This window comes from Collinsella acetigenes (genome assembly GCF_012844445.1).
GTDB lineage: Bacteria > Actinomycetota > Coriobacteriia > Coriobacteriales > Coriobacteriaceae > Collinsella > Collinsella acetigenes.
Genome location: NZ_JABBCP010000003.1, coordinates 1 through 48,519, shown reverse-complemented (window position 1 = coordinate 48,519; position 48,519 = coordinate 1). Strand labels below are relative to the sequence as shown.

Genomic DNA, 48,519 nt, shown 5'->3' with positions numbered 1-48,519 from the left:
GAGGTCGCCGTCGCCATGGGCGTCGACACCGCGGGCATGAGCGCCGACGAGGCCGCCGACGCCGCCATCGCCGCCGTCAAGCAGCTCTCCGCCGACGTGAACATCCCGCACGTCTGCGAGGCCATGAGGGCCGACGAGATCGAGGTGCTCGCCAAGGACGCCATGGCCGACGCCTGCTTCCCGGGCAACCCCCGCGAGGCCACGCTCGACGACGTCATCGAGCTCTTCAAGAAGATCTGCCCGGACGCGTAGGGCCGCGCCTTCATAGAAACGCGCCCAAAAACCAGTTTGGACGCAAGGCCAACCCTACAAGCCTTTCTCTCAGCGGGTGCCGATTCTCCGGCACCCGTTTCACGCTCTTGCGGCTGCACAAAGCCCGTAAATGCTACGATTACATCGTTATTGGCAACAACCAAGCAGTAACGTCAAAGGAACCAATGTGAAAGTCGAACCCGTTAAGAAAGAAACGCTCACCGAGCAGATAATGAAGCAGCTTGCCGACAAGATCACGTCCGGCGAGCTTAAGCCCGGAGAGCGTCTGCCTGACGAGCGCTCGCTTGCCGAGATGTTTGGCGTGACACGCAGCCGCATTCGCGAAGCCTTGCGCGCACTCTCTCTTATCGGTTTGATTGACATCCGGCCTGGGGGAGGCTCTTTTGTCTCCGATCAAAGCGCCCAGATTCCCGCCGAAACAATTCTTTGGAGCTATCACCGCGAGATTTCCGATTATGAGAACCTCTACGATGCACGCAAACTCATTGAGGGAACCGTCTACCTTGCGTGTTTTGACAAGCGCACCGATGAAATCATCGACGTGCTTCAAGATTATGCCGAACAGCTTCTTTCGCTCGACACGGCCGAGGTGTCCTCGGAAGACCTCTCCGATCTTTTGGACGAGATTGACACCTATGTGGGCGTGAACTGTGGTAACGGAATCTTCCACAAACTCATGCAGACCATGATTGTCCTACGTCGCGAATCCGCAATTAAAATTCTTTCGGCTTCTGCTTCGCGTGAAAGCTCGATTCTTTGGCGCGTTAAAATCTTGAAAGCATTTGCACAGGAAGACCGCTCGCGTCTAGCTTCCAATATCGATGCCTTCTATGCCAACTCCATTTCCCAACTTCTGGAAGAGTAACCCGCCCTCTTTCCCCGCGAAACAAATGGACCGAGCCTTCGCGGGAAGGCTCGGTCCATTTTCTTTTGGATGCTCTCTTGAAATAGAAAAGCTACTTCACCAGATTGCTCGCAACGACCGCATCAACATGAGCAGCAGCAGCATCGCTCAGGGGCAAAAACGGCTTACGCATCGCGCCCACGTTCACGCCGCGTTCGGCCAAAATATGCTTAATCGAGGGAAAGGGACCCTCCCCCATGATAGCTTCCATGATGTTGTTGGCCTTGATCTGAAGCTCGCGCGCCTCGTCGATACGCCCCTCGTTAAACGCGTTGTATACCTTGAGGTAATGAGGCAGCATGAAGTTGAAGGTCGATCCAATAAACCCGTCGCAGCCCATAGCCAAAAACGAAACCATCTCGTTTTCGAAGCCACCAAAACACTTAAGGTCTGGATTGATGGCACGTAGGCGCTCCATCTCATAGAGATCGAGATTGGTGTGTTTAATGCCAGCGATGGAACCCGATGCGAACATCGCACGCGTATCGGCATCGTAAAGGTTAAGCGTCCTTTTAGTGTTCATGGGAATGTTGTAGTAGTAGATGCCGTGGCCAACCGCAGAAGCAAGGTCGTCATAGTAGCTCGCCACTGCCGCTGAGGAATAGCCAAAATAAATGGGCGGCGTTGCGGCAATGCGTTCATAGCCCATCTCAGAAGCCGCTTTAGCGTAGCACACGCTCTCATCGGTACCGCATGAGCCCACATGCGCAAAAAGCGTGCAACGGTCTTTATATTCTGCAAAAACCTCAAACAGATGCAGATGCTCTTCGGGGGTCAACAAAAAGCACTCGCCAGAAGAGCCCGCAACAAAGAATCCCGCCGCTCCTTCCTCAAGATTCGTCTCGACCATCTGGCGAATAACGTCGTCGTTGATCTTTCCGCTCTCGTCGAAGGGGACCATCGACGCAACATACAAGCCTTCCATCTCTTCCTCTTTCAAAACAAGGGAGGCACCAACCCGGCGCCTCCCACTCCGTGTATCTTACCTGCATTAGTCCAGGTGATAGACTTCCTTCATATCAACCCAAGGACCATCTTCCGTAAATGGCTTCATGCAGGGAACAACTGCTGCCCACCACTCCTGCGTCGTAGGATCCGCAGCCATCTTGGCCATATCAGCCTCGTAATCGTCGCCTGTGTACTCGTAATACGAGAACAGCAAGCCATCGTAGTAGTAAATCGAGTAGTTTTGCAGGTTGCAGGCCTTAATCATCTCGTTGACGCCCTCAAACGGCGCAGCATGATAGTTGGCGTACTTCTTGTAGCCCTCCTCGCCGTCGGTACGAGAAACAGATCCAAAGCGAATAACCTTACCCATAATGAATCTCCATTCATTTGTGTGCGTCAGATTTGGCGCACGTGTCTTTACTTAAGGCCGTATACACGGCGCGCGTTCTCGGCAAAAAGCGCTTCGCGATCGGCAGCATCGAGTCCCTCGGTTATTTTGAGCATGGCGCACATCCACTCATCGAATGTCATCGCTATGTTCAAGACCGGATAGTTACTGGCAAAAACAACCTTGTCGGCATCGAACGCGTCAAGAGCAACGTCAACGGATCGCGCCAGGCTCTCGGTCGTCCACAGCTTCATGGGATTCAAACCAGAAACCTTACAGACCACGTTATCCAGACGCCCAAGCAGTGCCATATTGCGCTTCCATGCGTCCTGGTAAGCACGCTCCTCCTCAGAAGGATTGGCCTCCCCCATGATGTCGGCGTCGACGATGCCCATATGGTTCAAAACGATGGTGGTCTCGGGGCACTCTTTGGCAACCGTCACCAGGTCTCCCAGCTCAGGACAGCGCAAACACCCTTCAAAAACCAGGCCCAGTTCGCCCAGGCGGCGCACGTTCGCCAAAAACTGAGGCTCAAGGCACGTACCGGGCTTTGCGCTTGGCACGTGCAGAACCTGACGCACGCCCTTGATTTGCGGCTTTGCGCCCCATTCAGTGATATAGGAATCGAACCCAGGAGTCGTCATATCTCCCGAGATGCAAGCACCGCCGTAGATGCAATCTGGATCAGAAACCATCTGGCACGCAAGTTCGTTTTCACGAGGGCGCTCTTCGGGAGCCATGTCGACCTCGATATACACGGCCTGCTCAACGTGATATCCATGGTCGGACGCCTGATTGGCCACGTAGTCACTCGGCGCCCACGTGCGCTTCAAAACCGGACCTTCTCCATCAAGCCACGGCAGACGATAGTGATCCAAATCCCAAACATGCACGTGAGTATCGATAACGTTCATCATGGTCAGCATGTCTCCCTAAAAATCAATCCGCTTTGCCTACTCGCTGTAGTCGACCGGGGTGCCGCCCTCGGCGCTCGACTTGTAGCACGCCTCGACAACGCACATAGTATGGAATGCGTCCTCGACCGAGTTCATGTACTCATAGCTGGGATCGTCAAGCTTCTTCATCAGGCCGCCCATAGTGCCGATAAAGGCTTCGTTAAACCAGCTGCCGCGAACGGGGAGCTCTTTCCATTCGCCCTCGTCGAACGTGATGTACTCAACGCGATCGGGCTCACCCTCAGGGTAGTCGTACATCAAGCCAAGCTTGACACGGATGGCACCCTCGAGACCCTCGATCTTGAGAATCGACTCCTGGTACTTCTTCGCATAGTTGTGATTGAAGTTGATGTGCAGGTTAACGCGCAGGTCATCACCGTAATCCATAATGATAGCGGTGCGGGTCTGGGCAAGATCGCGCATCTTGGGATGCTGCATGGTCTTGCAGTAAACCGACTTGGGATCGCCTACCAGGGAGCGAATGTTGTCGATGTAATGGATGGAGTGGTAATTGATCTCCACGCGATCCTTGGGGAACAGGAACGGCCAGAGGTTCCAGGGCTGCTCGCCAACCAGACGATGGTCGATATCGACTACCTCGCCAATCACACCGCGGTTGATAAGGTCGCGCACGGCAATCATATAGGGAGCCTGACGCAGCTGGAAGTTGATGCCCGCAGTGAGATTCTTCTCATGGCAGATGCGAAGGATCTCGCGAGCCTGCTCGATGCTCTCGCCCATGGGCTTCTGAATCAAAACACCCGCATTGTCAGGAAGCTGAACCAAAATCTCCGGAATGGCATTCGCAGGAACGGCGATATCGAACACGGCGTCATACTGCTTGCCAAACTCGACGAGCTCCTCGACGGTCTCGGCAACATGAGGGATTCCCCACTCCTCAGCAACTTTCTGGGCAGTCTCGTGGTTCAGATCATAGCAAGCCTTGACGGGGAAACCGGCCAGCTTGTAGGCAGGATAGTGAGATCCCTGGACGATACCACCGGTACCGATGCTCACGATGTTGCGCGGGGTCTCCGGCATCTCGGGGCAATACGTAAGTTCATCAATCGAAGAGACGTTATCGACGGCCATGATTTAACTCCTTATGGCTCGAATTAATAGGGTGTTGTTGGCTGTTTTGGATGGAACGTAATCGGGGGGCTCTCTTCTACATCACGTTGGTGATACCGAGGATGACCAGGGCGACGATGATAACGGCGTTGCCCGCAAGCGCAACGTTGCGCGCCTTTGCAAATCCGGTCCACTCGCCATCCTTAAAGCCCCAGGCATTAGCCACAATCAGTGCGAGGCCGTTAAACATGACCCAGCCGACGGCGGGACCAAGATCGCCGAGCATGGAAGTAGCGAAACCGTACACGCCAAGAGCGGCAAACCAAACGAACGAGGTGAGCAGGACCTTGCCATACGCCTTGCCGCAGCCAGGCTTGGTGTAGTCGGAGAACGTATGGTTCTTAATCAGCTTATACAGCGCATAGAAGAAGTTGGCGACAAATCCGCCAGCGAAAACAACAGTCCACTGAAGCAGCGATGCGTACATGGGGCTAACGCCATCCGCCACGGCGATTCCCACCGGGGTGCCAGAAGCGGTCGCGCCAATGTTGATGGCGGCAGAGCCGGCGCCCGATGCGAGGGCCATGATAAAGCCGACCATGAACAGGGATTTCTTTCCGCCTTGAGAATCAGAAGAATCCTCTTCTCCCTGATCGGCACGTTTCATAAAGCCAGCCTTGGAAAGAATGATGACGCCGACCATCAAAACGGCCTGGCCAACAAGAATCAGGCCCAACACGCCAGCAGAAGGCCACGTTCCCAAAAGTGCCATGGGAACCAAGCTGCCCAACAGGTTCGAAAGACCAAGGTTGATACCCGTCACCAGCGAAACGCCGATGTAGTCAATAGCGCGGCTGTACCAGATCGAGCTGATGCCCCAAAAGAAACCGGCGAGGGCACCACCGATGAGCATAGGCAACGGGGTCTGCTGCAGATAGGTAAAATAGTTGCCGCCAATTCCGATGAATGCCCAAATATGCGGCATAAGCAAAACGCCGATGATAGAAAAGAGCGCCCAGAAGGCCTCCCACGAGAACGGTTGATACTTTTTAAAACAGATACCGAAACTTCCCTGGAACAGGGTCGCGAGCAATAGGACTCCAAATGCTGCTGCCACCTTGATCTCCTTTTCTCGAGTGTGATGCGAGAGACTGGCCCGCGGTTGCCGCGCTCTCTGGTAGCACCAATTCTTATTCAAGGCTCTTCGATTTGGCAATAACGATTGAAAAACTCGGCTAATTTAGCGATAAACGGTATAAAAAACCGTTTAGGCGTAATTTTGGTACTACCACGGTTCATGTGTATTCGCTATTTCATACGTACTAGACAGCGTCTGGTACTACCAATTACACTGTCACAGACAGAGAGCCGCTCAAGAAGGGATCAGTATCATATGAGCACGACGCTAAAAGGAATCACTTGGAACCACAGTCGAGGATTCACTTCGATCGTCGGCGTTGCCCAGCGTTTTTCCGAGCTCAACCCAGGAATCGACATCGTGTGGGAGAAGCGTTCTCTCTCCGAGTTCGAAAGCAAGCCCATTCAGATGCTTGCACAAGACTATGACTTCTTAGTCATCGATCACCCCTGGGCAGGGTTTGCCGCAAAGCACAATGTCTTGCTGCCACTTAATAGCTACCTGCCTGCCGAATTCTTGGCGGATCAAGCAGAAAATTCAGTTGGCAAATCTCATGCCAGCTATAACTTCAACGGATTCCAGGCTGCGCTCGCCATCGACGCCGCCAGCCCCGTTTCTATCTATCGTCCCGACAAGATGGACGCCTCCCAGGTACCCCACGACTTTGAAGACGTCATCGAACTCGCTAAAACCGGCGCGGTAATCTATGCCGCAACGCCAACGTATCTACTCATGGATTTCTACGCCATGTGCGCAACTTCCGGCGGTGCCCTTTTTGACGAAAGCGACCCCGAACACGTTGTAGATGCAGCCCATGGCCAAGCCGTTTTGGAAGACATGCGCCGTCTTGCCATGTGCTGCCCAAGCGAAATCTTCTCCTACAACACTATCGATCTTCATGAAGCCCTGGCGACCAGCGACACGGCAACGTATTGCCCCTTTGTATACGGATATGTCAACTACTCGCGTCGTGGCTATGCCCAGCACGTGCTTAAAGCCGGCAATATCATCAACTACCACAGTCACATGCTGCAGGGCGTACTGGGAGGGACCGGCCTTGCCATCTCTTCTCAGTGCAAGCATATCGACGAAGCCATAGCGTTTGCCCAGTACGCACTCTCCCCCGAAATCCAACGCACCCTGTATTGCGACTGTGGGGGTCAACCGGGGCATCGCGCCGCATGGCTTGACGAAGAGTGCAATCGCACAACGCTCAACTTCTATAAGGATACGCTCGAGTCGCTCAACCATGCCTATTTGCGCCCGCGCTACAGCGGCTATCTCACCTTCCAGGACAATGCCGGCGTGATCATCCGAGATTACGTGCGATCGGGTGGTGATGTAGCAGCAACGCTAAAAAAACTCAATGAACTCTATGTCAGCTCTCGTGAGCAATAGACGGAAGGAGGATCGATTATGAAACCGCTCGAGGGAATCTTGGTGCTGGATTTTTGCCAGTATCTCGCAGGTCCATCAGCAGCACTGCGCTTGGCTGACCTGGGGGCCCGCATCATCAAGGTCGAACGCCCTGGCTCGGGAGACGGCTCGCGTCGCCTGATTCTGGAAGGCTGCACATCTGACGGTGACGGCCTCAATTTCCATACCATCAACCGCAATAAGCAAAGCATCGAGCTCAACACCAAAAGCCCTGAAGGCCTTACTATGGCAAAAAAGCTCATTGCCCAAGCAGACGTTCTCATCGAAAGTTTTCGCCCTGGCGTCATGGATAAGCTTGGTCTTGGATACAACGAAGTCCATGCTCTGAATCCTCGCCTTGTATACGCAAGCATAAGCGGCTACGGGGCCGCCAGCCCCTGGGCGGCAAAGCCAGGACAAGACCTGCTGGTACAGTCGCTCTCCGGCCTGGCTTGGCTCAATGGCAACGCAGACCAACCGCCCATGCCGTTCGCGCTTTCTCTGGCAGATTCCTATACGGGCGTCCACGCTGCGGAAGGCATCCTCGCCTGTCTCGTTCGCCGCGAAATCACGAACGAAGGTGGACATGTCGAGGTAAGCTTGCTCGCTTCCGTACTCGATCTTCAATTTGAAGTTATCACCACGTATCTCAACGATGGAAACAAGGCCCCCGAGCGCAGTGAATTCAACAACGCGCACGCCTACTTGGCAGCCCCGTACGGAATCTACGAAACATCTGATGGTTATATCGCCCTGGCCATGGGCTCGGTTGTCGAATTGGGACAGATTATCGGCTCCGATCAGGTTGCATCCCATACCGATGAATCCGAATGGTTCACCAATAGAGACGCCATCAAGCGTGACATCCAGGCAGCGCTTGAAACGGACACAACCGCCAACTGGCTAAGCAAGTTAGAAAAGCACGATTTCTGGTGCTCCGATGTCTATACCTGGGAAAAGCTCGTTGCATCCGACGCCTTTAAAGCGCTTGATTTCATTCAAGATGTTAGCCGCGTTGCGGGGCAGCAGGTACTCACCACTCGTTGCCCCATCAGTTTTGCGGGAGAGGACTTTGGCGCTTCAAAGCCCGCACCACGCCTGGGCGAGGACACAGAGGCGATCATTGACGAATTTCATCTCAACGACACGAAGGAGGCGTAACCATGAAACCGCTCAAGGGAATTACCGTCTTGGATTTAAGCCAGTTCCTCTCTGCACCGTCCGCGACGTTGCGCCTTGCAGACCTGGGAGCCAAAGTCATCAAAATTGAGCGTCCGGGCATTGGCGATATTTGTCGCACGATGTATATCTCAAACTGCAAGATCGATGGCGACAGCTCGTTGTTTCACGCCATCAACCGTAACAAAGAGAGCGTTGCACTCGATCTTAAAGACCCTGCCACAAAGCCGCAGCTCGAAAGGCTGATTCTCGAAGCCGACGTCATGGTGGTCAATTATCGCCCCGGCGTCGCCGCACGCCTTGGCGTTGATTACGAGTCGGTGGCAAAGATTAACCCGTCTATCGTCTACGGTGAAGTCACCGGCTACGGCACCACAGGACCTTGGGTCAAGAAACCCGGACAGGACCTTCTTGCTCAAGCCCTTTCCGGCATCTGCTGGCTTAATGGCAACGCAGACCAAGCGCCCACGCCCATGGGCCTTTCGGTAGGCGACCTCTTTGCCGGACAGCACTTGGTACAGGGAATCCTGGCCGCCATTCTGCGCAACAAGCGAGAAGGCATTGGAGCTCATGTTGAGGTAAACCTCATGAAATCCCTACTCGATGCCCAGTTTGAGGTCTTTACTACCTATTTAAACGACGGGCAAAAGCCACCGGTGCGCAGCAAAATCAATAACGCGAGTGCCTTCATCGATGCGCCCTACGGCATCTACGAAACCGAAGACGGGTTTATCGCCATCGCTATGGTTCCCATCCCACGCCTCGGAGAGCTCATCGGATGCGACGCACTGCAAGGATACACAGATCCGCAGGATTGGCACATCAAGCGTGACGAAATCAAGAGCGTGCTTGCCGAGTATCTTTGCGGCAACACCACGGAGCACTGGCTTTCCTTGCTGGAGCCGGCAGACATCTGGTGCTCAGACGTCTACACATGGAAAAAGCTCATGGCAACCGATGCCTTTGACAGTCTTCATATGATTCAGACAGTCAAGCGAAGCAACGGCACCGAGATTCATACCACATGCTGCCCCATCATCATCGACGGGCAGCGTCCCCAAGGTGGACCCGCGGCACCAACCGTAGGACAAGATACCGATAAGTACATTGCTTAGGAAAAGGAGTCGATCATGGACGAGCAGGCGTACTATTTTGAGGACTATCAGCTGGGAGACACCCGCACCACGGGCGGCAAGACCATCACCGAGGCCGACATCGTGATTCACGCCGGCCAAACGGGCGACTTCTTTCCGCACCACGTAGACGCCGATTGGTGCGAGAAGCACGACTTCGGTCAGCGCATCGCCCACGGCACGTTAACTTTCAGCGTGGGAGTTGGCCTCACCGCTTCGTTTATCAACCCCGTTGCTTTCTCCTATGGCTATGACCATCTGCGCTTTGTCAAACCGGTCTATATCGGCGATACCATCCACACGGTGGTTACCATCAGCGATAAGAAAGACCATAAGAAGCATGCCGATAAGGGCATCGTGACTGAGCATCTCGAAATCATTAACCAGAAAGGCGAAACCGTTATGGTCGCAGATCACCTGCTGATGTGCCAAAAGCGCGACGCATAAAGGTCCGGTCGTCCTTTCAAGCATAAAGGCGCCGCTGTGTGGAGACCCTCGCAGCGGCGCCTTTTTCATATCAACGAAGCCTCAGAGCCTCAGTAAAACAGACGTCCCGGCGTTAATCCCAAGGGTCGCGCTCGAACAGTGGCTCGCGCTCGGGACGTCGATCCGAATACGGATCGTAGCCGTCATCGTCCTCGTTCTCCGCACGAATGAACGGGTCTTTTGGCTTGAGCGTCACCTTGGTTTCAGACGCCGTCTTCTTAATGTCTTTATCGCTTGCCATGTGCGCTCCCCACTCGTACCTCACTCGTACCTCACCCGCATCCAGCACCATCCTAGCATCCATCTCATAAAAAAGTCCGGCCCCATCACCTGGGGACAGATCTGGCTCAAAATCAGGCAAGGTCGCACGGACCGATGAACCTCGTGCGTGAGATGAATCAGAATCACTGAACCTTGTCCGCGCCCCCCTTGTTGCCGCATACGACAGCAGACGCACCGCCGCCCATCATCGGTCAAACGGCAAGCCCCGCGCCGCCGCAAAAACGCGGCAGCGCGGGGCTATAAGGAAGAAAGCGCGTTCGTAGCGGGCACAGGGACGCTGGCCGCCTACGTTCTAGCAGATGCCCGTGAGACCGAGCACCAAGCCGATAACCATCGTGCCGATGATGATCCAGTTGACGTTGACGTTTTTCTTGAGCAGCTTGAAGCAGCCCAGGGTATACAGCAGCGGAATCAGGCCGATGAAGATGGTGTCCAGGTAGGTCTGGATCATGACCGGGTCACCCTCGGGCATGGGAATGGAGATCGCGCAGTTGAACTTAACGAACGAGGCCGCCATGGCGCCGATCATCAGCAGACCGAGCGTGCTCGCAAGCTTGGTCACGATGCCCATCAGACCGCTCTCGTTGATCCTGGTGATAAAGCTCGAGCCAACGCGGTAACCCAGAACCGTAAGCACCCAGCGTGTGATCCACGAGGGGATGTTATAGATGAGCAAGAAGACAATCGGGCCCAGAATGGAGCCGTTCTGAGCGCAGAGCGCCATGCCCACGGAGACGGCGATTACGCGCAGGACACCCCAGAAGATGGCGTCGCCGATACCGGACATGGGGCCCATGAGGGACGCCTTGACAGAGTCGATGGAATGCGTGTCGAAATCCGGGCTGGCTGCGTTCTCGCGCTCCATGGATGCCACGATGCCCATGCAGAAGGTACCCACGTTAGACGTGATGTTGTACCACGTGGAATGGCGCACCAGGGCGTCGCGACGCCGTTCCTTATCGGGGTAGAAGCGCTCGATGGCCGGCAGAATGGACCACATAAAGCCCGAGGCAGCGCCGCGGGCGCCGCCGCAGTAGTGAGCAAAGACGTTGAACGAGTGGAGGAAGATGCCGTGGAGCATCTTGCGGTCTTCGGGCGAGAGATCCTTGGTGGAGATGCTGATCTTCTCGCTTGTGGTATCGGTAGCACTCATGCGAAGAAATCCTCCTCTTCGAGCTCGGCAGCGGACTGGGCGCCTGCGGACACGCCGGTCTCGCGCAGTTTCTTGATCTGATTACGCAGGTCGAGATTCTCCAGGTCGCGCAGGCAGGTGACAACCAAGATCACGGCGCCCACCGCAGCGATGGCGATCATGGGCATGTTGATATACTCGAACAGCACAAAACCAAGCAGGAAGTAGATGGCGATCTTGTTGTCCCATAGCATGCGGAGCAGCAGGGCCATGCCAACGGCGGGAAGCAGGCCGGAGGCCGCGTTGAAGCCGTTAATCACAGCTTGCGGAACCATGTCCATGAGCTGAGAGGCCGGCTCGGCGCCCACCCACACGGCCAGAAAGACGGGAATGGCGAACAGCGCGTTCATGACGATGGCGCCGCCAAAGTGGCAGACAATGACCTTCTTGCTCTCACCGGAGTTGGCCGCCCAATCAACGACGGGCGCCCAGAAGGACATGAGCACGTTGAGGACGAGCGAGTAGATGATGTTCGCGAAGATGGCCGCGGCCACAGCGAGCGGAATGGCTACGCCCTGCTCCATACCGGAGACAACCACAAAGCACACGGCAAGCACCGTGCCAGCCACCGTGTCTGCAGAGGTGGCGCCGCCAACATTGACGCTGCCGATGAAGATCGCCTGCAGCGCGGCGCCGATGATGATGCCCATAGTCACGTCGCCAAAGACGATACCCGCCACAAGACCCACGCCCAGTGGCTGATCGATCATCGGTTGGCCGAACGTCCATTGGACGAAGTAGCAGAAAAAGGCGGTGAGATACGCCATAAGGGCTGTTGTCAGCATTACTTCTCCTCTCCTAGAGCTTTGCCAACAGGTCCGAAACCTTGACCTTGCCGTCCGTCACGCCAACCTGATGGAAGACGGGCAGGTCCTGCTTAACAAGCTCACGCGCGGCAGCGACCTCATCCGGGTTGAGCGTCACGCCTGTGGTGAGCAGCACCTTGGCGGCATCGTCAGAGCGGTCGAAGCGTCCCACGTTGGCCACGTTCACGCTGCCGATCCTGCCCGGCGCGCCCTTGACGAGCTTGAGCGCATCGGCCACGTTGCCCGTGAGGGCAAAGATGCGCATCTCGCCGGCACGTGGGTCGTTAGCCACCTTGATGGCGTCCTCCACCGTGCGAATCAGGAGCTTCTGGCCGTTCGGGCACGCCATCTTGAGCGTGGCCGCCTGCGTCTCGTTCTCGGCCGCAGCATCATTCGCCACCAGGATGCCCTTGGTGTTCAGCTCCTTTCCCCACATGAGTGTGACCTGCCCGTGCACTAAGCGGTCGTCTACACGTAGCTGAACAATCATTCCGATCCCCTTTCCTTTCCATCTCTTGCGAGAAATTCCGTCTTGTTATGCAAAGAAGTCGTCGTCCGTATCCAGCGCTTCCTCAGCCGGTAGGGCAACGCGCTGCATGCAACCCGAGGCCTGCGCCACCGCGCCATCGATGTACTCCGGTGTAAAGCGCTCGGTGGTAAGCAGGCATTCCAAAATAAATGCGATGTTAAAGCCCGTCACGTGAACGATGCCGCGCTGCTCCGGTTGCATGGCCGTAACCATGTTGCAAACGCTGCCGCCCAAAAGGTCCGTGATGATCAGGGCATCGTCTTCGGGCTGCACGCTCTCGATGAACGCAGCGATCTTCTCGTTGGGGTCGCTCTCGTCCACATAGCAGTCCACCGCGGTGATGGCGGAATCGTCGTGCAGCAGCACCGCAGCCACGCTCTTGACGCCGCTCGCCAGGCGGCCGTGAGAGGCGACGAGGATTTTCTTCATGCCTGCCCCCTATGCCAGCGGCTCGGCGCCGTTTGCGAATACGCGCACAACGTGCTCGAACGTGTTGTGCAGGCTCTCGTATGCCGTAGAGGTCATGTCGTGCCAGTACACCGGGGCATCGGCGTTCTCGGCGGTCTTTTCGCCGATCATGGCACGCACCGCGTCGCCCGCGTACTTGACGCCGTAGGTGTAGTAGTTGATCTTGCGAATGCCTGCGTCGATAGCCTTCTTGTAGTCCTCATCGGATACGCCGGAACCGCCGTGCATGACAAGCGGCACGTTCACGCGCTTGCGAATCTCACGCAGCACGTCGAAGTTGAGGTGCGGCTCGCCTTTGTACAGGCCATGCACCGTGCCAAAGGAGCAGGCCAGGATGTCCAGGCCTGTGGAGGCGATGAAGTCCTGCGCCTGATCGGGGTCGGTGTAGACGGCGCCCGCTTCCTCCGCCGTGGAACCGGCATCGGGGTCGCCGCCCTCACGAGAACCCATGGACCCCAGCTCGCACTCAAGGCCCGCACCGTAATCCGCGCACATCTGGGCTGCATACTGCGAGAGATCGACGTTACGCTCATAGGAGAGCGCGGAGCCGTCGAACATGACGCCCGTAAAGCCCAGCTCCAGGGCACGGCGGGCGTAGGACAGGTGCTCACAGTGGTCCAAGTTCAGGCAGATATGAGCACTCGAGCGCTCGGCCAGGGAGGTGACCAGCGGCGCGACCACGTTGATGGGTACCAGCGACTCATGCACCTCGGCGTGTTGGATGATGATGGGATAGCCCGTCTCCTCCGCAACATCAACCGCTGCACGAACAGCCTCGAGACTCGCCGAGTTCACCGCAGCGACCGCCATATTGTTCTGCTCCGCAATGTTGCAGATGTCTCTCAAGCTAACAAGCATCTGTTCCCCTCTCTCGTATGGCAAACAGGGTAAAACGTATAAACGAATTCAAACGGAACGTTTGACGAGTTTCATTATATTTCGATTGATTTTGATTCGTTTTAAAAATGGGCTCAGACGGCTTGAACGGTATCTAATTTGCCGTGAACGTTTCATTAGATTTCGTTTTCAGCCATTTGATTTCGATTTTTGGCTATATAGTTTGTTCGAAGAGTATGTCAAAAAATGAACCCCTCCGGTTTGCTTTGGAGTACGCCATGGACGAGTCACGCCCCTATTACCTGGAAGAGCGCCAGGAAGAGATCCTTTCCCTCCTCAATACGCATAACATGGTGCGCATCGCCGAGCTTAGCGATCGCTTTGGCGTATCGGAGGCGACCATCCGCAAAGATATGCGTGCGCTCGAGGGTCGTGGGCTACTGCGTCGTACGCACGGCGGCGCGATCTTGCCCAACCCCAATTCGAGGGAGCTTTCGTTCGAAGATGCCTCCGTCACCGCTCAGGAGGAAAAGCAGCGCATCGGTGCGGCCGCGGCAAAGATGGTGCACGACGGCGACACGTTCTACCTGCAATCCGGCACCACGACGGGCTCCATGCTGCGCGCGCTCAAGGGACGCAGGAACCTCACAATCATCACGTGTGACCTTTCGCATGCACTCATGGCCGAGGAGCTGCTCATAGACAGCGAGGTCATCTTGCTGGGTGGCTCGATGCGCTCCGGCTACCACTATACGCAGGGTCCCGAGACCATCCGTCAACTCGGTGATTACTTTGTACCCACCGCATTTTTGGGCACCAACACGTTCTCGTTTGCCAAGGGCTTCAACGCCCACCGGCTTGAGCAGGCATGCATGGTGCGCACCGCGCTCGATTCTGCGGAACGTCGCGTCATCTTGATGGATTCTTCCAAAATCGGCGTCATGGGCATGGTGCACGCTGCAGACCTCGGCGACATCAACTGCCTCATTACCGATACGGGCGTGGACATGGACACGCGCCGCCGCCTGGTAGAGCTCGCGCCCAATCTGGAGGTCATCTACGCATAGCGCGGCGCAACCGAGCTCGGATATGTACGCACTCACAGTGCACCACACGGAGCGCATCCTCGTATCTTTACGATAGAAAATGCATGTCAACGCTACGTAATGCACGCATCGACCTTATACGCAAAAAGCGGCTCGCCCTCCCAATGGAAGAGCGAGCCGCTCTGCATAATCGCGCGCCATGGCATCTCAGCGGGCCAAAGGCTAGGCCTCGTAGGTCGCATCAACCGATGTCCCTCGCACTAAACGCGAGCTGCGTTACTCCTGAGGTGCCTCAAACGGAGCATCGAGGACCTCGTCATCTGCAACCTTGGGCTCCACACCTGCGACCTCAAACTTACCGTCGGAGTCCACATCGAGTGAAATCTTGTCGCCCTCGTGAGCGCGACCGTCGATAATCGCCGCGGCGATAGCATCCACGACCTCGCGCTGCACCAGACGCTTGAGCGGACGAGCACCAAACACAGGGTCCAAACCGCCCACGGCGAGCATCTGCTTGGCAGCAGGTGTGATCTCGAGCTCCATGCGCTCCTTTGCCAGGCGGGCGCGCACATCTTTGAGCTGAATGTCGACGATCTTTTGGATCTGTTCCATGCCAAGGGGATGGAACACCACAATGTCATCGATACGGTTGAGGAACTCGGGGCGGAAGGTCTTGGCCATCGCAGCGTCAACCTGACGGCGCATCTCGGCCTCGTCCTTGCCCGAAAGCTCGGCAATCGCGCTAGAGCCAACGTTGGAGGTCATGATGATGATCGTGTTCTTGAAGGACACCTGGCGGCCCTGACCATCGGTCAAGCGACCATCATCGAGCACCTGCAGCAAGATGTTGAAGACATCTGGGTGGGCTTTCTCCATCTCGTCGAGCAAAATCACGCTGTACGGACGACGGCGCACGGCCTCGGTAAGCTGTCCGCCCTCGTCGTAACCCACATATCCCGGAGGAGCACCGATTAGACGTTGGACCGAGAACTTCTCCATGTATTCGGACATGTCAATGCGAACGAGCGCGCGCTCGTCATCGAACAGGCACTCGGCAAGCGCCTTGGCAAGCTCGGTTTTGCCCACGCCGGTAGGACCCAGGAAGAAGAAGCTGCCGATGGGCTTATTGGGGTCGGAAAGGCCCGCGCGGCTACGGCGCACGGCAGCGGCAACCGCCGAGACAGCCTCGTCTTGGCCGATAACGCGCTTATGCAACTCGCCCTCGAGATTCTTGAGCTTATCGAGCTCACCCTGCATCATCTTGGAGACGGGCACGCCGGTCCATGCGCTTACGACCTCGGCAATCTCGTCGGACGTCACCTGCTCGTTAAGGCCCTCGCCGTCCTTGCCCTTCTGCTCCTCAAGCGCCGCCTCGGCAGCCTGGATTTCCTGGGTAAGAACGGGAATCACGCTAAAGCGCAGCTCCGAGGCGCGAGCAAGGTCGCCGTTGCGCGTGGCGCGCTCCTCTTCGCTCTTGGCGTCGTCGAGCTTACCTTTAAGCTCCTGCACGTGGTCGATCGCGTTTTTCTGGTTGAGCCAGCCCGCCTTTTGCACGTTGAGCTTTTCTTGGACCTCCGCAATCTCTTGACGCAGCGTTTCCAAGCGCTCCTTGGAAGCATCGTCCGTCTCCTTCATGAGCGCCTGTTCCTCGATCTGCATCTGCGTGAGCTGACGCGTTGTGGCATCGATCTCGACCGGCATGGAGTCGAGCTCCATGCGCAGGCGGCTTGCAGCCTCGTCTACCAAGTCGATGGCCTTGTCGGGCAAGAAGCGGTCGGCGATATAGCGGTCGGAAAGATCGGCTGCGGCCACCAGCGCGCTATCGGTGATATGTACGCCATGGAAGATTTCGTACTTCTCCTTCAGGCCACGCAAGATAGAGATGGTGTCCTCAACGGTGGGCTCGCTTACCAGCACCGTTTGGAAACGACGCGCAAGAGCGGCATCCTTCTCGATGTACTTGCGATACTCGTCGAGCGTAGTGGCGCCGATTGCATGCAGGGCACCGCGGGCAAGCGCCGGCTTTAAGATGTTGCCGGCGTCCATCGAGCCCTCGGTAGCGCCCGCGCCCACGATGGTGTGGAGCTCGTCGATGAACAGGATGACCTTACCGTCCGACTTCTCGACCTCTTTGAGTACGGCCTTCAAGCGATCCTCAAACTCGCCGCGGTACTTGGCGCCAGCCACCAGCGCGCTCATGTCCAACTCGATAAGGTCGCGGTCGCGCAGCGTGCTGGGCACGTCGCCGGCCACAATGCGCTGGGCGATGCCCTCGACGATAGCGGTCTTGCCCACGCCAGGCTCGCCAATCAGTACCGGGTTGTTCTTGGTACGACGCGAAAGAACCTGAATGGTACGGCGAATCTCGTCGGTACGGCCAATCACCGGGTCGAGCTTGCCGGCGCGCGCAAGGTCGCAGATGTTGCGACCGTACTGCTCCAGTGCCTCGAACTGAGTCTTATCCTCAGCAGAGGTAACGCGGTTATCGCCGCGCAGCTCCTCATAGACCTGCTCGATGCGTTCGCGCGTGACGCCCGCGTTGTTAAGGATGCGCCCCGCATCTCCCTTATCCTCGGCGAGCGCCATGAGCAGGTGCTCGGTCACCACAAAGGAGTCGCCCATCTTAGAGGCCTTCTTCTCGGCCTGATTGAGCACGCGGACCATGTCGTTGGAAAGCCCGATCTGCGCGCCATCGCCCGAGACCTTGGGAGCGCCGTCGATTGCCTTCTGCGCGGCGGCCGCGAGCGAGGAGGCGTCGGCGCCAATGCGCTCGATGATCACGGAAATATTGCGCTCGCCAGCACCCAGCAGCGCCGCAAGCAGGTGCACGGGCTCGACCGCGCCCGCTTGAGCGTCGGATGCGATGCCAATGGCCGTCTGGAGAGCCTCGCGAGAAGTCATTGCCAACTTATCGATTCTCATATATCTCACCTCTCTATAGGTGTTGCCCGCGGCGCGGGCGATGCTCGCGCCGGGGCGGCCGCCCTACGGGGCGGTGTCCTGTTGTTCGAGAGGTATTGTTACCGAATGTGCCCCAAGTTATACATAAATCTAAGTCTCTATATATAAGATTTTATGAGTCGGGAGATGCAGGAACAGCGCAAGACGTGATTTGGCGCAAAGCGCGCCTGTAAAAAATACAGTTATAGGTATGTTTGGACAAGATACGCGAATATCTCGGCTTTTCGACACCATTTATGCAGGAAAAACAACTCAGCGAATCCTGTCTACTTAGATTTTTCGCTTCAACCTACCTATAACCGTATTTTTTGAAGCAGAAGTCCAGAAAGACCCCGCTCCTGCCCAAGGTTTATTCAAGTGCAGATGCATCGCTGACCAGCTAACGCCCGCACAGCCCATGTCAACACCCGGAACAGGGCGTCCAAACGGAGCGACCCTGCTTACGAAAAAAGCCCGTCGGAGCGTTAGCTCCGACGGGCCTCACAGTGCAAAATGGATCGGATAGCGGGGCCTAAAGCCACTACTTCCAGTCGATGCGTCGCCTTGTAGCAAAAGCGCCCGCTGCCAGACCGGCAACAAGCACGGCAATAGCCCCCACAACAGCGGGAACGGTTGCCACATACGACGCCACAAAGGAAACGAGCACAAACAGAAACGCCGCTTCCAAGCAAAAGAGCGCCACCTCATAGCACGCTTGATGCTCGCTCTCGCAGCCGCGCGCTTGTGCTGCGGCATCGAACGCCTCGTTGAGTCGAGGCGATTTACGCATCATGAGCAAGGCGCCCAAAATCATGAAGATAACGCCAATGCATCCAAAGACAGCCTGTATTACCTGCATAAACAGCTCCTACTGGCCAAGCAGGCCACGCAGAACCTGCTGAGGATCGCCCGAGCCATCGCGCGGAACCAGCGCGGTGATCTTCTTTTGCATCTTGAACTCGTGCAATTCTTCCTCGAGCTGGCGCACGCGGGAGCGAAGCTTCTCGTTTTCGCGCTCACGCTCCTCCGAACGCTCTTTCATATCGAGGATGCGTACCACGCCGGCCAAATTAATGCCCTCGTCGGTAAGCTGGTTGATAAGCTCCAGACGCTCGATGTCGGCACGCGAGTACAGGCGCGTATTGCCACCCGAACGCTGCGGGTTCACCAAACCCTTGGACTCGTAGACACGCAGCGTCTGAGGGTGCATGCCCGTGAGCTCTGCCGCCACGCTGATCATGTACAGCGGCTTATTCCTGTTGTCATCGGCCATGGCCCTCAGCCTGCTTTCAATCGACTACCCCACCATGGTACACAGTTGGGGTCGCTAGAACTTTGCGAAGTACTTGTTAACCTCTGCGCGGTAATCGCGCGTGTCCTCCTTGCGGAGCTTCTCGAACACCTTGCGCTCGTCGTCGGTAAGATGCTCGGGCACGACAACCTCGATCTCGACGATCAAAGCACCCGTGCGGCCGCGGTGCGAAACGTCCGGCGCTCCCAGGCCCTTGCAGCGGAACTTCTTGCCCGTCTGCGTACCTGCGGGGATGTCCAACTTGACCTTGGAGCCACCCGGAGTAGGAACCTCGATTTGACACCCAAGTGCAGCCTCGGTATACGAGACAGGCACCGTCATGGTCACGTCGGCGCGCTTGCGCTTGAACAGCGGATGCTCCTGCACACGAACGGTCACCACCAAATCACCGCGTCCGCCGCCACCGGTGCCGTATTCGCCGCGACCCTTAAAACGCATCTTGCCGCCGTCTACCGCACCAGCAGGAATGGAAATGGTAATGGCCTGTGGCTCGCCCGTCGAGGGAACGCGATAGTTGACCTTCTGGGTCACGCCGCGAAACGCGTCGTCTGCCGAGACCTCGACATCTACCGAAAGGTCTCCTCCACGCGAGGCCCTGCTGCGAGGCTGGCCGCCAAAACCGCCGAAGCCCCCAAAGCCGCCAAAGCCCTCAAAATTTTGAGCCCAATCCGAGCCGCCCACGCCTTCGCCGCGCATGACGCTGCTCAAAATATCGTCCCAGGGAACATTCTGGCCGCTATAGCCACGCGCACCGCCGGCACCGGGAATGCCTCCAAAGGCGAGCATCTGGTCGTACTCTTTGCGCTTCTTTTCATTTGAAAGCGTGTCGTACGCCTCGGAAATCTCCTTGAACTTTGCCTCGTCACCGCCCGCATCGGGATGGTACTTTTGCGCAAGCTTCCTAAACGCAGACTTGATCTCTTTATCGGTGGCGTTTTTCGAAACGCCCAAAACATCGTAGAACGTCTTGTTGCCAGCCATGGTTTTGCCCTCCTTTCGAGAGCGAGGATCATCAGATTAAAAGGGCCCCAGGCGAATGCCCGAGGCCCTCAGGTGTTACTCTTCCGAGCCCGTTGCCTCATCGGCCGCCGGCTCGCCTTCCGGCGCTTCTTCTGGAGCCGGTCGCTTCTCACCGCCATAGGTCACGGTCACCATCGCGGAACGCAGCACGTGGCCCGCCATGCGATAGCCCTTCTGGTACACGTCGTTGACCGTCTCGTCATACTGAGACGCATCCTCAACGCGTCCAACGGCCTGCTGCTCAAGCGGATCGAATGCCTCGCCCTTGGGGTCGATGGGCTCCACGCCCTCATGGGCAAACACGTCGAGCATCTTAGAATGGACCGCGTCCACGCCGTCTACGAACTGGCTGAAGTCGTCGGCCATATCCAGGGTGCGGGCGTGATCGATAGCGCGCTCGATATCGTCGACCACAGGCAGCAAGGCGCACACGAGCTTCTCGGTAGCGCGCTCGCGCTCCGCCAGGCGCTCGTTTGCCGTACGACGGCGGAAGTTCTCCCAGTCGGCCTGGAGACGAGCCGTGCGCTCGGCAGCCTCGTGAGCCTTGTCCTCGGCAGCTTTCTGCGCCTCGGCAGCAGCGTCGAGCTCGGAGCGTACGTCGGCAAGCTCCTTTTGAGCCTGCTCGAACTTAAGCTTAAAATCGTCGTCCGCAGCCTGCTCGCCAGCACGAATGGCGGCCTCGACCATCTCTTCCTCGGTCATCGTCGCCTCCTCGGCATCAATCGAGTCCGTGGCACCAGCGGTCTGGGGCGCATCGTCCTTCTCGTCCGCGGTCTCCACGGCGTCTTCTACAGGAATCTTCACGTCCTTCTCCTCAGAGTCAGCAGAGGCGGCAGTGCCGGCAGCAGCGCCGGCATCCGCCTCTGTTCGAGCTTGTTCGGCGGACATGACTAGTTGTTGTCCTTGTCGTCGTCCACAACCTCAAAGTCGGCGTCAACGACATCGTCATCGCCAGCAGCAGCGGCACCATCGGCCGCACCGCTTGCCTGCTGAGCGTCGGCGTAGACGATCTGCGCCAGCTCGTAGGCCACAGACTGCAGTGCCTCGCTGGAGGACTTGATGGCCTCGATGTCGGAGCCCTCAAGGGCCTTCTTAGCATCGGCGATAGCGGCCTCGGTCTTGCCCTTGAGGTCTGCGTTCACCTTGTCGCCCAGCTCGTTGAGCGTCTGCTCGGTGGAGTACACGAGAGAGTCGGCCTGGTTGCGAACCTCGACCTCTTCCTTCTGCTTCTTGTCCTCCTCGGCATGAGCCTCGGCGTCCTTGACCATGCGATCGACTTCGTCGTCAGAAAGCGCGGTGGAGCCGGAAATGGTGATCTGCTGCTCCTTGCCGGTGCCCTTGTCCTTAGCGGAGACCTTCACGATGCCGTTGGCATCGATGTCAAAGGTGACCTCGATCTGAGGCACGCCGCGGCGGGCAGCGGGGATACCGGTGAGCTGGAACTTACCAAGCGACTTGTTATCGCGAGCAAGCTCGCGCTCGCCCTGCAGGACGTTGATCTCGACGCTGGTCTGGTTATCGGCAGCGGTGGAGTAGATCTCGGTCTTGGAGGTCGGGATGGTGGTGTTGCGGTCGATCATCTTGGTCATGACGCCACCCATGGTCTCGACGCCCAGCGACAGCGGAGTCACGTCGAGCAGCAGGATGCCCTCAACGTCGCCGGTGAGAACGCCGCCCTGAACAGCAGCGCCGTCGGCAACGACCTCGTCCGGGTTCACGGACATGTTGGGCTGCTTGCCGGTCATGGTCTTAACAAGGTCCTGAACAGCGGGCATACGGGTGGAGCCGCCGACGAGGATGACCTCGGTCAGATCGGAGAGCTTGAGGTTGGCGTCGCGCAGAGCGTTGGTGACAGGCTGCTTGCAGCGCTCGAGCAGGTCGCGGGTGATCTTCTCGAACTCAGCGCGGGTCAGCGTGTAGTTGAGGTGCAGCGGGCCGGACTGGTTCATGGTGATGAACGGCAGGTTGATGGTGGTCTGCTGGGCAGCGGAGAGCTCCTTCTTGGCGTTCTCGGCAGCCTCCTTCAGACGCTGCAGGGCCATGGGGTCCTGACGCAGGTCGATGCTGTTCTCCTGCTGGAACTTGTCGGCCATCCAGTCGATGACGCGCTGATCCCAGTCGTCGCCGCCCAGGTGGTTATCGCCAGAGGTGGACAGAACCTCGAACACGCCATCGGCAAGGTCGAGGATGGAGACGTCAAAGGTGCCACCGCCCAGGTCGAAGACGAGGATGCGCTGGTCGGAGCCCTGCTTGTCAAGGCCATAAGCCAAGGCAGCAGCGGTCGGCTCGTTGACGATACGCTTGACGTTGAGGCCAGCGATCTTGCCGGCGTCCTTGGTGGCCTGACGCTGAGCGTCGTTGAAGTACGCAGGAACGGTGATGACGGCGTCGGTGACGGTCTCGCCAAGGTACTTCTCGGCGTCGGCCTTCATCTTGGCGAGAGTCATAGCAGAGATCTGCTCGGCGGTGTAATCCTCGCCCTCGATGTTGACAACGGCACGGCCGCCCTGCCCCTCCTTGACCTCGTACGGAACGGTCTTGAGCTCAGAGGTGCACTCGGAGTACTTGCGGCCCATAAAACGCTTGATGGAAAACACCGTGTTCTTGGGGTTGGTGACAGCCTGGTTTTTAGCAGCCTTGCCCACAACGCGGTCGCCATCAGCACGGAAACCAACCACAGACGGGGTCGTGCGGTCGCCCTCGGCGTTGACGATGATGGTGGGGGCGCCGCCCTCCAAAACTGCCATGGCGGAGTTAGTAGTACCAAGGTCGATACCAAGAATCTTGCCCATGAGAAATCCCTTCTTTTTTTCTGCTTTTGCGCAACCTCAACCCATGCCAAAGCGCGCTGCGAGCTTTTTGTTCGAGAAGTAGTGTATCCCCTTATGGGCCTGAATATACAAAATCTAAGTCATTCCATATAAGATTTTTTATTTCTTTGGATGCAGGTCTTGCGCCAAGAGGGTCAAACGGGGCTAAACGCAGGATTACGCCACCAAAAGACCTTGCCCCATAGCGACATGCCAGGCTCAAGAGTCATATAACTTACGCCCAATGGAGATTTCACAAACAGTAAGCCGCCGTTGACTCGGCGAACGGTATGAAGATGCAGTACGCAGGGTATTGCAAACCGTCGGGCGCGTGGTATGTTTTTGCCCGAATCAAACCGGCGCGCGTCGTCTGTAGCGCCGGTCAACAGAGAGGAAAAATCATGGCTCATCCCGTAATCGATGCCGACGAGTGCATCTCCTGTGGCGTTTGCGTTGACACCTGCCCCTGTGGCGTTCTTGAGCTCCAGGACGTCGCCACTGTTGTGGACGAGGATTCCTGCGCTGCTTGCGGTGCTTGCCAGGAGGCTTGCCCCGCCGGCGCCATCACCGAGATCGCTGAGGACTAGCTCTAGCCCACGCGAACAGCTCGCATGCAAAGAGGCCCTTCGCATCTACGCGAAGGGCCTCTTTTTTGCCAAAAAACGGGGCGAAGCCCAAAGGCCCCGCCCCGCCATTTATTCCAGCCCGTCCTCGTAGGGCAAAATCTCGGCCAGATAGCCCTTGGCACGCAGGGCCGCCTCAATCTCGTCGAGCTGCTCCTCGGTCTCGGCAGCAATGCGATGGAAATGGTATCCACTCGTCACCGTCATGAGCGGATAGCTCTTGCCCGTGCGAATACCCTCTAAGTAACGCTCCGCGTCACGACGATTGCGAACGTCCAGGTCGGCAGTAATCTTGCCGTAGACGCGATGGTTGACCATCACGTTGAGCACGGCGCCACCCAAATCGACGATCGTGTTGAGCTCGTCGCCCACGTCATCGACACCGTGGTGCACCTTGACCAAGCGTGTGGGAACGCAAGGCTGCCCTTCTCCCTCGCGCAGCACATAGCCGCGGCTTGTCGCCACCACATCGTGGCCGTCGGCACGCAAAAGAGCGATATCCTGCACAACAACCTGACGGCTCACGCCGGCAGCACGGGCAAGGGCGCTGCCCGAGATAGGGCAAGATGCCCCCTGGAGTTCGCGAATGATTGCCTGGCGACGCTCATCGCCGTTCATCATGCACCGTCCAGCATACGCAAATGCTTCAGCGAAAGGTCTAGGATGGGTGCGGAATGAGTCAGCGCACCGGAACTAATAAAGTCCACGCCCAGATCTGCCAGCGCGCGGATGTTCTGGGCGTCCACGTTGCCCGAGGCCTCCACCTTGGCGCGGCCGTCAATGACCTTGATCGCTTTTGCCATGGCATCGTGGTCCATGTTGTCGAGCATGATGATGTCGGCGCCGGCGTCTGCAGCCTCGCGTACCATGCCCAGGTTTTCGCACTCGATCTCGACCGTGCAGGTAAACGATGCATGGGCACGAGCCATCTGGATCGCCTTTGCCACGCCGCCCGCAGCGTTGATGTGGTTATCTTTGAGCATGACCGCGGTCGAGAGGTTATAGCGGTGGTTGAAGCCGCCGCCCGCGAGCACGGCCGCTTTTTCGAACACGCGCATGCCCGGCGTGGTCTTGCGCGTATCCACAAGTTTGGTATTTGTGCCCTCGAGTGCCCGCACCATGCGACGTGTATAAGTAGCGATGCCGCTCATACGCTGCAGATAGTTGAGGGCAACGCGCTCGCCCGAAAGCAGAATGCGAGCGTCGCCCTTGACGGCAGCCAGATGCTGGCCCGCGTGAACCTCATCACCATCGGCAGCTGTTGCCTCGACCGTCGTTGCGGGATCGAGCAGCGCAAAGGTGCGCGCAAACACATCCAAACCGGCGATAACGCCGTCTGCCTTGGCGATGAGCTGCACCTCGGCCTGGCGTGCCTGGGGGCACACCGATGCCGTGCTCACGTCTTCAAACGTAATGTCTTCGCGCAGCGCCTGCAAGATCAGGTCGTCGCCAACCAATTTCATCGCAATGGGATCCATAACCCGCTACGCCTCCTTAGCGTCTGCGTTGATCGTCTCGATATCCATCGGAGCATCTCCATACGCCACCGGCTCGGACACGGCGGTGCCAAACTCGCGGCACAATGCGTCGATACTCAAATTACCCGCCGCCGAAAGGCGATGTGCGCCATCGAGGGCCGGCTCGCCCGCGCGCTCCACGCCCAAAGATACACCGTGCACCATGCTGTATGCAGCGCGGCGTGCAAATACAAGCGACTCCAGCAAGCTATTCGATGCCAGGCGGTTTTTTCCGTGCACGCCGTTGCAGCTGGTCTCGCCCGCCGCATACAGGCCGGGCATGCTCGTTGCCGAATCGCGATTAACCCAAACGCCGCCCATAAAATAGTGCTGCGTGGGAACCACAGGGATCGGCTCGTCCACGATATCACGGCCATCCTCCAGGCAACGCGCGCGGATGTTTGCGAAGTGGCCGCAAATCACATCGCGCGGCACCGGAGCAAAGCTCAGCCACTCGTGGTCGGAGCCGTCCTTTTTCATCTGGCTCCTAATGGCGGCTGCAACCACGTCGCGCGGCTGCAGCTCGTCGGTAAAGCGCTCGCCCGCCTGGTTAAGGAGCACGGCGCCTTCGCCACGGCAGCTCTCGGAAATCAAGAAGGTGCGACCGGGCTGAGGCGAGGCCAGGCCCGTTGGGTGGATCTGCACGTAATCGAGGTGCTCGCACGCAATGCCATGCCGAGTTGCGATATAGCACGCATCGCCCGTGAGCTGCGGATAATTAGTCGAATGATCGTATACGCCGCCGATACCACCGCAGGCCCACAGCGTATGCGTCGCGCGGATGTCGAAGGGAGCGGCCGCCCCATCGGCAGACTTGCCCAGCGTCCCGCTCAGTTCGTCAGCCGGGTCGAGAGAGGCCTCCTCCGTCACCGGAACGGCCACGACACCCGCGCAGGTGTCCACGCCATCGCGCGATTCGAGCAGGATGTCGACCATCGCCACGTGCTCGAGAATCTTCACGTTGGGAAGGCGGCGCACCGCATCCAGCAGCTTGGTGGTAATTTCTTTGCCCGTGATGTCGGCGTGGAAGGCGATGCGCGGACGACTGTGTGCACCCTCGCGCGTAAAATCAAGGCCGCCGTCCGGCTTGCGCTCAAAGTCAACACCGAGCGCCAGCAGGTCATCGATCACAGTACGGCTGGAGCGAATCATGATGTCGACGCTCTCGCGGCGATTCTCAAAGTGCCCCGCACGCAGCGTGTCGGTAAAGAATGCCTCGTAATCATCGCCCTCGAGCAGCACGCAGATGCCGCCTTGGGCGAGCATGGAGTCGCACTCGTCAACGCGTCCCTTGGAAAGCATCACGATCTGCGTATCCTCGGGCAGATTGAGCGCCGCATAGAGGCCGGCCACGCCGCAGCCGGCAATCACCACGTCGCATGCCATATCCTCGACGTTCGCGCCGGTCATATCCATAGGTTCCATCGTATTTGCCCCTTAGCGAGCTGCGTAGTCGAGCATGCGGTCGAGTGTGAGCTTTGCCCGCTCGGCCGCCTCGGGCGAAACGCCAATGTGTACTTCGCCCGCGCCTGTCTCAAGGCAGCAAACGAGTTTCTCAAGCGTAATCATATCCATGTTCACGCAGGTAGGACGCGTTGCCGGGAAGAAGAACTTCTTGCCCGTATCCTTGCAGCGGCGCTCCAGCTCATACAGCACGCCGGCAACGGTCACGATGATGAACTCGCGGGCGTCGGACTGCTCGGCAAACTTGATGATGCCGGCCGTGGAGCCAATGTAGTCGGCCTCGGCAAGAACATCGGCCTTGCACTCGGGATGCGCCAGGACAAGCGCCTCGGGGTGCGCGTCCTCAACATCGATAATCTGCTCGGGCGTGATGACGTGATGGCGCGGGCAGTAGCCCTTGTTGAGAATCACATGCTTTTCCGGCACCTGTTCGGCAACATAGCGTCCCAGGTTTTGATCAGGGATAAACAGCACATGCTTTTGCGGCAGCTCGCTTACGATCTTCACGGCGTTTGAGCTGGTCACGCACACGTCGGACCAGCTTTTAATCTCGATCGTGGAGTTGACGTAGCACACGACGGCAAGGTCATCACCGTATTGGGCGCGCGCCGCATCCACCGTCTCGCGCTTGACCATGTGCGCCATGGGGCAATCGGCGCCCGGCTCGGGCAGCAGCACGGTCTTGTTGGGATTGAGAAGCTTGGCAGACTCGCCCATAAACTCAACGCCGCATAAAACGATGGTCTGCTGCGGCAGGGACTTTGCGAGTTTTGCCAGGTAGAACGAATCGCCCACGTAGTCGGCCACGGCTTGGACCTCGGGCGACACATAATAGTGGGCCAAAATCACGGCATCGTGCTCGGCCTTAAGCGCATCGATGGCACGGGTCAACTCCTCCGGCACAAGAGCTGCCCGCTCCGTAGCCGTCGCTGCCGACGCCAAACCCTCCTCGATGTCACGCGCCAGATCGGCGGCACTTGCCAGTTGCGCCTCAGCCATGTAGGCCCCTCTCGAATAGGCTATATCTGGGGGCACAGTATGCCACTTGTAAAGACAGGTGACAAGACAGCTGTAAAGTCAGCACATTGGGAACGTTGGGGCGGGGGATGTTAGCTGCAAGCGTCAGCCAGATGTTCGTGCAAATAGCTGGCACAATTTGAGTCTTCACGAGGAATTAAGCTATTCCAAACAGACGGCAACCATGAATCGTGAAAGGGGCGAAATAAATGGGAGAACTTGCAGGACGCAGTGATACATCAGTCGTTACTGAAGGATTCTACGAGCAAATTTCTTCAATCCTGAGTACCGCTCGCGACAAAGCATATACAGCAGGCAACTTTGCAATGGTCGAAGCATACTGGGAAATCGGCAAAAGCATTGTGGAACAGCAAGGCGGCGAGGAACGCGCCACGTATGGCGACGCATTGCTCAAAGAGCTCGCATCGAGGCTGACCGAAGATTTCGGTAAAGGCTTTGACGCCAGAGAGCTACGCAAAATGCGCCAGTTTCATCTTGCATTCCCAATTCGGGACGCACTGCGTCCCGAATTGAGTTGGACGCACTATCGCAGGTTGATACGCATCCCCAACTCCGATTCTCGCATGTGGTACATGAACGAGTGCGCCGATTCCCGTTGGAGCACACGCCAGCTCGAGCGCCAGATCAACACCATGTTCCGAGAGCGCTTACTCGCCAGCAAAGATAAAAGCGTAGTTGCCGCCGAAATTCAGAAAAGCGCCCCGGCACGTCGTCCCGAGGACATCATCCACAACCCTTACGTACCCGAGTTCCTCGGCTTTCCCGACAACGCTACCTTCCGCGAGAGTGACCTGGAGCAGGCACTCATTACGCACCTACAAAAGTTCTTGCTCGAACTCGGACGCGGCTTTACCTTCGAGGCGCGGCAAAAGCGCATCACGTTTGATGGACGCCACTTCTACATCGACCTCGTGTTTTATAACTACCTCATGCGTTGTTTTGTGCTTATCGACCTCAAGACCGAAGACCTCACACACCAAGATCTGGGCCAAATGCAGATGTACGTAAACTATTACACACGCGAACTCATGAACGAGGGCAACAACCCACCCATAGGCATTGTGCTCTGCGCCGACAAGAGCGATTCAATTGTTGAGTACACGCTTCCCGAAGATAACGACCAAGTGTTTGCCGCAAAATATCTGCCATTTCTTCCGACCAAGGAGGAGCTGGCGCGCGAGCTGAGCGCCGAGTACCGTGCAATTAACGAATCTGCAGAAAACGAAGGCCGCGAGTGAGCTCAGCAGCACGGGCTCCAAAGCAAAGTTCACAAGCCAATAGATGTGCCGTGCGTCCAGCCCCGCGCCCGTCCTTAATACGGAGCGCCTACGGGACCGATCTGTTTGATATAGGCCCACATGCGCTGCTTTTCGCGCTTGTCGCCCAGCGCGGCCTCGAATCCATCGAGCGCCAACACGCGACGGCCCAGCACATGGGCCACCAGGCCAGGTTTGAGCATCGCGGTGTCAAAATCATCGATAGCCACCAGGGCATCGGCATAGGTCTCGCGCATGAGGTCTGCCGCCGTCGCGTCCAGCAGCAGCACCGCCTCGGGGTCAAGCGCCTCCAGGGCCTCGCGGAATACCTCCGTGGGCAGCGTCGCACCCAGCGTAAGCGCCGGGTCGTCTCCCTCCCCCGCAACGGCCGCGAGCGCGCAAAAATCCTCGGGAGCATAGCCGATAGCCGTGCACGATGCGCGCAGCGCAGTTCCGTCCGCGCCGCCCAAAAGCGCGCCGCCAGCACGCTCTTCCTCATTGAGGTCGCCTTTGATGAGCACGATGGGCGAAAACGCGTTACCCTCCATGCGCACGCCGCGAGCGCACAGGGCATCGAGCTCCTGGCGTGTAGCCTCGAGTGCGGCCTTTTTCATCTGTGCCGATGCATGCATGTGCAAACCTCCCAGTGTCAATCTTGTCCATTCTATCGCGCTACGCACCAGCGCCACGGTGACAAATAAACCTCGCCATCGCCGCTACCGACGCCACGTCTTTGGGTATAAGCGAGTCGTGTAAACATCCGACCCGCCCAAGCGGGCGTCGTATAAAGGAGTTTCCCATGGCAGCAATCCAGGAAATCACCGCCACCAATCTCGACAGCGTACTGAATAACCCAAAGCCCGTGCTCGTTGACTTCTGGGCCCCCTGGTGCGGACCATGCCGCATGGTTTCGCCCGTGGTCAATGAAGTTGCAACCGACATGGCCGACGTCATCGCCGTAGCCAAGTGCAATGTAGACGAAAACGAAGAACTCGCCCTCAAGTACGGCGTCATGTCCATCCCCACGCTCATCATCTTCCGCGACGGCGCCGAGGTCGGTCGCCTGGTAGGCGCCCTGCCCAAAGAAAAGCTTGTCGAGGAGATCAAGCGCACGATTTGATGTGCGCGGCGTCTCGGCTGCGTCCACATGTCCCTTGTTTTGAGAATCGGGGTGCCCCTGCGGGTGCCCCGATTTTTTTGCGGCGGTTGCGCTACACTGTGCGCGGCCGCAGTGGCCTTTGACGCAATTCGCAACCCAGGAGGTTCCATGCCCATCACGCACGTGATTTTTGATATGGACGGCACGCTTCTCAACACGCTCGAAGACCTTGCGGGCGCGGGCAATCACGTCTGCGAATTACATGGATGGCCTACGTTTACTGTCGATGCTTATCGCTACAAGGTGGGAAACGGCATGCTCAAGCTCGTCGAGCGCTTTATGCCCGCCGAGTACGCCGGGGATTCCGCCATGTTCGGGCGTACCTATCACGAGTTTTGCGCCTACTACGCTCAGCACAAAGAAGACCACACTCATGTCTACCCCGGCATAAACAGCATGCTCGAGCGCATCAAGCAGGCAGGCGTGCGCACCGCCGTTCTCACCAACAAAGACCACGACGCCGCGCTGCCGCTCGCAGAAAAGTACTTTGGCGCTAGGGCATTCGACCTCGTGCAGGGACGAATCGACGCGTTTCCGCCCAAACCAGAAGCCCCCATCACCCTGCACGTAATGGAGCAGCTGGGCGCATGCGCACAGGAGACCCTCTATGTGGGCGACTCCAATGTCGATGTCCAGACGGGGCACAATGCCGGCATCAAGGTTGCAGGGGTCACCTGGGGATTCCGCGGGCGCGAGGAGCTCGAACAGGCCGGTGCTGACTACGTGGTCGATAGCGCCGAGGAGCTCGAAAACCTTATTCTCGGCCTCTAGGGGCGCCGGCAGCAGCGCCCCTGCTCAAGCAATCTACAAGGTCATATTGGGATCGGCATCCACGTCAAAGGAGGCAAAATCGCCTTCCTTGAACTTGCGACGCGCGACCTCTGCGATCATCGCGGCGTTATCCGTGCACGCGTTGAGCGGCGGAACCGTCACGCGAATGCCCTGACGGCCCAGCTTTTGAATCATCATACGGCGCAGGTGCGGATTAGCCGAGACGCCACCGCCGATGCAGTACTCGCGGCAGCCCGTCTCGTGCAAAGCGCCCTTGGCCTTCTTGTACTGCACGTCAAACACCGCCGCCTCAAACGATGCCGCCAGGTCGGGCAGATGAATGGTATTGCCGGCAGCGGTCTCGTGTTCGATATACGAAACCACGGCTGTTTTGAGGCCCGAAAGCGAAAAGCGATAATCACCGCGGCGATTAAGCGCACGGGGGAAATCGATAGCGCGGGGATTGCCCGTCTCGGCAAGCTTGGAGATGATGGGACCGCCCGGATAGCCCAGGCCAAGCGCCTTGGCAACTTTGTCAAAGGCCTCGCCCACCGCGTCGTCGAGCGTCTCGCCCAAAACCTCGTAGTCGCCCCACGCCTTCACGTGCACAAGCATGGTGTGCCCGCCGGAAACGAGCGTGAAGATAAACGGCGGCTCAAGATCGGGCTGTGCCAGAAGGTTCGCGTAGAGATGGCCCTCCAAGTGGTTGACGCAAATGAGCGGACAGCCGGCGCCCGCGGCAAGGCCCTTGGCAAAGGCCACACCCACAACAAGTGCGCCCACAAGGCCCGGACCTTGCGTCACGCCCACAGCGGCGAGCTCCGTCGGCGCAATGGGGGCGTCAAGCCCCATGGCCTCGGCGGCCTCCTCGAGGGCAGCATCCACCACGCCCACGATAACCTCAACGTGCTTGCGCGAGGCGATCTCGGGCACCACGCCGCCAAAACGAGCGTGAAAATCAATCTGGGTGGATACCTGGTTGGCGAGCATGTTGCCCTCGGCATTGATGATGGCCACGGCCGTTTCGTCGCACGAGCTCTCGATCGCAAGCACAAGCTGCTGACGGGCAATCTCGGCCGCCTGTTCCTCGCCGCGCTCGGCGGCAGGTTGCGGCCAGGTGCGCGCGGCAGCAGCCGTGGGCTCGGGAGACGCGGCGTCCACGGGCAACACAAGCGGCAGCTGCGCCGTCATGACGAGCGCATCCGAACCTGGACCATAGTAGTTGCGGCGAACGCCGGCACTGGTAAAGCCGAGCGACTCGTAAAGGCCGCGGGCAGCCTCGTTGTCGTCCTTCACCTCAAGCGATGCCGAGGTGCAGCCGAGCATCTGGGCATCGTAGCTCACGTGCGAGAGCAGCTTGCGCGCAATGCCCTCGCGGCGATGCGTAGAATCGACCGCCACGTCCAGAATCTGAACGTCTCCGTCCACAACCATACCGCCGGCAACGCCGATGATATGACCGTTATCATGCGCCACCCACCAGGAGCGCGGAGCGGGAAGATCTTGCGCCAGCTCATCGAGGAAAAGCTTCGCAGACCATGCCTCATGGCTTGCGCCCGCAAAGCAGGATGCGTCGAGCGCTGCAGCGCCCTCGGCATCCGCCGCGCCCATAGGACGATACTGTAGATGCCTACCGGCAAGTTCGTCGGCAACGCCCGTTGTCTCGGTGTGGGCGCTTTCGCCCAGACCCAACCGGCGTCGCTCGTTTTCCTCGGCATCGGACAGGCGCGTGTAGATGGGCAGTACACCTGCCGGGTCCCCATCTCCCGTGGCCTCGCTGCGCAACAAGCCCTCCCCCGAGGGCCACCACAGCGAGCGCTCCAAACAACGGGCGGCTTCGTCTTCGGCAAGCAGCTTGCCATAACGAACAAGGCCGTCGCCCGTCAGACGAATCTTTGCCCAGTCGGCGCGCTCGCGCCATTCGTCCAAAGCAACAGCGGCCTTAACCACGCGCTCGCGGTCAAACAGGCGCTGTGGGCCCGCCTCGTCAATGCGATACAGCGCTGGATAAACCTCGCCGCGCATAGCATCGGCGAGCACGCCTACCAAGCCGCGCTCGCCTGCACGCCAGGCGGTCCAGGCGCAAGCGTCAAGCGTCGAGGCGCCCAGCAGCGGCACATTTGCTCCGCAAGCCAGGCCCTTTGCGGTGGAAATGCCAATGCGCACGCCGGTAAAGGAACCCGGGCCGCGGCCCACAACAATGGCATCGACATCGGCGATGCCAAACCCCGCCTCGGCAAGCGCTGCTTGCACGGTGTTCACCAGCTCCACGTTGGCGTGGCGGCGGCACATATGGTCGCGCGAGAGCATATGCTCCTCGCCCGTCTCGAGGTCGGTCCAGCGCAGGGCGCAGACCAGCATATCGGTCGAAGTATCAATCGCCACGGTAAGGGCGCGTTTGCTATTCAGCGTCATCTTTTACAGCCTTGTCAATCTGCCTAGCCAGCTCTTCTGCTCTCGCACCGTACGGCTTTAAAACAACCGTACGCTTATTCTCGTCATCTGCATCTCTCGAAATCACGACCGAGAGATACTCGTCGCACAGCTCGTCTTGAAACTGCTCGCCCCATTCAAGAAGACAGGCGCCCTCATATCCCAGCACGTCGAAAATGCCGGTATCCTCCAGCTCATAAGCATGCTCAAGACGGTATAGATCAAAATGGAACAAGGGGATCCTGCCGCCATCATGCACAGCCATCAGGGCAAACGTGGGGCTCGTCACCGGATGCTCGTCGCCAAGGCCACGGCTCACGCCCTTGGTGAAGTGCGTCTTGCCCACGCCAAGACCGCCCGTGAGCACAAGGATGTCTCCATCCGCGAGCGCCGGTGCCACAAGCTCGCCGAGATGCTCGGTATCCGCCGCGCATGCACTCTCATAGCGCAGAGCTTCTATTCGTTTGAGCATCTATCTCTCCGCTTCCTGTTCTTTATTGTTGTCCGCCGTAGATGCCGCATGGCGCGCCAGGTAGTCTCCCAGCATGCTAAAGTCCTGTTCCAGCAGCTTTTGCCATTCCGGATTGCGCAGGGCAGCGGCGGGATGGAATGTAGGCATGACCACAAAGTGGCCCATCTGATGAAAACGCCCGCGCAGGCGCGTGATGCCTATCTCGGTCTTAAGGACAAAATGCGTCGCGGGATTTCCCAGCGTAACAATAACGTCCGGCCAGATGCTTCGGATCTGCTCGCGTAAAAACGGCGAGCAGGCAAGCACTTCTTCTGGACGCGGATTGCGATTTCCCGGAGGACGGCATTTGAGCACGTTGGCGATGTAGACCTCCTCGCGCGTCAGACCCGCCAAAGACAGGATGCCGTTGAGGTCCTCGCCCGCAGCGCCCACAAAGGGCTCTCCCTGCAGGTCTTCATTGCGACCCGGCGCTTCGCCCACAAACATCACGCGCGCATGAGGATTGCCCGTGCCAAAAACGATCTTGGTCCTTGTCTGGCACAGCTGGCATAGGCGACAGTCGCCAAGCACCGCCCGAATCTCGTCAAGCGCTACCTCACGCGGCTTTTGATGCGTGTGCCCCGGAATCTGCATGACACCCATGAGCAGCCTCTACACGTAAACCTTGTCGAGACGCATGCCAAAGCCGCATGCCACCTCGTAGTTGATGGTGCCGCGCAAGCGCGCCATCTCGTCCATGGTGATCTCGGCATCGCCATCGCGACCGATGATGGTCATTACGTCCCCGTAGTTCGCCTCGGGCATGCGGCCCATCGAGGTCTCGGAGATGGCGACCATGCATTGATCCATGCAGATATTGCCCACCTGGCGAATGCGCTCGCCCTGATAGAGAACGTCCATGCGATTGGAAAGGGTGCGCGAGAGGCCGTCGGCATAGCCAATCGGCAGCGTGCAGATTTGCACGCGCGTCCGAGGCACGCGATAGGTAAAGCCATAACCCACGCCCTCGCCCATGGCAGGATGCGCCACGCGCGTTACGCGGGCGCGGACGCTCATCACCGGGTCAAGTGGGAAGATCGGACGCGTCGTCTCGCAAGGCTGCAGGCCATATAGACCGATGCCCGCGCGAATCATGTCGTAATGGGTCGAGGGGTCCAAGATAGACGCCGGCGTGTTGTCGCAGTGAACGATGCCGCATTCAAAGCCGGCATCTTTCATGGCAGCAACCGCTTCGTCAAAACGCTTGCACTGAAGTTTGTAGTCCCAACCGCTCTGCTCGTCGGCGGTGGCAAAATGCGTGAATACGCCGTCGCATTGAATGCCGCGATGGAAGTGGATCGAACGGCGGAACTCGATCACATCCGCGTAATGCACGCCAATGCGATTCATGCCCGTCTCGATAACCATATGGTACTTGCCAATCTTACCCAGCTGCGACGCACGCTCGCCATACGCAAGAGCAAACTCAAAGGTATAGACCGAAGGCATGATGTCATGCTCGAGCAGCAGATCGATAGACTCGGCAGGGGGCTCGCTCAACAGCAAGATGGGCGATACGATGCCGCCTTCGCGCAGTTCGACGCCTTCCTTGACCGTAGCCACAGCAAACATATCGGCACCGGTCGCATACATGATCTTGGCGCAGGCAACGGCACCGTGGCCGTAAGCGTCGGCCTTGACCACGCAGCACAAGCGCTGGCGCGGGTTCAGCAGGTTTTTAAATGCGCGCGTGTTGCGACGCAGCGCACCTTGGTTGATCTCGACCCAGGACCAGCGGTCTTGCGGCAGCCTTGAGATGGCCATCTTACTCCCCCTCGGAATCGAGCGCGCCCAAGTCCTTAAGCGCCTCGTTCTCCACCAGTTGCATGGCTTCGCCGATATAGTCAATAAGGTCCGTGGCGATCACGCTTTTCTCGCCATACTCGGCAGCAGCGGCAAAACCGGTATACGAATGAATCGAGACTGCATAGGAAAGAGCGAGCTCCCACACGTCAACCTCGGCATGGAGCGTGGCGATGGTGCCGGAAATGATACCGGCAAGAACGTCGCCCGAGCCCGCCGTGGCAAGAGAGGCAGGACCGCTTGTGGGAATCAAAACGCGCTCGACACCAACAACCGCCGTGGTTGGCCCCTTGCAGACGATAACCATGTTGTCCGAGCCGCCGGCCCACAAAATCTTCTGGGCGGCATCGATAGCGGTGCCCAGATCGTAGACCTCGTCCTCCTCCCCCACCAAGCGCGAAAGCTCGCGATAGTGCGGGGTCATAATAAGTGGCGCCTCGCGACGATACATGTCGGGGGTCTTCTCAATGCCGTCGATCGCGATGCGCGAAAGGCAGTTGAGAGCGTCGGCGTCGAGCACCAGAGGAACATCGAGCTCAAGCAGGCCGGTCACAACCTGCATGCAGCCCGCGCTCGTCGTCATACCAGGACCGCACAGCACGCAGTCGTACTTCTTTGCAAGCTCGCACACGATGGAGCGGGCAGCCGCGCCAAACGCACCGCGAGAATCGGACGGAATAGCATGAACCGGAACCGAAGGAAGCGCCATACGAATAAGGTTGGCGCAAGCATCGGGGGCGGCCACCGCCACATACCCCGCGCCGGCACGCGCCGCCGCCTTCGCTGCCATCATGGCAGCTCCGGGGTAAGACGCAGAGCCCGCAACTACCAGGACAGAACCACGCGAGTACTTGTCAATTGAAGCCGGAAGACCCGTGATGTAGTCGATGAGGTCGCCTGCCTGAACAATCTCGGCTGCGTGATCGACGTCGCCAATCACCTCGTCAAGCTTGTCGTACAGCTCGCCTACCTGGATGTCACCCACGTACTCGGGGCCGTCACCACTATAGAGACCGATCTTGGGGGCAAGCATCGTCAGCGTCTTGTCGGCACGAATGCAGCAGTCCTCGACAACGCCTGTCTGCGCATTAAGACCCGAGGGGACATCGGCAGAGACAACAAACGAAGACAGTTCGTTTACAGCAGGGATCCAAATGCTAAAAGGCGGACGAGGCGCACCGTGAAAGCCCGTTCCCAAAATGGCATCGACGATCACATCAGCCTGCTCGCCAAGCTCCATCAGTTCATCGCGCGACGGGCCAACGACCACGTTAACGTCACGACCAGCGGTGCGGCGAGCGACATGACGCGCAAGGGCACTTGGAATCTCACTTGGATCGACCGGCGAGACAACATCGACATGGATATCTTTCTGCTGAAGAATATCCGCAGCAACCCAACCGTCACCGCCGTTGTTGCCAAAACCGGTCAACACGAGCACGCGGCTCGGATGCTCGGCTTCGACAACCGAAGCGAGAAGCTCTCCCGCGTGCTCCATGAGCTCTGCCTTCGAAGTGCCCTCGCGCTCGATAATGTCTTCGAGTCGAGTAACTTCCTCGATGTTCAAAATCGGCTTCATCTAGCGCTCCTCATTCTCAAGAGCCTCATCGCCGCTTTGGACACGCTCAAGCTCGTCGAGAACCGAGCGCGCCTCCCTAAACGATTGCGCGATGCGCTGTTTTTCATCCTGTGCGGTCTGTTTTGCCTTAGGGCGCGTCTCCTCGGTCAAGGCCATAGCATTGGCGATGGCAAGATCGCCCGTTGCGGAAAGCGAGAGCGCGAACTCAACAATGCCACGCTCCTCTGCCAGCTCTTTTGCCCGACCGGCCAAAAGAACAGCCGGCCGGCCGTTTTGCCCAGCCGTAACCGAAACATCCTTGCGGCCAATGCCCTTAAAGCCCGTACCCAGTGCCTTGAGCACCGCCTCGCGGGCAGCAAAGCGGCAAGCATACTGAGCCATGGGACGAGAGGAGGTTTCGCAAAACTCAACTTCCTCGGCCGTGAAAACGCGAGCGAAGAACCCAGGCGTAACCTGGCGGATACGCTCCATGCGAGAAATCTGAACAATATCGACGCCGACGCCGGCTTCTGCCATCACGACCCCCTTTGGCAATCAAATAGAACCATTTGTCTATTGTATCCACTCAAGAGGAGCTACGGGGTGGGCATACAAGAATGACGAAGGGCATCGAAGCAAATCCAGCACCATCATCAGCGCCCCATACAAAATGAGGCAGGCGTGACCGTGCGAGGTACATGCACGATCACGCCTGCGCTTTAAGATATAGCAGAATGGAGGTCTGCCCACGAAGCAAGAAGCCTAAAAGAGGGACACGGCGCAAACTTGGGGAAGGCCGCCAAACACTATACGTAAGGAAAGTGAGGGCTACTCGTTTTCGATGGTGATGGGGTCTTGAGCGAGCGAGCTGGAGCAGCCGCAGCAAGCGGACTTGCTCATCTCATCGTAGAACGCCTGGACACCCTGGCCAAACTCGGTATCGAGAATGCCCTGCTGCCTGCAAAGGTCCAGCGCCTCCGAAAGAGCGTTTACGGCCTCGCCGCGATAGCCGCGCTCGAACTGCACGGCGCCCAGATCGAAGAGGCAGGCGATGAGAGGCTCGCCCTGGCCGTAAGCACGTGCGACCTCCTTTGCGCGTTCAAGATACGTGATCGCAGTCTCGAAATCGCTCATCAGGCGCGACTCATGGCCAATACCGACGCAGGCATCGTAGAGCAACGGGCTGGGGTCCTCGCCCAACACCTCGCAGAGCTCCATGAGGATCTCGCGAGCTTTCTGATGCTCGGCCATGGCGCTGTACACGCGCGCAAGGTTGGTCTTGATGCTCACGACCTCATTGCTCTTTGGGCCGTGGGCCGTGGCAAAGTAGGCAGCAGCGCTGGACAAAGCGTCAATCGCCTCGAGGTGCATGCCGCGCTTCATAAAGCAAACACCCATCTCGTTTTGGACAACGGCGTGCATCTCGGGGTCGCCAACCGTCTGCTCCATCGCAGTGTTGAACAGTTCCTCTGCAGCCTCCCAGTCCTCGTTGGCGTAGATGCCGTCAACCTCACGGTAAAAATCTTTGATATCCATGTTAGTCTCCAGTCTTAACCTAGTTGATGATGCACTTCACGCCGTGGCTCTCGATGATATCGGCCAGCTCACGCATGCGCGCATCGCTGGGCGGCTGAACATCGGGAAGCAGGTACGTCGAACCCAAGCGCTCATGCTTGGTAACGCCGAGCTTGTGGTAGGGCAGGATGTTCATCGTGGGGAAGTGGCATTCGGCAGCGAACTTCGCGATACCGTCGATGTTTTCGTCCGAATCGGTATATCCGGGGATGATGGGAGTCCTGAGAACCATGCGCTCGGGGCAACGCTCGCCAATCAAGCGCAGGTTCTTGAGGATCACATCGTTACTTGCTCCCATGATGCGCTTGTGCGCCTCGGGATCGATGACCTTGCAGTCGGTGTAATACAGGCTGATGTAGGGCATCACGCGCTCGAGGTTTTCGGTCGGAACGCAAAGCTCGGACTCAAGAACAACGCTGTATGCCTTTTCATGGCACCTGCGGAGAAGCTCCTCGAGGAAATCGGGGTGAAGCAGCGGATCGCCACCGGAAACGGTCACGCCGCCCTTGGCTCCGTAGACAACCGAATCACGGTCGATCTTTGCCATAACGTCATCGACAGTCATGAGCTCGCCGGCAACCGAAAGCGCTTCCTGGAAGCAAGCGCTCACGCACTCATGAGTGGTGCACTTGTCGCACTTCGAGCGATCGTGGCGAACATGGCCGTACTTGGCGATTTCCTCGGGGTCCGTCACCGCAGTCACTGCGCCATGGGGGCAGACCTTGGCGCAGAACATGCAGCCCACGCACTTCATCTTGGTGTAGAGGAGCTGTGGGGTGCCCTTCTGGGATTCGGGGTTTGCACACCAGGGACAACGCAGCGTACAACCCTTGAAGAAGACGTTCGTCCTGATGCCGGGTCCATCATGGGTAGAAAAGCTCTGGACATCAAAAATCATCGCTTGGAGCTTACCGTCTTCAGTCTTCATCATTTGTTCCTTCCAGATCAGGGCTGCTAGTGAAAAGCGCACCCGAGCAGTCTGCCCGGGTGCGCCAGAGGGGCAGGATGTAGTCTGTTGCTACTCTCCCCAAACCTCTTCACGAGTGGGTTGCTTGACGATGTTCACGAAGACCAGGGCAAGCAGATAGAAAATCGTTGCCAGCCAAATGGCAACAAAGTAGCTGCCCGTAACGTCGCGCAGGAAGCCTGCGATGTACGGGCCAAGGCCTGCGCCACCGGCCATGCCGATGAGGGAGACGAGGCCCCAGCACTGCGGCATTTCCTTGCGACCAAAGACAACACCGACCGTACCGGCAATCGACGGAATGTAGATGCCGTAGAAGAAGCCAAAGACAACTGCGTACACGACGAAGGCCCAGACAGCGCTGCCACCATCGGCGGTCAGGCGCACGCCGTAGTTCAGCCAAAGAGCCATGGCAGCGCAGCCGATGTACGAGAAGGTCAAGACGCGCTTGCGAGCCTTGAGGGGATCGCCCATCTTGGCGGTGAGCTTATCGGTGAAACCGCCAACTGCGATAGCGCTGAAGATGAAGACCAGGCCGATCAGGCAGTAGATGTACGTGGCGGTCATCTTGTCGTAACCCAGGTCACCCGTGGTGTACTGAATGGCGTGGGAGAAAACGATGAACTCAGCGAAGTTGGAGCAGAACCACAGGATGGAGAGAATCCAGAAAGCCTTGTGCTTAACAGCCCACTTGAAGGGGACGTAGAACTCCTCGGCCTTCTTCTCGGCACCCTTGGAAGCAGCAGCCTGGCGAGCCATGAATGCGTCGAAACCGAGCGGCTTTTGGCCCACATCCTCGGGCTTCATGATGGTGAACTGAGAAGCGATGCCGATGCCGACGATGAGGATGATTGCGAAGACCCTCATCATCGTCTGCCAGGACTGGCCGGCGATGAGGTTCATGGACACGATTGGGCCAAGGCACATAGCAGCACCGGCGGCAGCGGTGGTAAGGCCCATCGCGATGCCGAGCTTATCGATGAACCACTGACGAACCATCGAGGTAACAGGGGCCCAGAAAGCACCGGAGCCGATACCGGCGATAACGCCGTAGAAGAGCCAGTACTGCCAAGGCTCAGTGGAATAGCTGCAAAGGAACAGGCCGGCAGCCATGATGCAGCCGTGGAGCAGGTAGGTCTTGCGGGGACCGAGCTTATTGATATAAGTACCGGTCAGGAATGCAAAGATTCCGTAGAAGACCATGAAGAGGGACGAGCCCAGAGAAACAACACCCGTAGACCAACCAGTACTTGCGCACATGCCTTGGATGAGAGTTGCAAAGGATCCGCGAACCATCATGTGGCAAAGCACGATGACGACGGCGGCGACGGTAACAGACCAACCGGAGAATTTCAGATTGGAATTCTCGGTGTTAGAATTCGCTTCCATCTCTATTACTCCTAGGGGTAGGATGGGAGAAGCGCTCAATCCAAGACAGGGGCGGTATCTCCCGTTGATAGATGAGAGCGTGCTCAAAAGGTGGCGCCCGGCTAGCGTCCAAACACACCGGGCGCCACACTTATGCAACGCTTAGAGGCTTTCGTACTCAGTACGAGCGATGACCTCGTCCTGGATGGGCTTACCAAGCTCGTTCCAGTAAGCGGAGAAGCCTGCAACGCGAACCATCAGATCGCGATAGTTCTGCGGCTTGTCCTGAGCATCGCGGAGCATCTTGGAGTCGACGATGTTGAACTGGACGTGATAGCCACCCATGCGGAAATAGCTGCGAATGAACTCGACGAAGTTCTTGGAGCCCTCGTCACCGCGAATCGCGGAGGGATGGAACTTCATGTTGAGCTGCACCGAGGCGAACGGGGTGGAGTCGAGCTTAACGCCGGAGCGGATCAGAGCGATCGGGCCGTTGACGTCGGTACCAGGCGAAGCGGAGAGAATGCCGTCGCACAGGGTAACGCCAGCGAGGCGGCCGTCCGGAGTAGCGCCGGTCACGCGGCCGTGAGGTCCGTGAGCGGAGATGGAGAGAGCCGCGGTGATCCACCTGTAGCCGTTGTAGGTGGTCTCAGAGCCGGTAACGCGATCGTAGTCCTGCCACACCTTGACGAAAATGTCGTCGACATAGTCGTCATCGTTGCCGAACTTCGGGGCGTTGAGGATGTCGCGGTGAATCTGAGCGTACTTCATGTGCTTCTCAGGATCGATCTCCTGGTTGAGCATGGAGAAGTTGCCCTTCTCGGCGCCGAGGACGAAGCCGAAGTTGTGGTCCATAGCATCCATGAACTCGTCAATGGTGTACTTCTTGTCATCCCAGATGAGCTTCTTCATAGCGGCGAGGCCGTTAACGACGTTGACGGTGCCGGAGTCAAGAAGGGTGACGGAAGCGTTGTAGCGGCAACCGAGGTTGTCGACCGGGCGACCGTTCTCGATGCAGTCATGCATCAGGATGGAGCCCATGATCTTCGGATGGATATCGCGCTGGCAGGCCACGACCTCGTTCCAGTAGCGCATGTAGACCTTCATGAAGTGCTCACGGATGGTCACGAAGTTGTTCCACAGATCGTCATAGGTCTCGACAGGCTTGATGCCCTCCATGACCTTGATGCCGGTGCGGGGGTCAACGCCCTCGTGCAGAGCGAGCTCGATGGTCTTGCCCTCGTTGTAGAAAGCGGGGTGGGCGATCGGGTGACCTTTGCCGGCGAGGCCGTTCTCGACGCAGCCGGAAAGTGCGCAGTCGCGGGCGTCCTCGAGGGTGATGTTCTCGTCGGCATAGCACCAGAGGTTGTGCTCAACCATCTGCTCATAGTTGTACCATGCGGGATAGCCGTTACCGGCCTTGGTGCACTCGGCGGCCTTGAGAGCGAGCCTATCGCTGGTCTTGTTGGAGAGCAGGATGGAGAGGGTCGGCTGCGGGGTCGGCATGTTGATACCGGCCTGGAGGATGAGCTCCTCAACCTCGTTGTCGGTGCACTGACCGGTCACGGGGTCGAGACCGCCAACTGCCATGTTCATGAAGGAGTTGGAGGAAGCCATTGCTGCCCACAGGGACGGAGTGATGTACTCCTCGGTGGAGCACTTGAGGCGGATGAGCTCCATGGCCTCGAGCGCCTGCTCCTTGGTGATCTTGCCCTCTGCGAGATCCTTCTCGTAATAAGGCTGGAGGAGCTTGCCCCAACGACCGGGGGAAACGCCCAGAGCGAGGGAGTCGGACATAACGAGGATGTGAGCGGTCCACAGGGCCTGGAGGGCCTCCATGAAGTTGCGAGCAGGCTCGGCCGGAACGTGCTCAAGGCGCTCAGCCATCTCGAGCAGCTCGGTCTTGCGGGGCTCCTCGGCGGTCTCAGCGAGACGACGGGCCTCGTTGGCATAGTTGGTTGCCCAAGCGATAGCGCCCTCGCAAGCGTAGATGCAGCCCTGCCAGAAGAAGACCTTGTCGGCGACCTCCTTGGTGGTCACGACGGTCTTGGCAATGTTCTCCTTGCACTGCGCGATAACCTTGTTGAAGCCACCCAGAGCGACGTCGTAAGCCGGGATCCAACGGCCGTCGCAGCCAGCGTGCAGGCCGGAACCGGGGAACAGGCCGACCTTCTTGGCGTTGACGTAATCCTCATAGCCGTCAAAAGCGGTCTTCATCCAGTCGTCGGAGACGTTCTCGACGCAGCGAGTCTTCCAGTAGTCCAGCACCTCGAGCATGGGCTGAACTTCTTCCTCGCGAATGGAGAAGAGCTGACCAACGGGGGTCCAGCCTTCCTCGTCCACGGTGTGGGCCTCGTCGCCGCCCTCAACGGAATAGAGCTTAGCTTCTTCCTTCTGATCCTCGGCCTGGGTCAGGAACGAAATCATGAAGTCGGTAGCGAACTGCGGAACCTGGGTAGCACCGCGGTCATAGCGGGTCTTGGACATGGTGATGAGCTCGTCCTCGCGGATAACCGGAGTAAGGTGCTCAAGCATGTACTTGTAGGACAGACCGCGACGGACGTAGAGCGGCTTGCCCTCATACTCACGCCACGCCTTGGTGTAAGCGATCGGGGCTTCCATGTCCATCTTGCACTTGGCGTTCATGAAGCGTTCCTTCATGCGCTTGGTGCGGTCAGTGGAGGGTACGCCCTTCACTTCTTTCTCGACGAACTCGTCGCCTTGCTGAGTGCCACTATTGGCAGGCCAGGTTGCGGTCTTGCCAGTCTCGAGCATCTCTAGTACCAAAGACTCCTGCATGATTCCTCCTACAGAGCTTTCCTTCCCGAGGACGTTCGCTCCTCGGGTCTGACAGGTTCCATTACAGAGGAATCACCAAGCGATTGTAATTGGCTTTTCGTTCAGACTTCTGCCGAATTTCTGCTGTGGAGTAGACCTTTAGTCCTAGCGCATTTGAAGAACTTAGAACTTTAGTATAGGTATTTTATTAACCCGGGCTAAAAATCGGGGGGGGGGTAGATGAGACGATTTTCACAGCATCTTGTAAACCGTCCTTGCAGATCTTAAAACACTGACCTCAGTCAGAGATACCACTAGATGGTTTTATAAAGCCCGTTAACCAGCCTGTTTGTTGCAGTTTGCCTATCAATCAAAGGGTTTTGCTGTCGCCATGCCCCAAAAAGTGCAAATGAGAAGCAATTGTAAATACCGCGGTCCACTTACCGACGATATTCCACCATTACGGTTTTTAATGCTCCCCGCAAAGCGTTATGAAACATAATTGCAATGATTCAGATCACTGCATATCGCGTACGGCAGAATCACAAGCCCTTACGCACAGTTTGGAGATCAAGTGGCAGATCAGGAACATAACGCCCTGCGTTTTCTAGCCAAACTCCAGCAAGTACAAGACCAATACTCCGGGTTCTTCTCGGCGAGCATTCGAGTTTTCGACAGCAAGGCAGAAGAGCGCCTCACCATTGAGTCAAACGGCAGCCCGATGTGCATGAGCAAGCGTTGCGAGTCCAACAGCTTTTGCCAGTCATATTGCGAAAGGGTCATCAAGGCCCCTGAGACCTTCCAGGTATATACCTGCCCTTACGGTCAGCTCATTGCCATTGGCAGGCTCACCGTTCCCACCCAGTACTTGCCTTCTTCAGACGCAAGCCCCACGTATTATCTGCAGATTGTCGACCGCAAACCCGCACGAGAAGGCGCAAGCGATAGCACCGACCCTCTCGGTAGCCTCATGAACGGCACCGACCACCAGCGACGCCTCGACTTTGTCGAACGCGCAAAGGTTATCTACAGCGCCTACTCGCTCGCTTTTGATTTTGCCGGCAACGAAAGCAACCCCGAGAGCGGAAACCGCGTCTATCAGGAACAGCGGACAGAGATACTCGAGGGCCTCACCAAACGCGAACGTGAGGTGCTCCGGCTCGTCTGCACAGGCCTTTCCAACCAACAAATCGCCGATCAGCTTGTTATCACTGAGCATACCGTCAAATTGCACATCGGAAACATCCTGAAGAAGACCGGCCTAACCAATAGAACCCAATTGGCGATCTTGGGGTTGGAGCTCCTGTGAAACGTCGTCTGAAAATCTCGACCTACATCAACATAAGCATGGCCTTCGTCCTGACGGTAGCGCTTGCTCTCTTTGCAATTGTCGGCGCGGTCCTTCTCAGGTCCGCGTCCGTCGACAATACCGTTTCCAGCCTTCAGGTTGCGCTTCAAACCGCCTACGACCGAATGGAGCTCAAAGACACCTCGGAGATTCTGCGCATTAGTGAAGTCCTCTCTTATGAGGACATCAATGGCTACTTTGCCAACAGAAATGAGAAGAAGCTCTCCAAGGTGCTCGATCGCTGTGCGCCCATCGATATGGGAACCCCCTACGCTCTCGCCGTCGATAGCGAAGGCATTGTGCTAGCGAGCAATGTGCAGCCCGCCGGAACCGAATGGCCCCTCTCCGGACTCCTCGATACTTTGGGAAAGCAAACGGATGCAATCACCAGCACGGAGCTCATCTCAAAACAGGAACTCTCTGTTTGCTACCCCTCATTCAAAGAGAACGCCGAGATTCACATCGATGAGACGCATTCTCTTTACGACGCGTACGTTCGTGTTGTGGCATACCCGATTTACTCGCCAGACGGCACATTTATGGGAGCCATCGTCGAAGGTTACCTTCTGAACAACAATCAACAGCTGCTCAGCGATTTTTCGTCCATCGTATCCGACGCGTATCTCTCGATCGGCACTTCCGACGGCATGAGAATCTGTTCGAATATCCAGACGAAAGACTCCGCGTTCTTCTATCCCGCCGGCACGCAACAGATGCAGGGCCTCGTCGATGCCGTCAACGATGGTGACACTTGGCGCGGCGTCGTAACGATGGATGACGGAAAAGTCGGTGTCGTCGTCGCTGGATCCATGGAGAACCAGGCAGGCGCCGTTATTGCCAACTTGGGCGTAGGATTGCCCGTTACAAGCATTCCAGGAATCTCTACGTCACTTCTCACGACGCTGGGAATTGCCTTTGTTGTCATTCTCTTTTCGGCAGCGTTGATTGGAAACGTGCTCACGCGCATCATCACCAAGCCAATCGCAAGTCTTGAGGCCAACGCCAGGGCGGTTTCGACAGGAGAATTCCCGGAACTTGAAAGCATTCGCAACCGTGCGATACTGCCTCGCGAATTTGCCGAATTGGCCGATGACCTGTATGTCATGGCAAACGCCTTGACCCGCGAGAATCAGCGACTTGAAGAAAAAGTCGGCAAGCGCACCGAAGAGCTTGTGACCACCATCGCAGAGCTGCGCGAGACCAACCAATATAAGTCACAATTCCTTGCAAATATCTCGCATGAGCTAAGAACGCCCCTTAACTCAATCATCGGCTTCTCATCGCTTCTTCAGGATGGACTTGCCGGCAAGATGAACGAGAAGCAGCACGAATATGTGGGGATCATCATCCAAAGCGGAAACCATCTGCTGGGACTCATTAACGACCTGCTTGACCTTGTACGGATCGATACCAATAAAAACAAGGTTACGTATACCGATGTCGACCTCAAGCGCTTCATCGAAGACACTGCCGCAACCATGCATCCCCAGGCAAATGAGAAAGACCTGGCTCTGACTGAGGTTATCTCCCTTCCCAACGGCAATTTAGCTGTACGCTGGGATGAGTCCAAGATGCGCCAGGTGCTCATCAATCTCATCGCCAATGCCATTAAGTTCACGCCGCACGGTGGATCCATTACAGTCACCTGCTGCTCGGCTAAGGGCGACATGGTTGAAATCAAGGTTATCGACAATGGCATCGGCATCGAAGATGACATGAAGGAACAGGTATTCCTTGCCTTTGAGCAAGCCGACAATAGCTATACGCGCATATACGAAGGCGTCGGGCTTGGCCTTGCTATCACAAGAAGTATCGTATCCCTGCATCACGGACGCGTATGGATTGAAGATACCGCTGGAGGGGGAACCACAGTCCATATGATTTTGCCCATGGATGCCGAGACAACAAAGGAGGATGCTAATGCAGAAAATCTTGGTTGTTGAGGACGACGCACCGAGTTTGATTCTTACCACAGAGGTCTTAAAGAACTATAAGTACCATGTTGTTTCGGCCGTTGATGGCGAACAGGCTCTCGAGGTTGCAGAACGTGAAAATCCAGATCTCGCCTTGCTTGATGTCATGCTTCCCGGACTCAACGGATTTCAAGTTTGCGAACGCTTGCGCTCAATGCCGCAATTCCGCAACCTGCCAATCCTCATGCTCACCGTTCTCAACGAGGACTCGCACCGCTTTAGGGCGATCGAGGCGGGAGCTAATGGCTTTTTGACAAAGCCGTTTAAGCACGTCGAACTCATTATGAGGATAAAGGCCCTGCTCACAGCAAGTGAAGACACTTCTAAAATGATTCCGCTCAACAGCGCGATCACCGCTTTTTTGACTGCCTTGGAGCACAGGCGCCCAGGATCTGTCACAAGCAGTAGAAGATGCGCCAACCTTGCAGAACATCTTGCCATGGTCTCCGCCGTTACCGATAAAGCCGCGGAAAAGCTGCGCATTGGCATCATGTTGAGGGATATCGGCTTTATCGCATGCAGCGACGAGATTGCCCAAAAAGATGATACCGACCCCAATTTAAACGAACACACCATTCGCGGTCTGGAGATTATCAGCGGGTTGAACGATGAGCTGGTAGAAGCGATTGTCCGATATCACCACAGCACACTCAAGAGCAGCGACTACCCAACGGACCTCCCGCCCGACGTTCTTCAGTGCGTAAACATTGCACTGGTGTGCAACAGGCTGGAAGAGCTTGTATACGGGCCCGACCCCTGTCCAAAGCAAGAGGCGCTCGAAGCAATCCAAGCCGAAACTCAAGAAGGGTATTGGCCAGAAGAAGAGGCTGAACTACTGGCGCGACTGTTGAGCAACTAAGCGCCTGGATTTAAACCGCGCAGTGAGAGGGGCACATATGGGCCCCTCTTTAACCGCGGGGCACTAAAATCACTGGGCGCAGAGTAGATAATCGGGCGCGGGCTCTTCAACAACGGGATGACTCCATCCGGTCCCTCTTCGTTGCAAGCGGCTCCCTTTTGAACCAAATCGCCGGCCCCACACTCCCGCGGCATGAAAAAAGGGCCCCGGAGGGCCCCTCGAGCTCATACGGTAAGAGAAAGGGGGCGCCGCGGAGGTGGTCCCCCGCGGCGCCCCCGCGCCCGAGCCCGCTACATACGGGTCGAGCGCCGTCCACCGGTCAGCGGCGCCCTGCTCTCCCACGGGCTGGCCCCGCAGTACCATCGGCGCTCGGCGGCTTAGCTTCCG

At 57.7% G+C, this 48,519-nt stretch carries 45 protein-coding genes and 1 pseudogene; 14 read left to right on the top strand and 32 right to left on the bottom strand.

The window, feature by feature from the left end:
- Both HF320_RS05900 and HF320_RS05895 read left to right on the top strand, forming a co-directional pair.
- Positions 1-252, top strand: a pseudogene (locus HF320_RS05900) (lactaldehyde reductase); the annotation flags it as partial.
- A gap of 187 nt (positions 253-439) precedes the next feature.
- Positions 440-1,138 (top strand): GntR family transcriptional regulator, encoded by a 699-nt coding sequence (locus HF320_RS05895; RefSeq protein WP_169277497.1) that lies wholly within the window; start codon positions 440-442, stop codon positions 1,136-1,138.
- A 91-nt stretch (positions 1,139-1,229) separates the two neighbouring features.
- On the opposite strand, the gene HF320_RS05890 is transcribed toward HF320_RS05895, so the two are convergent.
- The 5 genes from HF320_RS05890 to HF320_RS05870 form a co-directional block, all read right to left on the bottom strand.
- Entirely contained in the window at positions 1,230-2,102 is an 873-nt protein-coding gene (locus tag HF320_RS05890) for a dihydrodipicolinate synthase family protein (RefSeq protein WP_169277496.1), read from the bottom strand.
- 66 nt (positions 2,103-2,168) lie between these two features.
- Complete coding sequence (locus HF320_RS05885) at positions 2,169-2,495, bottom strand: L-rhamnose mutarotase (protein WP_169277495.1); 327 nt, start codon at positions 2,493-2,495, stop codon at positions 2,169-2,171.
- A gap of 47 nt (positions 2,496-2,542) precedes the next feature.
- On the bottom strand, positions 2,543-3,430 hold the full coding sequence (locus tag HF320_RS05880) for an amidohydrolase family protein (protein WP_211158989.1): 888 nt from the start codon (positions 3,428-3,430) through the stop codon (positions 2,543-2,545).
- 36 nt (positions 3,431-3,466) lie between these two features.
- Entirely contained in the window at positions 3,467-4,561 is a 1,095-nt protein-coding gene (locus HF320_RS05875; RefSeq protein WP_169277494.1) for a Gfo/Idh/MocA family protein, read from the bottom strand.
- A 76-nt stretch (positions 4,562-4,637) separates the two neighbouring features.
- Complete coding sequence (locus HF320_RS05870; RefSeq protein WP_169277493.1) at positions 4,638-5,657, bottom strand: L-rhamnose/proton symporter RhaT; 1,020 nt, start codon at positions 5,655-5,657, stop codon at positions 4,638-4,640.
- A 276-nt stretch (positions 5,658-5,933) separates the two neighbouring features.
- On the opposite strand from HF320_RS05870, the gene HF320_RS05865 reads away from it, so the two are divergent.
- From HF320_RS05865 to HF320_RS05850, 4 genes are read left to right on the top strand one after another with little or no spacing between them, the layout of a single operon-like run.
- Complete coding sequence (locus tag HF320_RS05865; protein ID WP_169277492.1) at positions 5,934-7,076, top strand: extracellular solute-binding protein; 1,143 nt, start codon at positions 5,934-5,936, stop codon at positions 7,074-7,076.
- 18 nt (positions 7,077-7,094) lie between these two features.
- Complete coding sequence (locus HF320_RS05860; protein WP_169277491.1) at positions 7,095-8,255, top strand: CaiB/BaiF CoA transferase family protein; 1,161 nt, start codon at positions 7,095-7,097, stop codon at positions 8,253-8,255.
- Positions 8,256-8,257: 2 nt separating this feature from the next.
- The gene (locus HF320_RS05855) at positions 8,258-9,388 is read left to right on the top strand and encodes a CaiB/BaiF CoA transferase family protein (protein ID WP_169277490.1); all 1,131 of its coding nucleotides are present in this window, start codon (positions 8,258-8,260) and stop codon (positions 9,386-9,388) included.
- A 15-nt stretch (positions 9,389-9,403) separates the two neighbouring features.
- Positions 9,404-9,853 (top strand): MaoC family dehydratase, encoded by a 450-nt coding sequence (locus HF320_RS05850; protein WP_169277489.1) that lies wholly within the window; start codon positions 9,404-9,406, stop codon positions 9,851-9,853.
- A gap of 112 nt (positions 9,854-9,965) precedes the next feature.
- On the opposite strand, the gene HF320_RS05845 is transcribed toward HF320_RS05850, so the two are convergent.
- The 6 genes from HF320_RS05845 to HF320_RS05820 all read right to left on the bottom strand — a co-directional run bounded on the left by HF320_RS05845 (position 9,966) and on the right by HF320_RS05820 (position 14,027).
- Entirely contained in the window at positions 9,966-10,133 is a 168-nt protein-coding gene (locus tag HF320_RS05845) for a hypothetical protein (RefSeq protein WP_169277488.1), read from the bottom strand.
- A gap of 333 nt (positions 10,134-10,466) precedes the next feature.
- Positions 10,467-11,327: a PTS system mannose/fructose/sorbose family transporter subunit IID gene (locus HF320_RS05840; protein WP_211158988.1), complete on the bottom strand. Its 861-nt coding sequence runs from the start codon at positions 11,325-11,327 to the stop codon at positions 10,467-10,469.
- The gene (locus HF320_RS05835) at positions 11,324-12,151 is read right to left on the bottom strand and encodes a PTS mannose/fructose/sorbose/N-acetylgalactosamine transporter subunit IIC (protein ID WP_169277487.1); all 828 of its coding nucleotides are present in this window, start codon (positions 12,149-12,151) and stop codon (positions 11,324-11,326) included. The genes HF320_RS05840 and HF320_RS05835 overlap by 4 nt, the downstream gene beginning before the upstream one ends.
- 13 nt (positions 12,152-12,164) lie before the next feature.
- Positions 12,165-12,662, bottom strand: a complete 498-nt coding sequence (locus HF320_RS05830) for a PTS sugar transporter subunit IIB (RefSeq protein ID WP_169277486.1) — start codon at positions 12,660-12,662, stop codon at positions 12,165-12,167.
- Between the two features lie 45 nt (positions 12,663-12,707).
- Positions 12,708-13,130 carry a PTS sugar transporter subunit IIA gene (locus tag HF320_RS05825; RefSeq protein ID WP_169277485.1) on the bottom strand — a complete coding sequence of 141 codons (423 nt, stop codon included), beginning with the start codon at positions 13,128-13,130 and terminating at the stop codon, positions 12,708-12,710.
- A gap of 9 nt (positions 13,131-13,139) precedes the next feature.
- On the bottom strand, positions 13,140-14,027 hold the full coding sequence (locus HF320_RS05820) for a class II fructose-bisphosphate aldolase (protein ID WP_169277484.1): 888 nt from the start codon (positions 14,025-14,027) through the stop codon (positions 13,140-13,142).
- A 257-nt stretch (positions 14,028-14,284) separates the two neighbouring features.
- Here HF320_RS05820 and HF320_RS05815 point away from each other — a divergent pair, with 257 nt between their 5' ends.
- Positions 14,285-15,073, top strand: a complete 789-nt coding sequence (locus HF320_RS05815) for a DeoR/GlpR family DNA-binding transcription regulator (protein ID WP_169277483.1) — start codon at positions 14,285-14,287, stop codon at positions 15,071-15,073.
- Between the two features lie 255 nt (positions 15,074-15,328).
- Here HF320_RS05815 and clpB read toward each other — a convergent pair whose 3' ends face one another.
- The 6 genes from clpB to dnaK all read right to left on the bottom strand — a co-directional run bounded on the left by clpB (position 15,329) and on the right by dnaK (position 23,116).
- Positions 15,329-17,974, bottom strand: a complete 2,646-nt coding sequence (clpB, locus tag HF320_RS05810; protein WP_169277482.1) for an ATP-dependent chaperone ClpB — start codon at positions 17,972-17,974, stop codon at positions 15,329-15,331.
- Positions 17,975-18,533: 559 nt separating this feature from the next.
- On the bottom strand, positions 18,534-18,851 hold the full coding sequence (locus tag HF320_RS05805) for a hypothetical protein (RefSeq protein ID WP_169277481.1): 318 nt from the start codon (positions 18,849-18,851) through the stop codon (positions 18,534-18,536).
- 9 nt (positions 18,852-18,860) lie between these two features.
- A complete protein-coding gene (locus HF320_RS05800; RefSeq protein ID WP_022387557.1) occupies positions 18,861-19,265 on the bottom strand; it encodes a heat shock protein transcriptional repressor HspR in 405 nt (134 codons plus the stop codon).
- 54 nt (positions 19,266-19,319) lie between these two features.
- The gene (locus tag HF320_RS05795; RefSeq protein ID WP_169277480.1) at positions 19,320-20,285 is read right to left on the bottom strand and encodes a DnaJ C-terminal domain-containing protein; all 966 of its coding nucleotides are present in this window, start codon (positions 20,283-20,285) and stop codon (positions 19,320-19,322) included.
- A gap of 75 nt (positions 20,286-20,360) precedes the next feature.
- On the bottom strand, positions 20,361-21,212 hold the full coding sequence (locus HF320_RS05790; RefSeq protein ID WP_169277479.1) for a nucleotide exchange factor GrpE: 852 nt from the start codon (positions 21,210-21,212) through the stop codon (positions 20,361-20,363).
- A gap of 2 nt (positions 21,213-21,214) precedes the next feature.
- Positions 21,215-23,116: a molecular chaperone DnaK gene (dnaK, locus tag HF320_RS05785; protein ID WP_169277478.1), complete on the bottom strand. Its 1,902-nt coding sequence runs from the start codon at positions 23,114-23,116 to the stop codon at positions 21,215-21,217.
- Between the two features lie 419 nt (positions 23,117-23,535).
- Between dnaK and HF320_RS05780 the strand changes: the two genes are divergently transcribed.
- Positions 23,536-23,721: a 4Fe-4S binding protein gene (locus tag HF320_RS05780; RefSeq protein WP_022387553.1), complete on the top strand. Its 186-nt coding sequence runs from the start codon at positions 23,536-23,538 to the stop codon at positions 23,719-23,721.
- A gap of 108 nt (positions 23,722-23,829) precedes the next feature.
- On the opposite strand, the gene HF320_RS05775 is transcribed toward HF320_RS05780, so the two are convergent.
- Genes HF320_RS05775 through nadA form a run of 4 tightly spaced genes read right to left on the bottom strand, consistent with a single transcriptional unit; the run spans position 23,830 to position 27,737 of the window.
- Positions 23,830-24,378 carry a transcription repressor NadR gene (locus tag HF320_RS05775; RefSeq protein WP_248276637.1) on the bottom strand — a complete coding sequence of 183 codons (549 nt, stop codon included), beginning with the start codon at positions 24,376-24,378 and terminating at the stop codon, positions 23,830-23,832.
- On the bottom strand, positions 24,375-25,235 hold the full coding sequence (gene nadC / locus HF320_RS05770) for a carboxylating nicotinate-nucleotide diphosphorylase (RefSeq protein WP_169277477.1): 861 nt from the start codon (positions 25,233-25,235) through the stop codon (positions 24,375-24,377). The genes HF320_RS05775 and nadC overlap by 4 nt, the downstream gene beginning before the upstream one ends.
- Before the next feature lie 6 nt (positions 25,236-25,241).
- Entirely contained in the window at positions 25,242-26,699 is a 1,458-nt protein-coding gene (locus HF320_RS05765) for an L-aspartate oxidase (protein WP_248276636.1), read from the bottom strand.
- Between the two features lie 12 nt (positions 26,700-26,711).
- Positions 26,712-27,737, bottom strand: a complete 1,026-nt coding sequence (nadA, locus tag HF320_RS05760) for a quinolinate synthase NadA (RefSeq protein ID WP_169277476.1) — start codon at positions 27,735-27,737, stop codon at positions 26,712-26,714.
- A 227-nt stretch (positions 27,738-27,964) separates the two neighbouring features.
- Here nadA and HF320_RS05755 point away from each other — a divergent pair, with 227 nt between their 5' ends.
- Positions 27,965-29,014 carry a PDDEXK nuclease domain-containing protein gene (locus tag HF320_RS05755; RefSeq protein WP_169277475.1) on the top strand — a complete coding sequence of 350 codons (1,050 nt, stop codon included), beginning with the start codon at positions 27,965-27,967 and terminating at the stop codon, positions 29,012-29,014.
- Positions 29,015-29,088: 74 nt separating this feature from the next.
- Here HF320_RS05755 and HF320_RS05750 read toward each other — a convergent pair whose 3' ends face one another.
- Complete coding sequence (locus tag HF320_RS05750; RefSeq protein ID WP_022387547.1) at positions 29,089-29,664, bottom strand: hypothetical protein; 576 nt, start codon at positions 29,662-29,664, stop codon at positions 29,089-29,091.
- A 167-nt stretch (positions 29,665-29,831) separates the two neighbouring features.
- On the opposite strand from HF320_RS05750, the gene trxA reads away from it, so the two are divergent.
- Together trxA and HF320_RS05740 are read left to right on the top strand one after the other, a co-directional pair.
- A complete protein-coding gene (gene trxA, locus HF320_RS05745; RefSeq protein WP_169277474.1) occupies positions 29,832-30,152 on the top strand; it encodes a thioredoxin in 321 nt (106 codons plus the stop codon).
- A gap of 147 nt (positions 30,153-30,299) precedes the next feature.
- Positions 30,300-30,962, top strand: coding sequence for an HAD family hydrolase (locus tag HF320_RS05740; protein WP_169277473.1), 663 nt, complete (start codon positions 30,300-30,302; stop codon positions 30,960-30,962).
- Positions 30,963-30,995: 33 nt separating this feature from the next.
- On the opposite strand, the gene tsaD is transcribed toward HF320_RS05740, so the two are convergent.
- The 10 genes from tsaD to HF320_RS05690 form a co-directional block, all read right to left on the bottom strand.
- Positions 30,996-33,377: a tRNA (adenosine(37)-N6)-threonylcarbamoyltransferase complex transferase subunit TsaD gene (tsaD, locus tag HF320_RS05735; RefSeq protein WP_169277472.1), complete on the bottom strand. Its 2,382-nt coding sequence runs from the start codon at positions 33,375-33,377 to the stop codon at positions 30,996-30,998.
- Complete coding sequence (gene tsaE, locus HF320_RS05730) at positions 33,364-33,867, bottom strand: tRNA (adenosine(37)-N6)-threonylcarbamoyltransferase complex ATPase subunit type 1 TsaE (protein ID WP_169277471.1); 504 nt, start codon at positions 33,865-33,867, stop codon at positions 33,364-33,366. Before tsaE ends, tsaD begins: the two co-directional genes overlap by 14 nt.
- Positions 33,868-34,509: a uracil-DNA glycosylase gene (locus HF320_RS05725; RefSeq protein ID WP_169277470.1), complete on the bottom strand. Its 642-nt coding sequence runs from the start codon at positions 34,507-34,509 to the stop codon at positions 33,868-33,870. It lies immediately after the preceding gene.
- A 9-nt stretch (positions 34,510-34,518) separates the two neighbouring features.
- Positions 34,519-35,670 carry an alanine racemase gene (alr, locus tag HF320_RS05720; protein ID WP_169277469.1) on the bottom strand — a complete coding sequence of 384 codons (1,152 nt, stop codon included), beginning with the start codon at positions 35,668-35,670 and terminating at the stop codon, positions 34,519-34,521.
- Between the two features lies 1 nt (position 35,671).
- Entirely contained in the window at positions 35,672-37,288 is a 1,617-nt protein-coding gene (locus HF320_RS05715; RefSeq protein WP_169277468.1) for an NAD(P)H-hydrate dehydratase, read from the bottom strand.
- On the bottom strand, positions 37,289-37,804 hold the full coding sequence (locus HF320_RS05710) for a holo-ACP synthase (protein WP_169277467.1): 516 nt from the start codon (positions 37,802-37,804) through the stop codon (positions 37,289-37,291). It lies immediately after the preceding gene.
- A gap of 291 nt (positions 37,805-38,095) precedes the next feature.
- The gene (locus HF320_RS05705) at positions 38,096-38,803 is read right to left on the bottom strand and encodes a tetratricopeptide repeat protein (protein WP_169277466.1); all 708 of its coding nucleotides are present in this window, start codon (positions 38,801-38,803) and stop codon (positions 38,096-38,098) included.
- Positions 38,804-38,822: 19 nt separating this feature from the next.
- Entirely contained in the window at positions 38,823-39,770 is a 948-nt protein-coding gene (locus HF320_RS05700) for an indoleacetate decarboxylase activase (protein ID WP_169277465.1), read from the bottom strand.
- A 90-nt stretch (positions 39,771-39,860) separates the two neighbouring features.
- A complete protein-coding gene (locus tag HF320_RS05695) occupies positions 39,861-41,195 on the bottom strand; it encodes an MFS transporter (RefSeq protein WP_138378360.1) in 1,335 nt (444 codons plus the stop codon).
- A gap of 141 nt (positions 41,196-41,336) precedes the next feature.
- Complete coding sequence (locus HF320_RS05690) at positions 41,337-43,973, bottom strand: indoleacetate decarboxylase (RefSeq protein WP_169277464.1); 2,637 nt, start codon at positions 43,971-43,973, stop codon at positions 41,337-41,339.
- Positions 43,974-44,526: 553 nt separating this feature from the next.
- Here HF320_RS05690 and HF320_RS09175 point away from each other — a divergent pair.
- The 3 genes from HF320_RS09175 to HF320_RS05675 are packed head-to-tail and all read left to right on the top strand — an operon-like array spanning position 44,527 to position 48,132.
- A complete protein-coding gene (locus HF320_RS09175) occupies positions 44,527-45,261 on the top strand; it encodes a LuxR family transcriptional regulator (RefSeq protein ID WP_211158987.1) in 735 nt (244 codons plus the stop codon).
- Positions 45,258-47,243: an ATP-binding protein gene (locus tag HF320_RS05680; protein ID WP_169277463.1), complete on the top strand. Its 1,986-nt coding sequence runs from the start codon at positions 45,258-45,260 to the stop codon at positions 47,241-47,243. The genes HF320_RS09175 and HF320_RS05680 overlap by 4 nt, the downstream gene beginning before the upstream one ends.
- On the top strand, positions 47,221-48,132 hold the full coding sequence (locus tag HF320_RS05675; protein ID WP_169277462.1) for a response regulator: 912 nt from the start codon (positions 47,221-47,223) through the stop codon (positions 48,130-48,132). The genes HF320_RS05680 and HF320_RS05675 overlap by 23 nt, the downstream gene beginning before the upstream one ends.
- Positions 48,133-48,519 lie beyond the last annotated feature (387 nt).

Excerpts from the sequence above, each read along its gene's own strand:
- HF320_RS05835 (WP_169277487.1), bottom strand. The coding sequence starts at position 12,151 with ATGCTGACAACAGCCCTTATGGCGTATCTCACCGCCTTTTTCTGCTAC.
- HF320_RS05855 (WP_169277490.1), top strand. The coding sequence starts at position 8,258 with ATGAAACCGCTCAAGGGAATTACCGTCTTGGATTTAAGCCAGTTCCTC.
- dnaK (WP_169277478.1), bottom strand. The coding sequence starts at position 23,116 with ATGGGCAAGATTCTTGGTATCGACCTTGGTACTACTAACTCCGCCATG.
- HF320_RS05865 (WP_169277492.1), top strand. The coding sequence starts at position 5,934 with ATGAGCACGACGCTAAAAGGAATCACTTGGAACCACAGTCGAGGATTC.
- HF320_RS05775 (WP_248276637.1), bottom strand. The coding sequence starts at position 24,378 with ATGATGAACGGCGATGAGCGTCGCCAGGCAATCATTCGCGAACTCCAG.
- HF320_RS05750 (WP_022387547.1), bottom strand. The coding sequence starts at position 29,664 with ATGCATGCATCGGCACAGATGAAAAAGGCCGCACTCGAGGCTACACGC.
- HF320_RS05700 (WP_169277465.1), bottom strand. The coding sequence starts at position 39,770 with ATGAAGACTGAAGACGGTAAGCTCCAAGCGATGATTTTTGATGTCCAG.
- HF320_RS05805 (WP_169277481.1), bottom strand. The coding sequence starts at position 18,851 with ATGCAGGTAATACAGGCTGTCTTTGGATGCATTGGCGTTATCTTCATG.
- clpB (WP_169277482.1), bottom strand. The coding sequence starts at position 17,974 with ATGAGAATCGATAAGTTGGCAATGACTTCTCGCGAGGCTCTCCAGACG.
- HF320_RS05725 (WP_169277470.1), bottom strand. The coding sequence starts at position 34,509 with ATGGGTGTCATGCAGATTCCGGGGCACACGCATCAAAAGCCGCGTGAG.
- HF320_RS05820 (WP_169277484.1), bottom strand. The coding sequence starts at position 14,027 with ATGCTTGTTAGCTTGAGAGACATCTGCAACATTGCGGAGCAGAACAAT.
- tsaE (WP_169277471.1), bottom strand. The coding sequence starts at position 33,867 with ATGCTCAAACGAATAGAAGCTCTGCGCTATGAGAGTGCATGCGCGGCG.
- HF320_RS05800 (WP_022387557.1), bottom strand. The coding sequence starts at position 19,265 with ATGGCCGATGACAACAGGAATAAGCCGCTGTACATGATCAGCGTGGCG.
- HF320_RS05695 (WP_138378360.1), bottom strand. The coding sequence starts at position 41,195 with ATGGAAGCGAATTCTAACACCGAGAATTCCAATCTGAAATTCTCCGGT.
- HF320_RS05715 (WP_169277468.1), bottom strand. The coding sequence starts at position 37,288 with ATGAAGCCGATTTTGAACATCGAGGAAGTTACTCGACTCGAAGACATT.
- HF320_RS05705 (WP_169277466.1), bottom strand. The coding sequence starts at position 38,803 with ATGGATATCAAAGATTTTTACCGTGAGGTTGACGGCATCTACGCCAAC.
- HF320_RS05885 (WP_169277495.1), bottom strand. The coding sequence starts at position 2,495 with ATGGGTAAGGTTATTCGCTTTGGATCTGTTTCTCGTACCGACGGCGAG.
- trxA (WP_169277474.1), top strand. The coding sequence starts at position 29,832 with ATGGCAGCAATCCAGGAAATCACCGCCACCAATCTCGACAGCGTACTG.
- HF320_RS05890 (WP_169277496.1), bottom strand. The coding sequence starts at position 2,102 with ATGGAAGGCTTGTATGTTGCGTCGATGGTCCCCTTCGACGAGAGCGGA.
- tsaD (WP_169277472.1), bottom strand. The coding sequence starts at position 33,377 with ATGACGCTGAATAGCAAACGCGCCCTTACCGTGGCGATTGATACTTCG.
- HF320_RS05860 (WP_169277491.1), top strand. The coding sequence starts at position 7,095 with ATGAAACCGCTCGAGGGAATCTTGGTGCTGGATTTTTGCCAGTATCTC.
- HF320_RS05765 (WP_248276636.1), bottom strand. The coding sequence starts at position 26,699 with ATGGAACCTATGGATATGACCGGCGCGAACGTCGAGGATATGGCATGC.
- HF320_RS05815 (WP_169277483.1), top strand. The coding sequence starts at position 14,285 with ATGGACGAGTCACGCCCCTATTACCTGGAAGAGCGCCAGGAAGAGATC.
- HF320_RS05710 (WP_169277467.1), bottom strand. The coding sequence starts at position 37,804 with ATGGCAGAAGCCGGCGTCGGCGTCGATATTGTTCAGATTTCTCGCATG.
- HF320_RS05790 (WP_169277479.1), bottom strand. The coding sequence starts at position 21,212 with ATGTCCGCCGAACAAGCTCGAACAGAGGCGGATGCCGGCGCTGCTGCC.
- HF320_RS05850 (WP_169277489.1), top strand. The coding sequence starts at position 9,404 with ATGGACGAGCAGGCGTACTATTTTGAGGACTATCAGCTGGGAGACACC.
- HF320_RS05755 (WP_169277475.1), top strand. The coding sequence starts at position 27,965 with ATGGGAGAACTTGCAGGACGCAGTGATACATCAGTCGTTACTGAAGGA.
- HF320_RS05675 (WP_169277462.1), top strand. The coding sequence starts at position 47,221 with ATGCAGAAAATCTTGGTTGTTGAGGACGACGCACCGAGTTTGATTCTT.
- HF320_RS05880 (WP_211158989.1), bottom strand. The coding sequence starts at position 3,430 with ATGATGAACGTTATCGATACTCACGTGCATGTTTGGGATTTGGATCAC.
- HF320_RS05825 (WP_169277485.1), bottom strand. The coding sequence starts at position 13,130 with ATGAAGAAAATCCTCGTCGCCTCTCACGGCCGCCTGGCGAGCGGCGTC.
- alr (WP_169277469.1), bottom strand. The coding sequence starts at position 35,670 with ATGGCCATCTCAAGGCTGCCGCAAGACCGCTGGTCCTGGGTCGAGATC.
- HF320_RS05830 (WP_169277486.1), bottom strand. The coding sequence starts at position 12,662 with ATGATTGTTCAGCTACGTGTAGACGACCGCTTAGTGCACGGGCAGGTC.
- HF320_RS05875 (WP_169277494.1), bottom strand. The coding sequence starts at position 4,561 with ATGGCCGTCGATAACGTCTCTTCGATTGATGAACTTACGTATTGCCCC.
- HF320_RS05690 (WP_169277464.1), bottom strand. The coding sequence starts at position 43,973 with ATGCAGGAGTCTTTGGTACTAGAGATGCTCGAGACTGGCAAGACCGCA.
- HF320_RS05840 (WP_211158988.1), bottom strand. The coding sequence starts at position 11,327 with ATGAGTGCTACCGATACCACAAGCGAGAAGATCAGCATCTCCACCAAG.
- HF320_RS05845 (WP_169277488.1), bottom strand. The coding sequence starts at position 10,133 with ATGGCAAGCGATAAAGACATTAAGAAGACGGCGTCTGAAACCAAGGTG.
- nadC (WP_169277477.1), bottom strand. The coding sequence starts at position 25,235 with ATGGATCCCATTGCGATGAAATTGGTTGGCGACGACCTGATCTTGCAG.
- HF320_RS05795 (WP_169277480.1), bottom strand. The coding sequence starts at position 20,285 with ATGGCTGGCAACAAGACGTTCTACGATGTTTTGGGCGTTTCGAAAAAC.
- HF320_RS05780 (WP_022387553.1), top strand. The coding sequence starts at position 23,536 with ATGGCTCATCCCGTAATCGATGCCGACGAGTGCATCTCCTGTGGCGTT.
- HF320_RS05740 (WP_169277473.1), top strand. The coding sequence starts at position 30,300 with ATGCCCATCACGCACGTGATTTTTGATATGGACGGCACGCTTCTCAAC.
- nadA (WP_169277476.1), bottom strand. The coding sequence starts at position 27,737 with ATGGCTGAGGCGCAACTGGCAAGTGCCGCCGATCTGGCGCGTGACATC.